This window comes from Actinomadura sp. 9N215, from assembly GCF_044326345.1.
In the GTDB taxonomy this organism is placed as follows: domain Bacteria; phylum Actinomycetota; class Actinomycetes; order Streptosporangiales; family Streptosporangiaceae; genus Spirillospora.
The window spans coordinates 1-57,671 of sequence record NZ_JBIRBA010000032.1 but is presented as its reverse complement, the minus strand read 5'-3'; the positions used below and the strand labels follow the sequence as shown (position 1 = coordinate 57,671).

The 57,671-nt window shown below is 71.1% G+C and carries 48 protein-coding genes (1 of these 48 running past the window's edge); 31 read left to right on the top strand and 17 right to left on the bottom strand.

Features of this window, described 5'->3' with window-relative positions:
* The 3 genes in view from ACH34T_RS37300 to ACH34T_RS37290 are tightly spaced (at most 39 nt apart) and all read left to right on the top strand, a layout consistent with a single transcriptional unit that may run on beyond the window.
* A protein-coding gene (locus ACH34T_RS37300; protein WP_396025700.1) for a hypothetical protein crosses the window boundary here: on the top strand, nt 1–1,224 show its 3' portion. It extends 807 nt beyond the left edge of the window; 1,224 of the gene's 2,031 nt are visible here — the last part of the coding sequence; its start codon lies off the left edge, out of view; it ends in the stop codon at nt 1,222–1,224.
* 39 nt (nt 1,225–1,263) lie between these two features.
* Nucleotides 1,264–2,301: a glycosyltransferase family 2 protein gene (locus ACH34T_RS37295; RefSeq protein WP_396025699.1), complete on the top strand. Its 1,038-nt coding sequence runs from the start codon at nt 1,264–1,266 to the stop codon at nt 2,299–2,301.
* Nucleotides 2,302–2,311: 10 nt separating this feature from the next.
* Nucleotides 2,312–3,403 carry a glycosyltransferase family 4 protein gene (locus tag ACH34T_RS37290; RefSeq protein ID WP_396025698.1) on the top strand — a complete coding sequence of 364 codons (1,092 nt, stop codon included), beginning with the start codon at nt 2,312–2,314 and terminating at the stop codon, nt 3,401–3,403.
* Here ACH34T_RS37290 and trxA read toward each other — a convergent pair.
* Both trxA and ACH34T_RS37280 read right to left on the bottom strand, forming a co-directional pair.
* Nucleotides 3,384–3,707 carry a thioredoxin gene (trxA, locus tag ACH34T_RS37285; protein ID WP_138644064.1) on the bottom strand — a complete coding sequence of 108 codons (324 nt, stop codon included), beginning with the start codon at nt 3,705–3,707 and terminating at the stop codon, nt 3,384–3,386. The two genes, ACH34T_RS37290 and trxA, sit on opposite strands and share 20 nt — an antisense overlap.
* Entirely contained in the window at nt 3,704–4,711 is a 1,008-nt protein-coding gene (locus ACH34T_RS37280) for a YbhN family protein (RefSeq protein ID WP_396025747.1), read from the bottom strand. Before ACH34T_RS37280 ends, trxA begins: the two co-directional genes overlap by 4 nt.
* 65 nt (nt 4,712–4,776) lie before the next feature.
* Between ACH34T_RS37280 and ACH34T_RS37275 the strand changes: the two genes are divergently transcribed.
* From ACH34T_RS37275 to ACH34T_RS37255, 5 genes are all read left to right on the top strand, one after another.
* Nucleotides 4,777–5,481, top strand: a complete 705-nt coding sequence (locus ACH34T_RS37275) for a class I SAM-dependent methyltransferase (protein WP_396025697.1) — start codon at nt 4,777–4,779, stop codon at nt 5,479–5,481.
* A 114-nt stretch (nt 5,482–5,595) separates the two neighbouring features.
* The gene (locus ACH34T_RS37270) at nt 5,596–6,729 is read left to right on the top strand and encodes a glycosyltransferase family 4 protein (protein WP_396025696.1); all 1,134 of its coding nucleotides are present in this window, start codon (nt 5,596–5,598) and stop codon (nt 6,727–6,729) included.
* Between the two features lie 47 nt (nt 6,730–6,776).
* A complete protein-coding gene (locus ACH34T_RS37265; protein WP_396025695.1) occupies nt 6,777–7,844 on the top strand; it encodes a sugar phosphate nucleotidyltransferase in 1,068 nt (355 codons plus the stop codon).
* A 217-nt stretch (nt 7,845–8,061) separates the two neighbouring features.
* A complete protein-coding gene (locus ACH34T_RS37260) occupies nt 8,062–8,892 on the top strand; it encodes a DNA-3-methyladenine glycosylase family protein (RefSeq protein ID WP_396025694.1) in 831 nt (276 codons plus the stop codon).
* Nucleotides 8,893–9,185: 293 nt separating this feature from the next.
* Complete coding sequence (locus ACH34T_RS37255) at nt 9,186–10,130, top strand: LysR family transcriptional regulator (RefSeq protein WP_396025693.1); 945 nt, start codon at nt 9,186–9,188, stop codon at nt 10,128–10,130.
* 25 nt (nt 10,131–10,155) lie between these two features.
* Here the strand turns inward: ACH34T_RS37255 and ACH34T_RS37250 are convergent, their stop codons facing one another.
* From ACH34T_RS37250 to cofD, 3 genes are all read right to left on the bottom strand, one after another.
* Nucleotides 10,156–12,705, bottom strand: coding sequence for a bifunctional FO biosynthesis protein CofGH (locus tag ACH34T_RS37250; protein ID WP_396025692.1), 2,550 nt, complete (start codon nt 12,703–12,705; stop codon nt 10,156–10,158).
* Between the two features lie 102 nt (nt 12,706–12,807).
* On the bottom strand, nt 12,808–14,094 hold the full coding sequence (locus ACH34T_RS37245) for a coenzyme F420-0:L-glutamate ligase (protein WP_396025691.1): 1,287 nt from the start codon (nt 14,092–14,094) through the stop codon (nt 12,808–12,810).
* On the bottom strand, nt 14,091–15,044 hold the full coding sequence (cofD, locus tag ACH34T_RS37240; protein WP_396025690.1) for a 2-phospho-L-lactate transferase: 954 nt from the start codon (nt 15,042–15,044) through the stop codon (nt 14,091–14,093). The genes ACH34T_RS37245 and cofD overlap by 4 nt, the downstream gene beginning before the upstream one ends.
* Before the next feature lie 377 nt (nt 15,045–15,421).
* Between cofD and ACH34T_RS37235 the strand changes: the two genes are divergently transcribed.
* From ACH34T_RS37235 to ACH34T_RS37220, 4 genes are all read left to right on the top strand, one after another.
* The gene (locus tag ACH34T_RS37235; protein WP_396025689.1) at nt 15,422–16,420 is read left to right on the top strand and encodes a hypothetical protein; all 999 of its coding nucleotides are present in this window, start codon (nt 15,422–15,424) and stop codon (nt 16,418–16,420) included.
* A gap of 289 nt (nt 16,421–16,709) precedes the next feature.
* Complete coding sequence (locus tag ACH34T_RS37230; protein WP_171064042.1) at nt 16,710–16,925, top strand: WhiB family transcriptional regulator; 216 nt, start codon at nt 16,710–16,712, stop codon at nt 16,923–16,925.
* A gap of 198 nt (nt 16,926–17,123) precedes the next feature.
* Nucleotides 17,124–20,387, top strand: coding sequence for a glycosyltransferase (locus ACH34T_RS37225; RefSeq protein WP_396025688.1), 3,264 nt, complete (start codon nt 17,124–17,126; stop codon nt 20,385–20,387).
* Nucleotides 20,384–21,928 (top strand): DUF5719 family protein, encoded by a 1,545-nt coding sequence (locus ACH34T_RS37220; protein ID WP_396025687.1) that lies wholly within the window; start codon nt 20,384–20,386, stop codon nt 21,926–21,928. Before ACH34T_RS37225 ends, ACH34T_RS37220 begins: the two co-directional genes overlap by 4 nt.
* 13 nt (nt 21,929–21,941) lie before the next feature.
* Here the strand turns inward: ACH34T_RS37220 and ACH34T_RS37215 are convergent, their stop codons facing one another.
* On the bottom strand, nt 21,942–22,424 hold the full coding sequence (locus ACH34T_RS37215; RefSeq protein WP_396025686.1) for a metallopeptidase family protein: 483 nt from the start codon (nt 22,422–22,424) through the stop codon (nt 21,942–21,944).
* A 175-nt stretch (nt 22,425–22,599) separates the two neighbouring features.
* On the opposite strand from ACH34T_RS37215, the gene ACH34T_RS37210 reads away from it, so the two are divergent.
* The 7 genes from ACH34T_RS37210 to ACH34T_RS37180 all read left to right on the top strand — a co-directional run bounded on the left by ACH34T_RS37210 (nt 22,600) and on the right by ACH34T_RS37180 (nt 29,811).
* Nucleotides 22,600–22,980, top strand: coding sequence for a DUF3499 domain-containing protein (locus ACH34T_RS37210; protein ID WP_396025685.1), 381 nt, complete (start codon nt 22,600–22,602; stop codon nt 22,978–22,980).
* A 158-nt stretch (nt 22,981–23,138) separates the two neighbouring features.
* Nucleotides 23,139–24,530 carry a phosphomannomutase/phosphoglucomutase gene (locus tag ACH34T_RS37205; protein ID WP_396025684.1) on the top strand — a complete coding sequence of 464 codons (1,392 nt, stop codon included), beginning with the start codon at nt 23,139–23,141 and terminating at the stop codon, nt 24,528–24,530.
* A 120-nt stretch (nt 24,531–24,650) separates the two neighbouring features.
* The gene (locus tag ACH34T_RS37200) at nt 24,651–24,833 is read left to right on the top strand and encodes a Trm112 family protein (protein ID WP_396025683.1); all 183 of its coding nucleotides are present in this window, start codon (nt 24,651–24,653) and stop codon (nt 24,831–24,833) included.
* A complete protein-coding gene (locus ACH34T_RS37195) occupies nt 24,830–26,008 on the top strand; it encodes an SIS domain-containing protein (RefSeq protein ID WP_396025682.1) in 1,179 nt (392 codons plus the stop codon). The genes ACH34T_RS37200 and ACH34T_RS37195 overlap by 4 nt, the downstream gene beginning before the upstream one ends.
* Nucleotides 26,009–26,010: 2 nt before the next feature.
* Complete coding sequence (locus tag ACH34T_RS37190; RefSeq protein WP_396025681.1) at nt 26,011–27,021, top strand: cation diffusion facilitator family transporter; 1,011 nt, start codon at nt 26,011–26,013, stop codon at nt 27,019–27,021.
* 405 nt (nt 27,022–27,426) lie between these two features.
* On the top strand, nt 27,427–29,076 hold the full coding sequence (locus tag ACH34T_RS37185) for a sensor histidine kinase (protein WP_396025680.1): 1,650 nt from the start codon (nt 27,427–27,429) through the stop codon (nt 29,074–29,076).
* A 60-nt stretch (nt 29,077–29,136) separates the two neighbouring features.
* A complete protein-coding gene (locus ACH34T_RS37180; RefSeq protein ID WP_396025679.1) occupies nt 29,137–29,811 on the top strand; it encodes a response regulator in 675 nt (224 codons plus the stop codon).
* Nucleotides 29,812–29,906: 95 nt separating this feature from the next.
* Here ACH34T_RS37180 and ACH34T_RS37175 read toward each other — a convergent pair whose 3' ends face one another.
* Nucleotides 29,907–30,260 carry a MerR family transcriptional regulator gene (locus tag ACH34T_RS37175; RefSeq protein ID WP_396025678.1) on the bottom strand — a complete coding sequence of 118 codons (354 nt, stop codon included), beginning with the start codon at nt 30,258–30,260 and terminating at the stop codon, nt 29,907–29,909.
* Nucleotides 30,261–30,462: 202 nt separating this feature from the next.
* Here ACH34T_RS37175 and ahcY (ACH34T_RS37170) point away from each other — a divergent pair, with 202 nt between their 5' ends.
* From ahcY (ACH34T_RS37170) to ACH34T_RS37160, 3 genes are all read left to right on the top strand, one after another.
* Entirely contained in the window at nt 30,463–31,893 is a 1,431-nt protein-coding gene (gene ahcY / locus ACH34T_RS37170; protein WP_396025677.1) for an adenosylhomocysteinase, read from the top strand.
* A 78-nt stretch (nt 31,894–31,971) separates the two neighbouring features.
* Nucleotides 31,972–33,228 (top strand): adenosylhomocysteinase, encoded by a 1,257-nt coding sequence (gene ahcY / locus ACH34T_RS37165; protein ID WP_396025676.1) that lies wholly within the window; start codon nt 31,972–31,974, stop codon nt 33,226–33,228.
* A gap of 3 nt (nt 33,229–33,231) precedes the next feature.
* The gene (locus ACH34T_RS37160; protein WP_396025675.1) at nt 33,232–33,846 is read left to right on the top strand and encodes a hypothetical protein; all 615 of its coding nucleotides are present in this window, start codon (nt 33,232–33,234) and stop codon (nt 33,844–33,846) included.
* A gap of 28 nt (nt 33,847–33,874) precedes the next feature.
* On the opposite strand, the gene ACH34T_RS37155 is transcribed toward ACH34T_RS37160, so the two are convergent.
* The 4 genes from ACH34T_RS37155 to ACH34T_RS37140 form a co-directional block, all read right to left on the bottom strand.
* A complete protein-coding gene (locus ACH34T_RS37155; protein ID WP_396025674.1) occupies nt 33,875–34,528 on the bottom strand; it encodes a hypothetical protein in 654 nt (217 codons plus the stop codon).
* A complete protein-coding gene (locus ACH34T_RS37150; protein ID WP_396025673.1) occupies nt 34,525–35,211 on the bottom strand; it encodes a hypothetical protein in 687 nt (228 codons plus the stop codon). Before ACH34T_RS37150 ends, ACH34T_RS37155 begins: the two co-directional genes overlap by 4 nt.
* A gap of 209 nt (nt 35,212–35,420) precedes the next feature.
* Entirely contained in the window at nt 35,421–35,918 is a 498-nt protein-coding gene (gene bfr, locus ACH34T_RS37145) for a bacterioferritin (protein ID WP_396025672.1), read from the bottom strand.
* Nucleotides 35,919–36,398: 480 nt separating this feature from the next.
* Nucleotides 36,399–37,538, bottom strand: coding sequence for an RDD family protein (locus tag ACH34T_RS37140; RefSeq protein ID WP_396025671.1), 1,140 nt, complete (start codon nt 37,536–37,538; stop codon nt 36,399–36,401).
* 74 nt (nt 37,539–37,612) lie between these two features.
* Between ACH34T_RS37140 and ACH34T_RS37135 the strand changes: the two genes are divergently transcribed.
* Entirely contained in the window at nt 37,613–38,608 is a 996-nt protein-coding gene (locus tag ACH34T_RS37135) for a stage II sporulation protein M (protein ID WP_396025670.1), read from the top strand.
* A gap of 61 nt (nt 38,609–38,669) precedes the next feature.
* Here the strand turns inward: ACH34T_RS37135 and ACH34T_RS37130 are convergent, their stop codons facing one another.
* The 5 genes from ACH34T_RS37130 to ACH34T_RS37110 all read right to left on the bottom strand — a co-directional run bounded on the left by ACH34T_RS37130 (nt 38,670) and on the right by ACH34T_RS37110 (nt 44,020).
* The gene (locus ACH34T_RS37130; protein ID WP_396025669.1) at nt 38,670–39,962 is read right to left on the bottom strand and encodes a DUF58 domain-containing protein; all 1,293 of its coding nucleotides are present in this window, start codon (nt 39,960–39,962) and stop codon (nt 38,670–38,672) included.
* A complete protein-coding gene (locus ACH34T_RS37125; RefSeq protein WP_396025746.1) occupies nt 39,962–40,930 on the bottom strand; it encodes an AAA family ATPase in 969 nt (322 codons plus the stop codon). The genes ACH34T_RS37130 and ACH34T_RS37125 overlap by 1 nt, the downstream gene beginning before the upstream one ends.
* Before the next feature lie 68 nt (nt 40,931–40,998).
* The gene (locus tag ACH34T_RS37120) at nt 40,999–42,234 is read right to left on the bottom strand and encodes a DUF4350 domain-containing protein (RefSeq protein WP_396025668.1); all 1,236 of its coding nucleotides are present in this window, start codon (nt 42,232–42,234) and stop codon (nt 40,999–41,001) included.
* Nucleotides 42,228–42,935 carry a DUF4129 domain-containing protein gene (locus ACH34T_RS37115; RefSeq protein ID WP_396025667.1) on the bottom strand — a complete coding sequence of 236 codons (708 nt, stop codon included), beginning with the start codon at nt 42,933–42,935 and terminating at the stop codon, nt 42,228–42,230. The genes ACH34T_RS37120 and ACH34T_RS37115 overlap by 7 nt, the downstream gene beginning before the upstream one ends.
* Nucleotides 42,932–44,020: a hypothetical protein gene (locus ACH34T_RS37110; protein WP_396025666.1), complete on the bottom strand. Its 1,089-nt coding sequence runs from the start codon at nt 44,018–44,020 to the stop codon at nt 42,932–42,934. Before ACH34T_RS37110 ends, ACH34T_RS37115 begins: the two co-directional genes overlap by 4 nt.
* A gap of 441 nt (nt 44,021–44,461) precedes the next feature.
* Between ACH34T_RS37110 and mtrA the strand changes: the two genes are divergently transcribed.
* The 7 genes from mtrA (at nt 44,462) to ACH34T_RS37075 (ending at nt 53,706) form a co-directional block, all read left to right on the top strand.
* On the top strand, nt 44,462–45,139 hold the full coding sequence (mtrA, locus tag ACH34T_RS37105) for an MtrAB system response regulator MtrA (RefSeq protein ID WP_067453668.1): 678 nt from the start codon (nt 44,462–44,464) through the stop codon (nt 45,137–45,139).
* 176 nt (nt 45,140–45,315) lie between these two features.
* A complete protein-coding gene (gene mtrB / locus ACH34T_RS37100) occupies nt 45,316–46,953 on the top strand; it encodes an MtrAB system histidine kinase MtrB (protein ID WP_396025665.1) in 1,638 nt (545 codons plus the stop codon).
* Nucleotides 46,950–48,752, top strand: a complete 1,803-nt coding sequence (locus tag ACH34T_RS37095; protein ID WP_396025664.1) for an LpqB family beta-propeller domain-containing protein — start codon at nt 46,950–46,952, stop codon at nt 48,750–48,752. The genes mtrB and ACH34T_RS37095 overlap by 4 nt, the downstream gene beginning before the upstream one ends.
* A 62-nt stretch (nt 48,753–48,814) precedes the next feature.
* The gene (locus ACH34T_RS37090; RefSeq protein ID WP_396025663.1) at nt 48,815–49,483 is read left to right on the top strand and encodes a ComF family protein; all 669 of its coding nucleotides are present in this window, start codon (nt 48,815–48,817) and stop codon (nt 49,481–49,483) included.
* Nucleotides 49,484–50,289: 806 nt separating this feature from the next.
* Nucleotides 50,290–50,949: a ribosome hibernation-promoting factor, HPF/YfiA family gene (hpf, locus tag ACH34T_RS37085; RefSeq protein WP_396025662.1), complete on the top strand. Its 660-nt coding sequence runs from the start codon at nt 50,290–50,292 to the stop codon at nt 50,947–50,949.
* A gap of 541 nt (nt 50,950–51,490) precedes the next feature.
* The gene (locus tag ACH34T_RS37080; RefSeq protein ID WP_207945627.1) at nt 51,491–52,147 is read left to right on the top strand and encodes a response regulator transcription factor; all 657 of its coding nucleotides are present in this window, start codon (nt 51,491–51,493) and stop codon (nt 52,145–52,147) included.
* 278 nt (nt 52,148–52,425) lie between these two features.
* A complete protein-coding gene (locus tag ACH34T_RS37075) occupies nt 52,426–53,706 on the top strand; it encodes a winged helix-turn-helix domain-containing protein (RefSeq protein WP_396025661.1) in 1,281 nt (426 codons plus the stop codon).
* Nucleotides 53,707–54,170: 464 nt separating this feature from the next.
* Here ACH34T_RS37075 and ACH34T_RS37070 read toward each other — a convergent pair whose 3' ends face one another.
* On the bottom strand, nt 54,171–54,554 hold the full coding sequence (locus ACH34T_RS37070; RefSeq protein ID WP_396025660.1) for an HGxxPAAW family protein: 384 nt from the start codon (nt 54,552–54,554) through the stop codon (nt 54,171–54,173).
* 182 nt (nt 54,555–54,736) lie between these two features.
* On the opposite strand from ACH34T_RS37070, the gene secA reads away from it, so the two are divergent.
* Entirely contained in the window at nt 54,737–57,625 is a 2,889-nt protein-coding gene (gene secA, locus ACH34T_RS37065; RefSeq protein WP_396025659.1) for a preprotein translocase subunit SecA, read from the top strand.
* Nucleotides 57,626–57,671: the final 46 nt, after the last annotated feature.

Genomic DNA, 57,671 nt, shown 5'->3' with positions numbered 1-57,671 from the left:
CCGGTCTTCGTCTTCGCCGGGCTCTACGTGGCGCGCAAGCGGGTCCTCGGGTACTGGATGGGTGCTGGGCTGCTGCTCGGTGTTGGCGCGGGGCTGGTGGAGGGCTACGCGAAGTCGCGGCCGTACCTGTCGTACCTGGGGCCGTCCCTTGACCCGCTGCTGGCTATCGCGGCAGCGGTCGTCGTGGCGACGGCGGTCATGGTCGTGCTGCTGCGCTGGGACCGGACGGGCCCGCGCCTGCGCCGCGCCGGTACGGCCATCGCGCGCGGGAGGCTGCCGGGGGCGGCCGCGATCGTGACCGTGCTGGTGATGCTGGGGTTCGCGCTCCGGCCGCTGGTGCAGACCGTCCGGCGCGAGCCGTCCACGCACGACGACGAGATGAACGTCCGCTTCATCGAGACCGTCCAGCGGATCCAGCACCTTCCGGTGGACGGCACCCGCCAGTACTCGGAGAACTCGCTGTACTGGGTCTCCTGGTACATCGGCATCCCTGCGCTGCTGTTCGCGACGCTCGGCGCGGCGCTGCTGGCGCGGCGGCTCCTGCGCGGACGGTCCCCGGAATGGCTGCTGCCCTACGCCGTGGTCGTCTGGACGACCACGCAGGTGCTGATCAGGCCCGGGATCACGCCCGACCATCCGTGGGCGTCGCGGCGGCTGATCGGCCTCGTCATCCCCGGCCTGCTGCTGTTCACCGTGTTCGCGTCCGCGTGGACGGTGAAGCGCGTCCGCCGCCTCGGGTACGGGCGGCGCGTGGTGCGGACGGTCGCGGTCGCCGGCGTCGCGGGGATGCTGATCCCGATCGTGCTGACGTCCGGCGGCCACCTGGCGACGCGGACGGAGCAGCACGAGGTCGCCGCCGTCGACGGCATGTGCGACGCGCTGGGGCCGCGCGGCTCGGTCGTGGTCGTGGAACGTTCGACCGCCGACCGGTTCCTGCAGGTCGTCCGGGGCATGTGCGGGGTGCCCGCGGCGCGCACCACCGGCCGCGCCACGCCCGCCGACGTGAACCGCGTCGCCGCCGCCATCGCCGCGGCCGGACGGCGCCCGGTGATCATGGCGGCGAAGGCGGCGGAGGTCGCGCCGTACGGGACGCCGCGACGGGCCCTGTACCTGAGGACGCGCCAGGACGGCCGCACCCTCGCCGAGGCGCCCGGCGGGACGTGGGGCCTGACCGTCGAGGTCTGGATCGCCGAGCCGCCGCCGGGGCGGCGGGCCGGGAGTTGAGGCGACCCTGATCCGTCCGGGCGAGTATCCTCGCGCTGCGTGAGCACCCAGTCTGCCGAGCCGACGCACCAGTCCGCTCCCGAGCCGCGCGTTCCCGAGCCCGCACTCGAACCGCGCGCCGCCGAGCCGCCGCCCGCGCACGTGCCCGAGTCCGCGCCCGTCCCCGAGCCCGCGGGTCCGCCGGCCGGGCCCGTCCACGTCACGATCGTCCTGCCCTGCTACAACGAGCAGGACCACGTGCTCGACGAGGTCGAGCGCATCACCAAGGCGATGGACGGCAGCGGCAAGTCCTACGAGCTGCTCGCCGTCGACGACTGCTCGACCGACGACACGCTCGCCCGGCTTGAGGAGGCGGCGCCGCACTACCCGAACATGCGGGTCATGGCGTTCCAGCACAACAGCGGGTCCGGCACGGTGCGGCGCATCGGCTCGCAGCAGGCGCGCGGCGAGATCGTCGTGTGGACGGACGCCGACATGTCCTACCCGAACGAGCGGATCCCCGAGCTCGTCGACGTCCTGGACAGCGACCCGTCCGTCGACCAGGTCGTCGGCGCGCGTACGAGCGAGGAGGGCTCGCACAAGGCGCTGCGCGTGCCCGCGAAGTGGTTCATCCGGAAGGTCGCCGAGCGGCTCACCAACACCAAGATCCCCGACCTGAACTCGGGGCTGCGGGCGTTCCGCCGCGAGGTGTCGCTGCCGTACCTGCGGCTGCTGCCGCCCGGGTTCTCCTGCGTGACGACGATCACGATCGCGTTCCTGTCGAACCAGCACCCGGTCCGGTACCTGCCGATCGACTACGCCAAGCGGGCCGGGAAGTCGAAGTTCCACTTCACCAAGGACGCCTACCGCTACATCCTCCAGGTGCTGCGGATGGTGATGTACTTCAACCCGCTCAAGGTGCTGATGCCGCCCGCGCTGTGGCTGATCGTGATCGGGCTGCTCAAGGGCGTGTTCGACATGGTGGTGCACTTCGGCTACTTCGCCAACAACACCATCATGATCTTCGTGACGGGGTTGATCATCGCGTCGCTGGCGCTGCTCGCGGACCTGATCGTCCGCTCGCGCGGCGACGTCTAGCGGCCGCGGGATGCGGATCGCGATCGTGGGCCCGGCCTTCCCGTACAAGGGCGGCGGCGCCCACCACACCACCGAGCTGGCGCACCGGCTGGCCGCCGCCGGGCACGACGTGGCCATCGAGTCGTGGCGAGCCCAGTACCCCGGGTTTCTGTACCCGGGACAGCAGACGATCTCCGAGCCTGAGGGCGAGCCGTTCCCCGGCACCCGCCGCGGGCTCGACTGGCGACGTCCGGACGGCTGGTGGCGCACCGGCCGTGATCTGCGCTCCCGCGACCTGGTCGTCCTGGCGGTGCTGACTCCCGTCCAGGTGCCGTCGTACCTGGGGATTCTGGCCGGGCTTCGGCATCGGGCGCCTGTGGTGGCGCTGTGCCACAACGTCCTGCCGCATGAGCGCAAGCCGTACGACGAGCCGCTGATGAAGCGCCTGCTGCGCAGCGTGGACGGCGTACTCGTCCACTCCGAGGCGCAGGCCGATCTGGCGCGGGGGCTCACGGAACGTCCAGTGCGCGTCGCGGAGATGCCCGCCCATCTGCCGACGTCCGCTGCCCCGCCCGAGCATGACGCCAAGGTCAGGCGGCGGTTGCTGTTCTTCGGGATCGTCCGTCCGTACAAGGGCCTGGACGTCCTGCTCCGCGCTCTCGCGGAAGGCCCGGACGACGTCGCGCTGACCGTCGCGGGCGAGTTCTGGGGCGGCCTCGACGAGACGCGCGAACTCGTCCAGTCACTGGACTTGGCGTCTCGCGTCGATCTGCGTCCGGGGTACGTTCCGGCGGCCGACGTCCCGGGCCTGTTCGCCGCCGCCGACGCGCTCGTCCTGCCCTACCGGACGGCCACCGCGTCGCAGAACGTCTGGATGGCCTACGAGCACGGGCTTCCGGTGATCGCCACGGATGTCGGCGGCTTCGCCGCGCAGATCCGCGACGGCGTGGACGGTCTCGTCTGCACCCCCGACGACGTCCCGTCCCTGGCCGCCGCGCTGCGCCGGTTCTATTCGCCGGGGGAGCCGGAGCGCCTCCGCTCCGGCGTCCGCCCGGTCGACCACGGCCCGGTGTGGGCCGACTATCTCGACGTGCTCACGAACCTCACAGATGGGGTTCGATGACCTTCAGCAGGGCGCGCTTCGGCTTGGCGCCGACGACCTGCTCCACGACCTCGCCCTTCTTGAAGAGGAGCAGCGTGGGGAGGCCCATCACGCCGAACTTGGTCGGCGTGTCGGGGTTCGCGTCGTAGTCCAGCTTGGCGATCTTGATCTTGCCGTCCTGCTCCGCCGCGATCTGTTCGAGCACGGGGGCGATCATGCGGCAGGGCCCGCACCAGTCGGCCCAGAAGTCGACCAGTACCGGGGTGTCGCTGCTGAGGACCTCGTCCGCGAACGTCGCGTCGGTCACGGTGATCGGGGCCGTCACGGTCCCTCCTTCGTAGGCTGCGTATCCCTCACAAGCTCTTTCGACGGCGGTTCATTCCCGCCTTCGTCCGGCTGGGCGTCCGGCTGGGCGTCCGGCCGCGCGTCCGGCTGGGTCCGGCCGAGGAGGAGCGCGACGCCCGCGTTGATCAGGTCGGCGGCGGTCAGCAGCACCCGGGACGCGATCGCGACCACGACCGGCGCGCCCGCCGGGAGCACCGGCGTCAGCACCACCGTCAGCGCGGCCTCCCGCGCACCGATGCCGCCCGGCGCGATGAACACCAGGAATCCCGCCACGAACGCCAGCGCGTACGCACCGGTCGCGATGAACGGAAGCCCATTCCCGTCACCGCCCACCGCCATGCACAGCAACCACGTGTGGACGCCGAACAAGGCCCAGCCCAGGACCGTCCAGCCGACCGCCTTCAGGGTGACGCCGAGGCTCACCGGCCGCTCCAGCGCCGGCCGCCGGATGATCTTGAGCATCAGCCCCAGGCACCACGTCACGACCCTCGGGTGCAGCAGCGCCAGCAGCACGGGCGCCAGCAGGAACAGCGGCCAGTACCTGTCGCGTGCCGCCGCGGACGTCAACGGCAGCGTCACCGCCGCGACCGCCAGCCCGCACGCCGTGGACGTCGCCACCGCCAGCAGCGTCGACCCGAAGCTCCGCTCCGGCGGCACCTTGTGCTCGCGCGTCATCTCGATCTGCGTGACCAGCGCCCACACCTTGCCCGGCACGTACTTGCCGAGCTGCGAGATCCCCGAGATCCGGAAGATGGCCCTGATCGGCAGCGGCGAGCCGAGGCCGCCGAGGAACTCCCGCCAGCCCAGCATCCAGACGAAGAGCCCCGCCAGGCCCACGGCCAGCGAGCCGACGAGCGTCGCCCACGACATCTGCCGGAACGCCTCGACCGTCGCGTCCCACTGGGACGCCACGCTGTAGGCGCAGAAGGCCAGCGCGAGCATCACCAGCAGCACGCGCAAGGCCCGCACAGCGACGGCCTTCATCTTCACGCGCCCAGCGTAGGCGAACGTGGCCTCGCGACCCGCCACTCGTCCTACAGTTGGGGACGATGAAGATTTCGGATGTGGTCGCCTTCATGGGCCACCAGGTGCACGTGTGCCGGTACCGCGAGGCGGGGACGCTCCTCGCCTGGATGGGCCGCGACCTGCACGGCAAGCGAGTACTGGACGTCGCCGGAGGCGACGGCTACTGGGCCGGCCAGGCCCGCAGGCGCGGCGCCGACGCCGTCTCGATCGACCTGGCCCGCGGCAAGATGGTCTACGGCCGGACGCTCGCGCACGCCCCCGCCCTGATCGAGTGCGACGCGCTGCGCCTGCCGTTCGGCGACGGCTCGTTCGACGCGATCCTGTCCGTCTGCGCGATCGAGCATTTCGACGACGGCGGGAAGTCGCTGGACGAGATGGCGCGCGTCCTCAAGCCCGGCGGTGAGATCTACATGTCCGCCGACGTGCTGAGCCGCGCCGACACGTGGCCGAAGCTGCGGGACGCCCACAAGGCGAAGTACCACGTCCAGCACACGTACACGCACGAGAGCCTGCGCAAGCTGATGGACGAACGCGGCCTAGACCTGGTCAGGCACAGCTACCAGTTCCGCACGGCCGCCACCGAGCGCCTGTACCTTTCGCTGTCCACGTACGGGGGCAAGGTCGGCTTCAACGCCGCCGCGCCCCTGACGCCGCTGGTCGCGCTCGCCGACCGCAAGGCACCGAACGAACGTGGCAGCATCGTGTTGGTTCAGGCCCGCAAGAGGTAGTCGTCAGAAGGTGCGATCCGCCTGAGTGGAGGTCCCGCGAAGCGGGCATGGGCGGGCGTAGGCTCGAAGAGTAAAGGGTGATCTACGCCACCGCGCTGGATGGGGGAGTGGACCGTGGCGCCTCGGATTCTGCTCGACGCCACCGCCGTGCCGGCCGACCGCGGCGGGCTCGGCCGGTACGTCGACGGCCTGCTGGTCGCCCTGCACGCGCAGGGCGCCGACCTCGCGGTCGCGTGCCAGCGCGCCGACGAGGAACGCTACGAGGGCCTCATCCCCGGCGCGCGCGTCGTGGCCGGCCCGGCGACCCTGTCGCACCGCGCCACCCGCCTCGCCTGGGAACAGTCGGGCCTTCCGCACGTGGCGGAACGCGTCGCCGCGGACGTCATCCACCTGCCGACCTACACGATGCCGGTCAGCGCGGTCCTGCCCACGGTGGTCACCATCCATGACGTCACGCTGTTCGCCGAGCCCGAGGTGCACGACCCCGTCCGGACCAGTTACATCAAGTCGGCGACCCGCACCGCCGCCCGCCGCGCCACCCGGCTGATCGCCCCGTCCTACGCGACCCGCGACGAGCTCGTCCGCGTCCTCCACGCCGACCCGACCCACATCGACGTGGCCTACCACGGCGTCGACCACGAGGTGTTCCACCGGCCGTCCGAGGCGGAGACGAAACACGTCTCCGACCGCCTGGGTCTTCACGGCCGCCCCTACGTGGCGTACCTGGGCGCGCTCGAACCTCGCAAGAACGTCCCGAACCTGATCCGCGGCTGGGTCCAGGCCTGCAAGGACCGGTCGGACGCCCCCGCGCTCGTCCTCGCGGGCGGCGGCGGCTGGGACGACGAGGTCGACGCGGCCCTCGCCACCGTCCCGCTGGAACTGCGCGTCCTGCGCCCCGGCTACCTGCCGTGGTCGGCCCTGCCCGGCTTCTTCGGCGGCGCCCTGGTCGTCGCGAATCCGAGCCGCGGCGAGGGCTTCGGCCTGCCGGTCCTTGAGGCCATGTCGTGCGGCGCGCCCGTCCTCACCACCCGCCGCGGCCCGCTCCCCGAGGTCGGCGGCGAAGCGGTCGCCTACACCGAGCCCGAGCCCGCCGAGATCGGTGACGCCCTCGCCGCCCTCTTCGACGACCCGTCCCGCCGCGCCGAACTGGCCGAGGCCGCCCACATCCGCTCGCAGCAGTTCTCCTGGTCCGCGTCCGCGAAGGCGCACCTGGCCTCGTACCAGCGGGCCGCCGACACGACCCGCTAGACCGAGACCCGCTACGCCGAGACCCGCTAGGCCGAGAAAGGAACCGAGTGGAAGCGATCCTCCTGGTGGGAGGCCAGGGCACCCGCCTGCGCCCGCTGACCATCTCCACCCCGAAGCCGCTGCTTCCCACGGCCGGCGTGGCGTTCCTGGCCCACCAGCTCGCCCGCGCGCACGCGGCGGGCGTCGACCGCATCGTGTTCGCCACGTCCTACCGGGCCGAGATGTTCGAGGCGGCCTTCGGCGTCCACGCCCACGGCGTCGACCTCGCCTACGTCAGCGAGGACGAGCCGCTCGGCACGGGCGGCGCCATCCGCAACGCGTCCCGCGCCCTCACCTGCGGCCCGGACGACCCGGTCCTGATCCTGAACGGCGACATCCTGTCCGGCCACGACGTGGGCGCGCAGGTCAAACTGCACGAGGAGTCCGGCGCCGCGGTCACCCTCCACCTCACCGAGGTCGACGACCCGACCCGCTTCGGCTGCGTCCCCACCGGCGCGGACGGCCGCGTCACCGCCTTCCTGGAGAAGACGCCCCACCCGGTGACGAACCAGATCAACGCCGGGTGCTACGTGTTCCGCCGCTCCGCCGTCGACACGATCCCCGAGGACGAGGTCGTCTCCGTCGAGCGCGAGACGTTCCCGTCGCTCATCTCGTCGGGCGCCATCGTGATGGGCCACGTGGAGTCGGCCTACTGGCTGGACGTCGGCACGCCGGAAGCCTTCGTCCAGGGGTCCCGCGACCTCGTCCAGGGCGCCCTGACCTCCCCGGCGATGCCCGGCGAGCCAGGCGAGCGCCTCACCCTTCCCGGCGCGTCCGTCGCGCCCGGCGCCGTCGTCCGCGGCGGTACCACCGTGGGCCGGAACGCGGTGGTCGAGGCCGGCGCCACCGTGCTCGGCAGCGTCCTCCTGGACGACGCGTTCGTCGCCGAGGGCGCGACCGTCCGCGACTCCGTCCTCAGCCGAGGCGCCCGCGTGGGCCCCGGCGCCGTCCTGGACGGCGTGGTCCTGGGCGACGGCGCCGTCGTCGGCCCCGGCAACGAGCTCCTCCCCGGCCTCCGCGTCTGGCCCGGCGTGGAGCTCCCTCCCACCGCCATCCGCTTCTCCACCGACGCCTGACCTCCCGCCTCGCCCGACCTCTGAAGATCGCCGACCGGCGCCGCAAGGAACCGGGCGGGCGTACGCTTGCAACTTCTTTGCCGTCGACGTACCTGTGAGTAGCGCTTTGTCTGATGTTTCTGGTTCGTCGTCCGGTGTGGCCGGGGAGGCGACCGCTGGGCGTCTCCCCGGCCTGGTCCGGGTGTGGCGGCCTCGGGGGGCGCTTGACTTGCTGGGGGTGCTTTCGCCGCATATGCGGGGGCGGCGGGATCCGGCGTTCCGGATCGGGCGGGACGGGTCCGTGTGGCGGGCCTCGTATACGCCGGACGGGCCCGGGACGTTGCGGCTGCGGTGGAGCGGCGGCGTCGTGGAGGCCACGGCCTGGGGGGACGGGGCGGAGTGGCTGCTGGACGGCGTCCCGGAGCTACTCGGCGACGCCGATGAGCCGGACGGGTTCGTCGCGCGGGACGACGTCGTCCGGGAGCAGTTGCGCAGGCGGCCCGGGCTGCGGATCGGGCGGACGCGGCGGGTCTTCGAGGCGCTCGTCCCGGCGGTGATGGAGCAGAAGGTGCTCGGGCAGGAGGCCTTCCGGGCCTGGGCGTACCTGCTGCGCAGGTTCGGGGAGCCCGCGCCCGGCGCGCCGGATATGCGGGTTCCGCCGCCGCCTGGGGTGTGGGTCCGGATTCCCTCGTGGGAGTGGCATCGGGCCGGGCTGGAGGCCGTCCGGGCCCGGACGATCATCTCCGCGGCGCGCGTGGCGGGACGGCTGGAGGAGGACGCGGGGGAGGCGCGGCTGCGGTCGCTGCCGGGCATCGGGGTCTGGACGGCCGCCGAGGTCAGGCAGCGCGCGGTGGGCGACCCCGACGCCGTCTCCGTCGGCGACTACCACCTGCCCGGCATCGTGGGCTGGGCGCTGGTGGGCCGCAAGGTCGACGACGCCGGGATGCTCGAACTGCTGGAGCCCTACGCCGGTCATCGCTACCGGGTCACCCGGCTGCTGGAATCGTCCGGCAGGCGTCCGCCGAGGCGCGGCCCCCGGCTGCCGATCCGGGACTATCGGTCGTTCTGACCGGGCCCGGGTCCGGGGTCGGGTGGCGGCGGAGCCAGAAGTGGTCGCGGGCCCAGTCGAGGCCGTCGCGGCTGTCGGCGCCGAACAGGGGGCCGAGGACGGCGAGTGCGGTGATGAGGGCGAGCACGTACAGCATGGTCTGTCCTTTGGGATCGCAGTAGAGGAGCGTCCCGCGCGGGGCGATCGGTTGGTGCGGGGTGTCCGCCTCTTTCCGTCGCACCACCAGTTTGACCCGGTCCAACGTTCAGGTCCAGCGACTGTTTCTGGAGGGATTGTGTAAGAATCTCTTCACTATGTTGGATCTCGGCAGGTTGCGGGTGCTCCGCGAACTCAAGCTGCGCGGGACGCTCGGGGCCGTCGCCGAGGCGCTCGGGTACACGCCGTCCGCGGTGTCGCAGCAGCTCGCTCAGCTGCAGCGGGAGGTCGGCGTCCCGGTCGTCGAGCGGGCGGGGCGGCGGCTGCGGCTGACCGAGGCGGGCGAGGTGCTCGCCGAGCACGCGGACGCGCTGCTGGCGCGGGCGAAGCGCGCGGAGGAGGCGGCGCTCGCGGCGAGCGGGCAGGTCGCGGGGGTGGTGCGGCTGGTCGGATTCCAGACGGCGTTGCTGCACGTCCTGGCGCCCGCGCTGCCCCGGCTGGCGGAGGCGTATCCGGAGCTGGTGGTGGACGTCCTCGACGAGGAGTTCCACCGCGTCCTCCAGGCCCTGGTGCTCCAGGAGATCGACGTGGTCCTGACGGACGAGTACTCGCACCTGCCGCGCCCGCGCCGTCCCGAGCTGACGGCGGAGGTCCTCATCACCGAGGTCATGCGGGTCGGGCTGCCCGAGGACCATCCGCTCGCGCGGGACGGCGGCCCGGTCCGGATGGTCGACCTCGCCGGATGCCCGTGGGCGACGGGCCATGTCGGCACCAACCACGGTGACCTGCTCGAACGGACGTGCGTGGAGCTCGGCGGCTTCCGTCCCGACGTCCGCTGCCGCTCCAACGACCTCATGGTCATCTTCGCGATGGTCGCGCGGGGCGGCGCCGTCTGCCTCGTCCCCGATCTGGCGCTGGCGGAGCGGGAGGAGGGCATCGTCGTCCGGGACGTGGCCGACGCCCGCGTCGACCGCCGCATGGTCCTCTGGACGCGCGTCGGCGCGGACGCGCGGCCGTCGGTCAGGGCCGTCCTGGAAGAACTCCGCCGCTCGGCGGACGCGCTCGTCGAGCGTCGGCCCAGCTGTATCCGCGGTGTGGCCTGATCAGGCGCCGACGTGCAGCGCCTGATCAGGTGCCGACGAGCGGCAGGCGCCTCCCGAAATTGCCGATGCCGTCCGTGCGGCGGGACGCCTCCAGGCGTTCGGCGGGCACCTCGCCATAAAGGGTGGTGCGCTGCTTGGCCGGACGGCCCGCACGCGCCGCTATCGCTTCCAGTTCGCTGATGGGCTTGAAGGAACCGTTCTCCGACCCGGCCATGCGGCTGATGGTCTCTTCCATGAGCGTTCCGCCGAGGTCGTTCACGCCCCCTTGGAGGACGCGCGTGCAGAGTTCGTCGCCGAGCTTCACCCACGATGTCTGGATGTTGGGAATCGCGCCGTGGAGGAGGATGCGCGCCAATGCGTGGACGGCCACGTTCTCCCGCACGGTCGGCCCCGGACGCGCCAGACCGGCCAGGTAGATGGGCGAGTTGTGGTGGACGAACGGCAGCAACACGAATTCGCTGAACCCGCCCGTCCGCTCCTGGATGGAGCGGAGCAGCTTGATGTGCGCGACCCAGTGCGACGGGTTGTCCACGTGCCCGTACATCATCGTGGACGTCGTCGGAATGCCGATCTCGTGCGCGGTGGTGACGACCTCGATCCACTGGTCGGTGGGCAGTTTCCCCTTGGTCAGCACCCAGCGGACGTCGTCGTCCAGGATCTCGGCGGCCGTCCCGGGAAGTGAGTCGACACCGGCCTCACGCGCCGCCTCCAGCCATTCGCGGATCGACAGGTCGGTCCGGGACGCGCCGTTCACGACCTCCATCGGGCTGTAGGAATGCAGATGGATGTCGGGGGCCCGGCGCTTCACCTCGCGGGCGAGGTCGAAATAGGCGGTGCCCGGCAGGTCGGGATGGATTCCGCCCTGCATGCAGATTTCGGTGGCGCCCGCGTCCCAGGCCTCGTCCACGCGGTCGCCGACCTGGCTCAGGGAGAGCGTGTAGGCGTCGGCATCGGTTCGGCGCTGCGCGAATGCGCAGAATCGGCAGCCGGTGTAGCAGACGTTCGTGAAATTGATGTTCCGGGTGACGACGTAGGTGACGTCGTCGCCGACCGTGTCGCGGCGCAGATCGTCGGCCAGTTTGGCGAGGGCGTCGAGTTCTGGGCCGTCGGCGTGGAGCAGGGCGAGTGCTTCGTCGTCCGACAGTCCCGCAGGGTTCTGCTCCGCGCGCGCGAGAGCGGCCTTTACGTCGGCGTCGAAGCGCTGTGGGGCGGACATGCGGTCGCGTAGCGCGTCCCAGTCGCCGTACACCTCGTCGAAGTCGTCGCGCCGGTCGCCGGTCCGGCCGGTCGTGTCGATCTCGGTGTGCAGCTCGGTCCGTCCGGACGCCTCGAACCCGCCGTCGGGCTCCTGCCACGGACGTCCCTCAAGGACGGCGTCCTCCCGCGCGAGACCGGTCGCCGGGTCGGCGAGCGCCGCGACGTGCCCGGTCAGCCGCGGATCGAGCCACGGCTCGCCCCGACGCACGTAGTCCGGATAGATCGTCAGGCGTTCGCGCAGCTCGAACCCCGACTCGGCGGTTCTCGCGGCCAGCTCGTCGATCTGCGGCCACGGCCGCTCCGGGTTCACGTGGTCGGGCGTCAGCGGGGACACGCCGCCCCAGTCGTCGATCCCGGCGCGCAGCATCAGCGCGAACTGGTCGGCGACCAGGTTCGGCGGCGCCTGCACGCGCGCCTTCGGGCCGAGGACGAGCCGCGTCACCGCGATCGTCGCGGCCAGCTCCTCCAGCTCGGCGTCGGGGGTGTCGCGCATCTTCGTGTCGGGCTTGGCGCGGAAGTTCTGCACGATGACTTCCTGGATCGCGCCGTACTCGCGCATCGTCCGCCGGATCTGGAAGATCGCGTCCGCGCGCTCCTCGGCCGTCTCGCCGATGCCGATGAGGATGCCCGTCGTGAACGGCACGTTCGTGCGGCCCGCGTCCTCAAGGACCCGCAGACGGACGGCCGGGTCCTTGTCCGGCGATCCGAAGTGCGGGCCGCCGCGCTCGCTGAACAGCCGCGTCGCCGTCGTCTCCAGCATCATCCCCATGGACGGCGCGACCGGCTTCAGCCTCTGGAAGTCGCGCCAGGTCAGCACACCCGGGTTCAGATGCGGCAGCAGCCCGGTCTCCTCCAGCACCCGGATCGCCATCGCGCGGACGTAGGAGAGCGTGTCGTCGTAGCCGTGCGCGTCCAGCCACTCGCGGGCCTGCTTCCAGCGGTCCTCGGGACGGTCGCCGAGCGTGAACAGGGCCTCCTTGCAGCCCATCTCCGCGCCCTGCCGCGCGATCTCCAGGACCTCGTCCGGGCTCAGGTAGGGCGCGTCCAGCTTGTGCGGGACGGTCGCGAACGTGCAGTACCCGCAGCGGTCCCGGCACAGGCGGGTCAGCGGGATGAACACCTTGCGGCTGTAGGTGATGACGCCCGGCCGCCCGGCGGCGTCCAGACCGGCGTCCCGGGTGCGGGCCGCGTAGGAGAGCAGATCGTCGAGCTGCGCCCCGCGGGCTCCCAGCAGTGTCGTGGCCTCGGATCGGTCCAGTGTCTTGCCGTCACGCGCGCGGGCCAGCGCCCGGCGAAGCGCGGAGCTCATGGCGTCCATGCGGGGCACTCTATGTCAATCGTCATATTCCGCACGGAGCCGGACCCCCGGAAAATTCCGGACACACCGATCAGCCCGCCCGGCCCGCGATCTATTCCTCGCTCAGCGAACCTCGATGAAGTCGTCCGGGCTGCGCGGCGGGCGATCGCGCGGCGGCGCGGCCGGGTGGCCGACGCCGACGGCGCCCATGGGGTCCCAGTCGTCCGGCAGGTCCAGGGACTCGCGGACGACGTCGCGGCAGAACATCGTGCTCGACACCCAGCAGGAGCCGAGCCCCTCCACCGCCAGCGCGACCAGCAGGTTCTCCACGCCCGCCCCGGCCGCGACGACGAACATCTCGCGCTCGGCCGTGGACCTGCGCTCGTCCGGATAGTCGTGCGAGCCGTCCATGACCAGGCACGGCACGACCAGGTACGGGGCCCGCCGCAGCACCTCGCCGCGCCGCAGCCGCCTGGTGATCGACTCCTCGGAGAAGCCGTCGCGGCGCAGATCGGCCTCCCAGGCGTCGCGCATCGCGTCCAGCAGCCGCGTCCGCGACTCCGCCGACTCCAGCAGCACGAAACGCCACGGCGTCGTGTGGTGCGGCGCCGGAGCGGTGATCGCGGCGGCGACGGCCCGCCGCACCGCCGCCGGGTCGACCGGATCATTTGTGAACTCGCGGATCGTCCGCCGCGCCCCCAGCACCTCGGACGGCCCGTACCGGAACATGTCCTCCTCGGCCGGACGGACCAGCACCCGCGCGCCCGGCCCGTCCTCCCTCGTGACCAGCCCGGACAGGCCGCGCACGACCGCGACCGGCACCCCGTCGAGCTTGCCCTTCACCAGCTCCGCCGCGGCCGCGACCTCGTCGGCGACGGCGGTGATCGTGGCTTCGAGGCGGTTCCCGTGCGCGTCGTCCCGGCCGCGCAGGTCGCTCAGCGGCTCCAGGCCCGCGACGCCGATCGCCGCGTCCGTCAGCCCGTTCCGCCAGGGCCGCCCGAGCGTGTCGGACACGATCACGGCGACGTCCACCCCGGCCCGCTCCCGCATCCCCGCGCGGATGCGGCGGGCGGAGGCGTCCGGGTCCTCCGGCAGCAGCAGGACCGTACCCGGCGCCGTGTTGGACGCGTCCACCCCGGCGGCGGCTAGAACGAGCCCCTGCCGCGTCTCCACGATCCGCGTCTCGCCACGCGCATGGGCCCGCCGCGCCACCACCCGCACCGTCTCGGCGTCGATGGCCTTCTCCCGGTCGTCCGCGACCAGGACCCGCCCCTCCGCCTTGCTGACGATTTTGGACGTGACGACGAGCACATCGCCGTCCGCCACCGTCCCGCCCGGAATCAGCGCGGCGATGTCGTCCCCCGCCACCACCTCCGGCAACCCAGAGACCCCGAACACCTCGATCCTCACAGGGCCTCCTCCTCCTGCTTCAGCTCCAAGGCGAGGTCGACGGCGGCCCGTCCGATGGCGGCGGTGGCGTCCGCGTCGGTCATCAGCAGCGGACGCGACCGCACCTCGATGCCCTCCACCCGCACGTCCGCGTCGGCCTCGTCGACGAGCCAGCCGTCCAGCAGCCCGAGCCCGTACAGCTCGGCGACCGCGCGGGCCGACGTCTCCACGCCGATCGCCGTCAGGCACGCGTCCGCCATGCCGCGCACGGGCGCGCCGCCGATGATCGGCGAGACGCCCACGACGGTCTTGGCCGCGATCGCGTCCCGGATCCCGGGCACGGCCAGGATCGTCCCGATGCTGACCACCGGATTGGACGGCGGGAACAGCACCACGTCCGCCGCCTCGATCGCCGCGATCACCCCGGGCGCCGGCGCGGACTCCTCGGCCCCGACCGCCGCGATCGACAGCGCCGGGACGGACGCGCGCAGCCGCACCCACCATTCCTGGAAATGGATCGCCCGCCGCCCGCGCTCGTCCTCGATCACCACGTGCGTCTCGACCTGGTCGTCGGTCATCGGGATCAGTCGCACGCCCGGCTTCCACCGGTCGCACAGTGCCTCGGTCACCGCCGACAGCTTGTAACCGGCCGCCAGCATCTGCGTCCGGACGATATGCGTCGCGAAGTCGCGGTCGCCCAGCCCGAACCAGTCCGGCCCGACGCCGTACGCGCCGAGCTCCTCCTTGACGGCGAACGTCTCGCCCGCCCGCCCCCAGCCCTGCTCCTCGTTGATGCCGCCGCCGAGCGTGTACATCACGGTGTCCAGATCGGGGCAGACCCGCAGCCCGAACAGGGAGATGTCGTCCCCCGTGTTCCCGATCACGGTGATCTCGGCCGCGGGGACGGCCGACCGGAGCCCACGCAGAAAGCGAGCGCCCCCGATACCGCCCGCCAGCGCCACGATCTTCATGCGATCACCCTATTCACCCAGGGCGCCCCCGATCCCCCACGGGTTCTAGGACGAGCCACAACACCCCACTTGGACAAGACCTGAACCGAGGTCACGGGTCGTGCGACCGGAGGCGCCCCGCGCCGGAGGTCGCACGACCCGACGGTCGGGGGGCCGTTTCACGAGACGCGCCAGCGGCTCGGGAAACGGTTCACCGACCGTGACGGGGTTACAGGGGTCGCCCCCTGGGCTGGAAGCGCCGTTTCACGAGACGCGCCAGCGGCTCGGGAAACGGCCCCCCGGCCGTGACGGGGGTTCCAGGGGGTCGCCCCCCTGGGAGATAAAGTATGCAAAGCTTTGCCGTGTAATCGGATTGCCTCGGTCTGGGAGAATTCACCGTGAACAAGGAAGCCGTCCAGCGCCTGCGCGAACCGGCCGCCTGGGTACTGATCGCGTCTGCGGGTTTGCAATTGCTCGCGGGCATCATCACGCTTCTCGGGGACGACGCTCCCTTCACGCTCAGCGCCCTGGTCGAGACCCGCGACGGGATGTTCCTCCAAGTCGGGACGGTCGGCCTCCTCGTCCTGGCGGTCCTGCTGGTGACCTGGGGTGAGACGCCCACGCCGCAGGCCCGGACGATCACCATGGGAGCGCTCGGCGTGCTCGGCGGCGTCGCCCTGTTCGGCGTCATCTGCTGGCTCGCCGGAATGCTCACCGACTCCGACACCACGAAAGCCCTCACGAAACTGTCCGTCTTCCTTATCGGCGCCGGGAAGATCGCCGTGGTCGGCATCGGCGGATGGTTCGCCTACACCGTCTTCCAGGGGCTGCAGCCGGCGCGTCCGCAGCCGCAGATGCAACCGGGCTACGGCGAATTCGGATACCAGCAGGGGCAGCCCGGCCAGCCGGTGCAGCCGGGCCAGCAGGGGTACGGCCAGCAGGCCGCCTACGGCCAGCAGCAGTACCAGCAATACCAGCAGTACGGCCAGCAGCAGCCGGGCGCCGAGGGGCAGCAGGCGGCGCAGCCGGGCTACGAGCAGCAGCAGTACGGCCAGCAGGCGTACGGCCAGCCCCAGCAGCAGTACGGCCAGCAGCAGGACTACCAGCAGCAGTACGGCTACCAGGCGGGCCAGCAGGGCTATGAGCAGCAGCCGGGCCAGCCGGGCCAGCAGGCGGCGCAGCCGGGCTACGAGCAGCAGGCGTACGAGCAGCAGCAGGGTCAGCAGGGTCAGCAGCCCACCGAGCAGGAGGAGATGGGCGAGTGGACCCGCGCGTACGGCGGTAGCGGCCAGGAGCAGGGCCCGCAGGGCACGCAGCCCGCGCCGCCGCAGCCTGGCGCCGGCGAGCAGCAGGACGGCGACTGGTACCGGGACAACCGTCCCCCGCCGCCGCAGTAGCCGCCCCGGAACGCCCCCCGGAACCGTCCCCGGAACCCCCTCCGGTTTAAGTGATCTTCATCAAAGGTCCTCCCCGGCCATCCCGGCATAACCCGCTTTGTCGCCCCGGAAAGCTCTATCGGCTTGACGGGGCGGGCGCTACACGCGTGTAATTTCGTCGGTGTAGTTTCGATGCCTTCTCGGGGGAAGGAACCGGAGGGAAGGCATTGACCAGGGGGTTCCACGGGCAGGGAGGTGCGCTGTGAGCGAGGTGGTCATCCCGCTGGCGCACGGCACAGACGGCGAAGAGATGGGCTGGCAGGAGCGCGCCCTGTGCGCGCAGACCGACCCGGAGGCGTTCTTTCCGGAGAAGGGCGGCTCCACTCGCGAGGCCAAGAAGGTGTGCCGGGCGTGCGAGGTGCGTACGGAGTGCCTGGAGTACGCGCTGCAGCACGATGAACGTTTCGGCATCTGGGGAGGTCTCTCCGAGCGAGAACGTCGCAAGCTGAAGCGCCAGGCCGTCTGACGCCGTCGCCGGGAAACCGCGGGGAGGCGGCCGGGTAGGGGAGACCCGGTCGCGCGACCCGCGGATCTCCGGGATCCGAGGCGAGTCCCGTACGGCCGCGCGTACAGTTATCAGCCGTGTCGGCCCCCGGGCCGGCACGGCTGCTGATGTCTCAGCCGGCCCTGCCCTGAACCTGTCGTCCCACAGATCGAGCGATCCTTGTCCCCCACTCTCGATCGCCATGTCGTCACGGCCGTCCTCGTCGCGCACGACGGTGCGCGGTGGCTCCCCGAGACGCTGAAGGCGCTGCTGACGCAGGCGCGTCCGGTGCAGCGCCTCGTGACCGTGGACACCGGGAGCCAGGACCGCGGGCCCGCCGTGCTCGCCGAGGTCGTCGGCGCGGAGAAGATCCTCACGCTGCCCCGCACCACCGGATACGGGGAGGCGGTCGCGGAGGCGCTCCAGCAGGACGCCGCGTCCGAGCCCGTCCCCGACGACGACCCCGGAAGCTCCAGAACCGAATGGATCTGGCTCCTGCACGACGACTCCGCGCCCGCCCACGACGCGCTCGCGCAGCTGCTGCGGACCGCGGACACCGACCCGAGCGTGGCCGTCCTCGGCCCGAAGGTCCGCGACTGGGACGACCGGCGCGTCCTGCGGGAGGTCGGCGTCACGGTCGACGCCGCCGGACGCCGCGAGACGGGCCTGGACGCGCACGAGTTCGACCAGGGGCAGCACGACGGCGTCCGGGACGTGCTGTCGGTCGGCAGCGCCGGGATGCTCGTCCGCCGCGACGTGTGGGACAAGCTGGGCGGCTTCGACGCCGACTACGGCCTCTTCCGCGACGACCTCGACTTCTGCTGGCGGGTGCACGCCGCCGACCACCGGGTCGTGACCGCGACGGACGCGGTCGTGTACCACGCGGAGGCGTCCCGGCGCGGGCTCCGCGAGACCGGCATGACCGCCGAGCATCCGGCCCGCCGCGACCGGCGCAACGCCGTCCACACGCTGCTGGCCAACCAGCCGCTCGGCGCGATGCTGCGGTCGCTGCTCCGCAACGTGTGGGCGTCCCTCGCCCACGCGCTCTACCTGACGGCCACCAAGCAGCCAGCCGCGGCCCGCGAGGAGCTGCGCGCGCTCGGCGACGTGCTACGCGACCCGGGCCGGGTGCGGGCGGCGCGGGCGGCCCGCGCGGACGGCCGGAAACGCGTGTACCGCACCGTCCGGCGCTTCCAGGCCCGATGGGTCGTGCTGCGCCGCACGGTCGAGGCCGTCTCCGAGTACCTCGCCGCCCACGAACGGGAACGCGAAGACCGCGACGACGACGAGGCCCCGTCCGACGAGCCCGGCCCGATCCGGCGCCTGCTCGCCCGCCCCGGCGTCCTGATCGTGCTCGCGCTGGCCGCGGTCGCGGTCGCCGCGGAACGTTCCCTGCTCACCGCCGCCGGACGGCTCGGCGGCGGCGCGCTCGTCCCCGCGTGGGGCGGCGCTAGCGACCTGTGGGCCCAGTACCTGTCCGGCTGGCATCCGGTGGGGCTCGGCAGTGACGCGGGCAGTCCGCCGTACGTGGGGGTCCTCGCCGTCCTGTCGACGGTGACGCTCGGCAAGCCGTGGCTGACAGTGTCGGTCCTGCTGCTCGGCAGTGTGCCGCTCGCGGGCCTCACCGCCTACCGTGCGTCCCGGCTGCTGGTGACGGAGCCGACGCGGACCGGACGCCGCGCGCGCGCCAACGCCCGCCGTATCCCGGTCAGCGCCGTCCGGGCGTGGTTCGCCGCCGTCTACGCGCTGCTGCCCCCGGCCACCGGCGCCATCGCGGGCGGACGGCTCGGCACCGCCGTCGTCCTCGTCCTGCTGCCGCTGATCGCCGTGAACATCGCCCGGGTGTACGGGCTGCCGCGCTCGGAGGCCGCCGCGCTCGACGTCAGGACGCGCCGCAAGCGCGCGGGCCGGGCGGCGTGGGCGGCCGCGCTGCTGCTCGCCGTCGCGATGGCGTTCGTCCCGCTCACCTGGCTGATCGCCGTGATCGCCGCCGCGACCGTGTGGGCGCTGTTCGACCGTCCTGGACGGCGCGCCCGCCGCAACCTCGTCATCGCGCTCGGCGTCCCGCCGCTGCTGATGCTCCCGTGGACGGTCGGGCTCCTGCTGAACCCGTCGCGCTGGCTGGTCGAAGCGGGCCTGCACCGCTGGTTCGAGCCCGCCGCCGCGGCCGACCTGCTCGCCCTCGACCCCGGCGGGCCCGGCACGCCCGCGCGCTGGGCCCTGGCCGGTCTGCTCGCCCTCGCCGTGTGCGCGCTGCCGCTGCGCAGCCGCCGCTACACCGTGATGGCGGGCTGGCTGCTGGGCGTCTACGGGCTGCTCGTCGCGATCCTGACCAGCGCCGCGACCGTCGCCAAGGGCGCGGACGAGGCGCCCGTCTGGCCCGGCGTCGCGCTGATCTTCGCCGGGGCCGGGGTGCTGCTCGCGGCGACGGCGGTCGTCCAGCGCGCCACCGAGGCCCTCGCGGGCAACCACCTGATCTACAAGGCGGGCGGGGCGGTCGTCGTGCTCGCCGCGCTCACCGCCCCCGTGCTCGCCGCCGGATTCTGGGTGGCGGGGGGCGCGGGCGGCCCGCTGGGCAAACTCGACCCCGACGCCGTGCCCGCGTTCGTCCACGGGGCGGGCGGGGCGAGGACGCTCGTCCTGCACAAAGAGCCGAACGGACGCGTCTCCTACACGCTCCTCAGGGACGCCCGTCCACGCATCGGTGAATCCGAAGTCGCGGACGGCGGCCCGGCCCACGACCGTTTGGACGACCTCGTCGCCGGTCTGGCAGCGGGCCGCGAAGGCGACGACGGTCCCGCACTGACCCGGATGGGCGTCCAGTACATCCTGGTGCCGCATCCCAAGACGGACCCCATCACCGAGGTTCTCGACTCGGCGCCCGAACTGACGCGCCTCAGCCGCACGGACACGTTCGCCGTGTGGCGGCTCCAGACACCGTCCGCCCGCATGATGCTTCTGGAAGGGCCTAACGTCACGCCCCTTCCCGCAGGACGGATCGACGCCCGCATGCAGATCCCACCCGGAAACGGCACGCGCACCCTCCTCCTTGCCGAACCGTCCGACGGCGGGTGGGACGCCACCCTGAACGGCCAAGCCCTCCAAGAACGGGAAGTGGACGGCTGGGCGCAGGGCTACGACATTCCCGCCGCCGGAGGAGAGTTCCAGCTGACCAGGTCTATGACGATGCGTCACATCTGGATCGCCGTCCAAGGCGTCGCCGTGCTGCTCGTCGCCGTCCTGGCCCTGCCGGGCGCGCAGGCCGACAACTTCAAGTCCACCGGCGAACACGGACGCAGACGCGAACGTGGACGTGGGCGTGAACGCGAGGGAGAACGCGGGCGCGGCCGTGGACGGCGAGGTCGCCGCCGGGGAAGCCACGTCCGCGTCGAGCACGACTCACCGCCTCCGGTGGAGGACCCGAAGCCGGAGGAGGTCTCGTGAACGCCCGCAAATTCATGAACCCCCGCAAGCTCATGGCCTCCGGCAAGCTCCTGAACCCTCGCAAGTTCATCAACGTGGACAAGCTCGCGAACACGGACACGCTCCTGCGCCTTTTCGGCATGCGGTACGCCTCCGCCGCCCTCATGCTCGTCGGCGTCGCCGCCCTGTACGGGGCCGCGACGTTCTCCCGCCCAGGGGACGCGTCGGCGAACGGTAAGGACGTCCCCGTCACGTCCGCGGTGCTGGTCTGCCCCGGCCACGAGGACGGACGGCTGGCCGTCCAGTCCCTCCCCGCCGGTCAGAAGGGCGGCCGCGTCGACCTGGCGCCGACGAAGGGCGGCTCCGCGCTCGCGTACATGACGTCGCCCGGCCAGGCCTGGACGAAGGACACCGGATCCGGCGACGACTCCTACACCCTCCGCGCCACCGGCCCCATGGCCGGCGGGCTCGCGGCCGAACAGACCACCTACGAGGACGGCGGCGACGACCGCGGCCTCGCCGGCGCCCGCTGCGCCGCACCCGCCACCGACCAGTGGTTCATCGGTCCCGGCCCCGTCGCCGCCGACGAGCTCGACCTCTACCTCACCAACGTCGACCCCAGGCCCGCGTCCGTGGACCTCATCGCCCTGTCCGGCGAGGGCCCGCTCGACACGACCGACGGACGCGGCGTCCGCGTCGACCCGTACACCACCAAGGTCGTGAAGATCGGCGAAGCGCCGGAGGGGCTCGGCGACGTCGTCAAGAGCGCCGCCGACCTCGCCCTGCGCGTGCGTGCCAGCGGCGGCCGGGTCGCGGCGTCCCTGCGCGTCCGCGCCGGGGAGAAGGAGGGCGTCGAGTGGCTGCCGCGGTCGCCCGCGCCCGCGTCGTCGGTCGTGGTCCCCGGCGTGCCCGGCGGCCCTGGAAAGCGCCGGTTGCTGATCTCCGTCCCCGGCGAGGCAGACGCCAGGATCAGGACGCAGGTGATCACGAAGGACGGCGCGTTCGCCCCGCAGGGCCAGGACGTCCTCGACGCGCCCGCCAAGACCGTCACGTCCCTCGCCGTCGACAGCGCCCTGGTGGGCAAGGCGGGCGCGATCCGGCTCGTCGCGGACCGTCCGATCCTCGCCGGGTTCGCCGCCGAGCGCGGCGCGGACATCGCCTACGGGACGTCCACGCCCCCGCTCGCCGGGTCCGGGCCTGGCATCGTCGCCGACAACCGGTTCGACTCCTCGCTCGTCCTCACCGCCCCGGCGGGCGCGGCGACCGTCGAGGTCACGGCCATGAACGCCACGGGCAAGGGCGCCCCGCAGGAGATCAGGATCCCCGCCGGGCGGACCACAGAGACCGCCCTGGCGGCCCCGAACGGCGACGCCAAGGACGACACCGCCTACGGCGTCGTGATCACCCTGAAGCCCGGCTCCGGGCCCGTCCACGCCTCCCGCACGCTCGCCAAGGGCAAGGACGACGACTACCTGTTCACCGTCCTGCCGATCGTGCCCGCCGCCACCATCGTCCACCTGCCCGACACCGCGGACTCCCAGGGCACCCTGACCCCGGGCTGATCGTGGTCGCCGGTCACTCGTCGGGCGAGTCGTAGCTCGGGTCGACGGATTCGGGGGAGAGGCCGAGGAGATCGGCCACCTCCTCGACCAGGAGGTCGCGGATCAGGCGGGCCAGTTCGGCCTCGCCCTTCGCGCGCGCCTCGACCGGACGCCGGAACACCGTGATGCGAACGGGACGGTCGCCTTCACTGGGAACGGTGGGCCGAGCGGAGCTCGACGTCTGATTGGTGGTGGGTGGGGGCTGGAGGACGGTATGGCCGAGGGGGATCGGGCCGTCGAACGAGGGCTCGACGCTCGGAACCTCCTCGACGGTGAACCGCACCCCGGCCAGCTCACGGCCCCAGCGGCCGCCCAGCCGCCGCACCTCGTCGTCGACGAGGTCGTCGAACCGTTCGGCGCGGGTGCGCGAGACGGGCGCCTGCGGGGGTGTCAGAGGACCACGAACGCCTCGGCCGTGCCGATCGCGGCGCCGTACGCCTGCCACACGGGATCGCACGCCACAAGCGTACCTCCACCGCGCCTCCACCTCGCCGAACACGTGTGCAATGGCCATACGGTGAGGGTCGGAGCCCACACGGAATGTAGTTGTTACCTCGGAAATCCACCGGTAACGGCGACACGTTCGGCCGGGTGGTGGCGGAGCCGGTGGCAGGGAGGTACGGTCAGCCATCGTGAGCCCCGTCCGCACCTGCTCTCGTACCGCCTGCAAGGCGCCCGCAGTGTTCACGCTCACGTACGTCTACCGCGATTCCACCGCGGTCCTGGGGCCGCTCGCCACGTACGCCGAGCCGCACTGCTACGACCTGTGCGCGGAGCATTCGGAGCGGCTCACCGCCCCGATGGGGTGGGAACTGGTGCGGCTTCCCGTCGAGGAGGAGTCCGAGCCGAGCGCCGACGACCTGGAGGCCCTCGCCGACGCCGTCCGCGAGGCCGCGAAGCCCGCTCCAGGCGCGGCCCACGAGCCGGTCGGGCAGGGCACGGAGGTCGGACGCCGCGGCCATCTGCGTGTGCTGCGCTCCGAGCCCGCGGGGAAGCAGCCCGTCCAGGAGTGACGTCTCCGGGCACGGTCCACGTCCCGACCTGGGGTGATGTCGCGGGCGGTGAGATCGTCCGGTGGCTTGGCGGCGTCGCGGCGGGTCGCGTCCGCCCTTCCCGGTAGGCTCGTGAACCCCGTTTCTTTGGGACAGGGCTCAGCGGACAGGGAGCAGGAGTGGGCGACCTCGCCAAGATCTTCAAGGCGTACGACATCCGCGGCGTCGTGCCGGACGAACTCGACCCCGCGACGGCCGAGGCGGCCGGCGCGGCGTTCGTGCGGGTGACGGGCGCGAGCGCGATCGTCACCGCCCACGACATGCGGGAGTCGTCCGTGCCGCTGGCCGAGGCGTTCGCGCGCGGCGCGACGTCCCAGGGCGCGGACGTGATCGAGGCCGGCCTCGGCTCCACCGACATGCTGTACTACGCCAGCGGCAGCCTTGACCTGCCCGGCGCGATGTTCACCGCGAGCCACAATCCCGCCAGGTACAACGGGCTGAAGCTGTGCCGCTCGGGCGCCCGGCCGGTCGGCCGTGACACCGGCCTCGCCGAGATCCGCGAGATGATCGAGCAGGGCGTCCCGGCCTATGACGGCGAGCCGGGGACGGTCTCGCGCCGCGACATCCTCAAGGGTTACGCCGACCATCTGAAGACGCTGGTCGACCTGTCGTCGATCCGTCCGCTGAAGGTCGTGGTGGACGCGGGCAACGGCATGGGCGGGCACACCGTCCCGTCCGTTTTCGAGGGCCTGCCGATCGAGCTGGTGCCGCTGTACTTCGAGCTGGACGGCACCTTCCCCAACCACGAGGCCAACCCGATCGAGCCGGAGAACCTGCGCGACCTGCAGGCGAAGGTCCGCGAGACGGGTGCCGACATCGGGCTGGCCTTCGACGGCGACGCCGACCGCTGCTTCGTCGTGGACGAGCGCGGCGAGATCGTCGCACCGTCCGCGATCACGGCGCTGGTCGCGACGCGCGAGCTGGCCAAGCACCCCGGCTCCTCGATCGTGCACAACCTGATCACGTCGCGGGCCGTCCCGGAGATCGTCGCCGAGCACGGCGGGACGCCGGTCAGGACGCGGGTCGGGCACTCGTTCATCAAGCAGACGATGGCGGAGACGGGCGCGGTGTTCGGCGGCGAGCACTCGGCGCACTTCTACTTCCGCGACTTCTGGTTCGCCGACTCGGGCATGCTGGCCGCGCTCCACGTCCTCGCCGCGCTCGGGGAGCAGGCCGAGGTGGTAGGTCGGGGTCGGTTGGTCGGGGAGGCACTGCCGCTGTCGGCGCTGCTGCGCGAGTACACGCGCTACGTCGCGTCGGGCGAGATCAACAGCGAGGTCGCCGACCAGGACGCCGCCACCACCAACGTCCGCGCGGCCTTCGCCGGACGCCCCGGGACCGCGATCGACGAGCTCGACGGCCTCACCGTCAGCGACGACGCCGCCGGGTGGTGGTTCAACCTGCGGCCGTCGAACACCGAGCCGCTGCTGCGCCTCAACGCGGAGGCGGGCGACGACGCGACCATGGCGGCGGTCCGCGACGAGGTCCTCGCCCTCGTACGGAAGAAGTGACCGGTGCGGAGACGTGACCGGGTGCGGACGTAGTACCGCGTACGGAAGAAGTGACCGGCCGCGGGAGAGAGCGACCCCCGGGGGCGGGAGAAGCGACCGAGAGGGAGAAGTGACGCTGCCATGACGTTGAAGCTCGACTCCTGGCTCCTGGAGATCCTCGCCTGCCCCAACTGCGGCGGCGACCTGCGCGCCGACGAGGGGGCCGCCGAGCTGGTGTGCACCGGGTCGTGCGGCTACGCCTACCCCGTCCGCGACGACATCCCCGTCCTGCTGGTCGACGAGGCCAGGACCCCCGCTCCGTGACGTCGGGGCTCGATCCCTCACGGCTGGACGACGCGGCCGTGGCCGAGGCGGCCGATCCCGGGGGGATGCTGCGGCAGGTCGCGTCGTCGGCGTCGCAGGTGCGGGAGGCGCAGCGGGCGGTGGCCGAGGCGGGCATCGCGAGTCTCGCCGAGGACGGCAGGCCCCGCGCGGTCGTCGTCGCGGGCATGGGCGGCTCCGGGATCTCCGGTGACGTCCTCGCCGCGGTGTGCGGCGTGGGCTGCGCCGTCCCGGTGACGACGGTGCGCGGCTACCGGCTACCCGGCTGGGTGGGCGCCGCCGACCTCGTCATCGCCGTGTCCTGCTCGGGCAAGACGGAGGAGACCCTTGAGGTCGCCGCGGAGGCGGCCCGCCGGGGATGCAGGCTGCTGTTCGTCGGCGGGACGGATTCGCCGCTCGCGGAGCTGTCCGACAGAAGCCGCGGTGTGTTCGTCCCGGTGCGTTCGGTGGGGCAGCCGCGTTCGACGTTGTGGGGCCTCACGATCCCGCTTGTCCTGGCGGCCCGCACACTGGGTTTGGCGGACGTGCCCGACGCGGTCCTTGAGTCCACGGCGGGGCTGCTGGAAGACGTCGCGTACCGGTGCCGTCCGTCCAGCGAGCCGTTCGTCAACCCGGCCAAGCGGATGGCGCTGGACATCATGGGCGACGTGCCCCTGGTGTGGGGCTCGTCCGCGCTGGCGGCCACGGCGGCGTACCGGCTGTGCTGCCAGCTCAACGAGAACGCCAAGTACCCGGGCGTCTTCGGCGAGGTCCCGGAGGCCGACCACAACCAGGTGATGGCGTTCGACGGCCATTTCGCGCATCGCGGCGGCGGCGTGACGCCGTCGTCCGGCCCAGGAGGCCCTGACGGCTCTGACGACCTGGACGACTTCTTCCGCGACCGCGCGGACGATCCCGAGCACGGCCTGCACCTCGTCCTCATGCGGGACGTGGACGAGCATCCGCAGGTCCGCAAGCGGTGCGACGCGTCCGCCGAGATGGCCCGCGCCCGGGGCGTTGCCGTCACCGAGATCGGGGCGGAGGGCGAGCACCCGCTGGAGAGAATCGCGACTCTGATCGCGCTGGCTGACTATGTCACGGTTTACTTGGCTATCGCGCTGGGTGTGGATCCCACTCCGGTGCCTGCCATTCAAGAGCTCAAAGCGAGGATTGCGTAGAGATGAGTGCTGAGGGCGGAACCAAGGCCATCGTCGCCGCGCTGGCCGCCAACCTCGGGATCGCGGTGTCGAAGATGGTCGCGTTCGCGTTCACCGGTTCGTCGTCGATGCTCGCCGAGTCGATCCACTCGATGGCGGACTCGGGGAACCAGGGGCTGCTGCTCCTCGGCGGCAAGCGCTCCAAGCGCGAGCGGACGCAGCAGCACCAGTTCGGCTACGCCCGCGAGCGCTACTTCTACGCGTTCGTCGTCGCGGTGGTCCTGTTCACCGTCGGCGCGGTGTTCTCGCTGTACGAGGGCTACCACAAGATCTCCCACCCGGAGGAGGTCAAGGCGCCGGGCTGGGCGTTCGGGGTGCTGATCGTCGCGATCATCATGGAGACGTTCTCGTTCCGCACCGCGATCAAGGAGTCGAACCTGGTCCGCGGCGAGCAGTCCTGGTGGACGTTCATCCGCCGCGCCAAGGCGCCCGAGCTGCCCGTCGTCCTGCTGGAGGACCTCGCCGCCCTCGTCGGCCTGTTCCTCGCGCTGTTCGGCGTGTCGATGGCGGTGGCGACCGGCGACGGCGTCTGGGACGGCATCGGCACCGTGGCGATCGGCGTGCTGCTCGCGGTCGTCGCGACGATCCTGGCGATCGAGACGAAGAGCCTGCTGATCGGGGAGGGCGTCGCGCCCGAGCACGAGGACGCGATCATCGAGGCGCTGGAGTCGGTCGAGCAGGTCGACCACCTGATCCACATCCGCACGGAGTACCTCGGCCCGGACGCGCTGCTCATCGCCGCCAAGATCGCCGTGAACCACGATGACACGGCCGCCGACGTGGCCCGCGGCATCGACGCCGCCGAGGCCAAGATCCGGGCGCGGTTCCCGGAGGCGAAGCTGATCTACCTGGAGCCGGCGCTGGACGAGGCGCCGCGCAAGAGCGCCACCGGAACGGCGACGCCGAAACTGGACAAGGCGGACACGGACGCGAACACGGACGCGAACTCCCCGGAGACCCCGGCGTCGTCCTGACGGCGTCATCGCCGCCGTGCCGGTCGCGTGACCGCGGTGGGACGTCGGAACGAACATGGGACCCCTCGCCGGGCGGCCGACGCCGTGCCGGTCGACCCCAGCCCAGGCAAGACCGGCGAGTGCCTCCGCAGAGGCGCGAACCACGGCCGTCCGGCGAGGTGCTTCCCATGCCTCCCCACCCGGACCCCTGAACACCGGGTGGTTCTGGTGTGACCGCGGCAGCCCGCCGAACCCCCTACGCCGACGGTGCCGCCTTGCGGTCACGGTTAGAACACTACGTTCGCGGCGGTCTCCGGCACGTCCCCCTCAAGGAGGGAAAACGCGTGGTACTCCAGACGGAGCCGCACGGCGCGCATACATCCGCGCGGTGAGGTGAGTGCCCCCCTCAACGGTCAGTATTGAGTGGTGACATCCGATGACAAGGCCCGGACCGGACCCGGCCCCGCGGGGTTCGGCCCAGCCGTCGCGCACCACGCGTGGCGGCTGTCCGGCCGGATCGTAGCGGGCGTGGGGCAGCTGCTGCTGTGGATCCTCACCGGCATCGGCACCCTGCTGCGTCCGCTGGCGGTGCGCCTCGTCACGCGGCTGAACGGCGGCGCGGGACGCCGTCCGGCCCCGGGCGCTCCGGGCATGCCGGGCGGTCCGGGTTCACCCGGCGCTGACGGGACGACGGCGCCGCTGCCCCGCTGGATCAACACCTGGCGCGAGGTCGTCGGCTCCTGGTACTTCGCGCCGGTCACCGGGCTCGCCCTCACCGTCGCCGCGCTCGCCGAGCTGGCGCCGCGCGCCGACTCGCCGCTCAGCCTCGCGGGCGGGTTCGCGGTCGCGTCCACGCTGCCGCTCGGCTGGCGGCGGGAGAACCTGCGGCCGGTCGCGGCGATCGTGCTCGGCGCGGTCGCGGCGAGCCTCCTCACCGGGCAGATCCTGCTGGTCACCACGGGATTCGCGGCCCTGTACACGCTGTACGCGCTGGGCCGGCAGCTGCCCCGCCAGTCCACCGGCGTCCTCGCGTTCGGCAGCGTGGTCACGATCGCGGTCGTCTACCTGGCGACCTCGACGCTGGACGACGTCCCGTTCCCGGCCGTCCTGATCGCCGTCCTCGCGGCCATCGGGCTCGGCGACGCGCGGCGCGTCGTGGAGTCCGCGAGCCAGACCGAGGCGGAGGCCGCCGAGCGCACCAACGAGACCCTCACCCGGCTCACCGCCGTCCAGCGGGAGCAGGCGGTGATGCGGGAGCGGGCCCGCATCGCGCGCGAGCTGCACGACGTCGTCGCGCACTCCGTCTCCATGATCGCGGTGCAGGCGGAGACGGCCCCGTACACGATGGAGAACCTGTCGCCCGAGGCCCGCGCCGGCTACACCGAGATCGCCAAGACGGCGCGGGACGCGCTGGTGGAGATGCGGCGGCTGCTCAGCGTGCTGCGCGCCGACGCCACGCCGGAGCCGGAGGCGGCCAACTCCCCGCAGCCGCGCCTCGACCGGCTGCCCGACCTGATCGAGCAGCACCGCGGCGCCGGCGGCCACGTCGACCTCGCCGTGCACGGCGACCCGCGCGGGCTGTCCACGACGGTCGAGCTGTCGGCGTACCGGATCGTCCAGGAGGCGCTGACGAACGCGCGGCGGCACGCGCCCGGCGCCGGCGTCCGGGTGGACCTGATGTTCCTGCCGGACCGGCTGGCCGTCCGCGTCCACGACGACGGGCGGGGCGCGTCCTCGCAGACCAGGGTGCTGAACCGGGACGACCCCGGCTCCCGTACCGCCGTACTGGACGACCCCGCGGGCCCCACCGCCGTGGACGCCGGACGCACCCGCCTGGAGACGCCGGAGTCCGGTAGCGGACAGCCCGGACACAGTGGACAGAGCGGACTGCACGGGCCGGGTGGCGGACATGGCCTCGTCGGCATGCGGGAACGTGCGACCATGCTGGGCGGGCGGTTCTCCGCCGGCCCGGCCGCGCAGGGCGGGTTCCTGGTGGAGGCCGAGCTTCCACTGACGAGGGAAGGGAATTCCACCCGTGGACACGGTTCCGAGGCGCCTCCCGGCGGCGGTGCCTGACCCCGTCATCGACGTCGTCCGCGGCAGCGGCGTCGTCGGCGCGCCCGCGAGGCGGCAACGGTGATCAACGTGCTGATCGTCGACGACCAGACGATCGTCCGGGCCGGGTTCGCGGCCCTGCTCGCCGCGCAGGACGACATCACCGTCGTCGGCGAGGCGGGGGACGGGCGCGAGGCGGTCCGGATCGCCGAGCGCAGCCGTCCCGACGTCGTCGTCATGGACATCCGGATGCCCGGCATGGACGGCATCGAGGCCACCCGCCGCATCCTCTCCCTCCCCGCCTCCGAGAACGTCCGGGTGCTGGTGCTGACGACGTTCGACGTGGACGAGTACGTGTACGAGGCGCTCGCCGTCGGAGCCAGCGGCTTCCTGCTGAAGGACGCCACCGCCGACGAGCTGGTGTCCGCCGTCCGGGTCGTGGCGCGCGGCGACTCGCTCCTCGCCCCGCAGGTCACCGGACGGCTGATCCGCGAGTTCACCAAGCAGCGCCGTAACAGGCCGCAGGCGCCGTCGGAGCTGGCGACGTTGACGGCGCGGGAGACGGAGGTGCTCGTCCTGATCGCGGGCGGGCTGTCCAACGGCGAGATCGCGCAGCGCCTCGTCGTCAGCGAGCACACCGTGAAGACGCACGTGGCCCGCGTCTTCACCAAGCTGGGCCTGCGCGACCGGGCGCAGGCGGTCATGCTCGCCTACGAGTCCGGCGTCGTCGTCCCCGGCGAGAACGCCCCCGGCTGACGCCGGTCGTGCCGCCGCCGGCTGACGCCGGTCGCGGCGTCGCCGTCGGCTGAGGCCGGTCGTGGCGGTCACCGTCGGCTGGCGCCGGGCGCCGGTCAGCGGCGGCGGAGGAGGCGCATCGCCTTCTCCTTCTCGAAGTCGAGCGCGCGGGTCGGCGGGGCGGACAGCCGTCCGATGCGCTCGCCCAGCTCGCGCACGTGCGCCTGCACCTGGGGCTCGGCGAGGACGCGCAGCCCGAACGCCAGCTCCGCCGGGCCGATGTCGTAGCGCTTCTCCAGCGCGAGCGCGAGCGCGACGGCCCGCAGCTCGGCGTCGCCGAACCGGCGGTGGCCGCCGCCGCGCCTGGTCATGGCCGCCTCCCGGGTGACGGGCAGCAGGCCGAGGGCCTCCCGGTAGCGGAGCATGCGGGGCGAGGTGCCGAGCCGCCGGGCGGCCTCCGTGATGCGCATGGAGCTGATTCTGACAAATTTGTGTGAGAAAGTCGCGTCCGACCGTGCCAGCGGGCCGTCGACGCCCTTAGACTCACGGCGTTGACGCAGGAGCCCACCCGGGCGTCAACCCCGCGTGCGGAACCGCGAAACGCGTTCCGCGCCGCGTGTGCCGACCCTCGCGTACCGACCCGCCATCCGCGGACCAAGGAGCAACGAAAGCATGGACTACAAGGTCGCCGACCTGTCGCTGGCCGACTTCGGGCGCCGGGAGATCCGGCTCGCCGAGCACGAGATGCCGGGCCTGATGGCGGTGCGCGCGGAGTACTCCGCCGCCAAGCCGCTGCGCGGCGCCAGGATCATGGGCTCGCTGCACATGACGATCCAGACCGCCGTGCTGATCGAGACGCTGGTGGAGTTGGGCGCCGACGTCCGCTGGGTGTCCTGCAACATCTTCTCCACCCAGGACCACGCGGCCGCCGCTGTCGTCGTCGGCAAGGACGGCACCGTCGACGACCCGAAGGGCGTCCCCGTGTTCGCCTGGAAGGGCGAGACGCTCGAAGAGTACTGGTGGTGCACCGACCAGGCCCTCCAATGGCCGAACGGCACCGGTCCCAACATGATCCTGGACGACGGCGGCGACGCGACCCTCCTCGTCCACAAGGGCGCCGAGTACGAGAAGACCGGCGTCGTCCCGACCGCGACCGAGGACGACCCCGAGGAGCTGGGCATCGTCCTCGACACCCTCCGCCGCACCATCGCGGAGAGGCCGGGCCGCTGGACGGAGACCGCCGCCGCGATCAAGGGCGTCACCGAGGAGACCACGACCGGCGTCCACCGCCTCTACGAGATGGCGAAGGCCGGCACCCTCCAGTTCCCGGCGATCAACGTCAACGACTCGGTCACCAAGTCGAAGTTCGACAACAAGTACGGCTGCCGGCACAGCGTCATCGACGGCCTGAACCGCGCCACCGACGTGCTGATCGGCGGCAAGGTCGCGGTCGTGTGCGGCTACGGCGACGTCGGCAAGGGCTGCTCGGACGCGCTGCGCGGCCAGGGCGCCCGCGTGATCGTCACCGAGATCGACCCGATCTGCGCGCTGCAGGCCGCGATGGACGGCTTCCAGGTCACCACCCTGGACGACGTCGTCGAGACCGCCGACATCTTCGTCACCACCACCGGCAACTTCAACATCATCACGGCCGACCACATGGCGCGGATGAAGCACCAGGCGATCGTGTCCAACATCGGGCACTTCGACAACGAGATCGACATGGCGGGCCTCGCCAAGGTGCCCGGCGTCGAGAAGATCGAGGTCAAGCCGCAGGTCGCCGAGTGGCGCTTCCCGGACGGCCACTCGATCATCGTGCTGGCCGAGGGCCGCCTGATGAACCTGGGCTGCGCCACCGGGCACCCGTCGTTCGTGATGTCCAACTCGTTCACGAACCAGGTCATCGCGCAGATCGAGCTGTTCACCAAGACCGAGGAGTACCCGCTCGGCGTGTACGTCCTGCCGAAGCACCTGGACGAGAAGGTCGCCCGCCTCCACCTCGACGCGCTCGGCGTGAAGCTCACCGAGCTGACCAAGGAGCAGGCCGCCTACATCGGCGTCCACGTCGAAGGCCCCTACAAGTCAGACCACTACCGTTACTAAAGATCGGTAGCGTTCGACCGCCGCACGGCCGCGCAATGGCCGTGCGGCGGTTTCTGCCTCAGGGGCCTTAGGGGAACGATGAGCGATATTGCGGACGTCTCGCTGGCGTATGAGGGCGTCAAGCGGATCGAGTGGGCCGACCGGAGCATGCCCGTGCTGCGCCAGATCCGGGAGCGGTTCGCTGAAGAGCGTCCTCTGGACGGCCTGAAGGTCGCCGCGTGCATGCACATCACGACCGAAACGGCGGGGCTCATCCGGACGCTCCAGGCGGGCGGTGCGAGTGTGGCGCTGGCGGCGTCCAATCCGCTGTCGACGCAGGACGACACGGCGGCCGCGCTCGTCCAGGAGTACGGCGCGGAGGTGTTCGCCCGTGCGGGAATTGACCGCGAGGGTTATTACGCGCACATTCACCAGGCGTTGGAGACGGGGCCTGATCTCGTGCTGGACGACGGGTGCGACCTGGTCAACACGCTGCACATCGACCGCACCGACCTGATCGGCACAGTGAAGGCGGGCTGCGAGCAGACGACGACGGGTGTGATCCGTCTGCACCAGATGATGCTCGAAGGCGCGCTTCGGTTTCCCATGGTCGCGGTGAATGACACCGACACCAAGCACATGTTCGACAACCGCTACGGGACGGGCCAGTCGACGCTGGACGGGATCGTACGCGCGACTAACACGCTCCTAGCGGGCAAGACGATCGTCATCGCGGGCTTCGGTTTTTGCGGGCGCGGCTTGGCCGAACGGGCGCGTGGCCTAGGGGCCCGGGTCGTCATCACCGAAATCGACCCTGTGAAAGCGCTCGATGCCGCGTTGCAGGGTTTCTCCGTCCAGCCCATGGCGGAGGCCGCCGTGGTCGGCGATGTCTTCATCACCGTCACCGGCAACCGTGAGGTCGTCAACGGCGAGCACCTCGCCGTGATGAAGGACGGCGCGATCCTTGCGAACTCCGGGCACTTCGACGTCGAGATCGACGTCCGCGCACTGAGCGAGATGGCCGTCGAAGTGCATCGCGGCAGCCGCCCGCAGACCGCCGAGTACGTCATGGCCGACGGGCGGCGTCTGGTCCTGCTCGCCGAGGGCCGTCTCGTCAATCTGGCGGCCGCGGAGGGCCATCCGGCGGCCGTGATGGACATGTCGTTCGCCGACCAGGCCCTCACGTGCGCGTGGCTGGCGACCGCCCACTCGACGCTGGCGCCGGCCGTCCACGACGTCCCGAAGGACATCGACACGGAGGTCGCCCGCCTCAAGCTGGCGTCGATGTCCATCTCCATCGACCGGCTCACCAAGGACCAGGAGGACTACCTGCACTCCTGGCGCATCGGGTCCTGACCCGTGCCGTCCGGGACGTATCTGCACACGGATCTGCACACGGGCCTGCACACGGGCCTGCCTGCGGGCGAGGGCCTTGAGGAGCGCTTCAAGTGCGCGCCGGGCCCGGGCGGCTGGCGCTACACGTCCCAGCGTCCGGACGGCGTCCGCACCGATCTGGTCGTCGACGCACGGTGGCGCCAGATCCGCGTCGAACTCGTCACCCCGACCTGGTGGCTGCGAGGCGGCGTCACCGGTCCCGAGGTCGCGTGGGTACGCGCCGCCGAAGAGACGGGCACCGAACACGCAGAACGAGCGTCCGGCTTCATGGCCGACTCGCCCGGTTTCCTCATCGCGGTCGCCCGCTCCTTGGAATTGGACGAGGGCGCGCAGGCCGACGTCCGTCTCGTCCAGGTGAGCGGCCCGTCCCTTTCGCCGCTCACCACTAACTGGCGGTGGCGCCTGGCCGGAACGTCCGTCTACGAGACCGAGACGGAGCCGCTCCCGGTCTCGCAGTACGAGGTCATGGACCTGTCCACGGGCGAGGTCGAAGCCGTCCACCTGGCGGGCGACGTCGTCCTCGCGGCCCCGGGCATCGAGCTCACCACCCTGGAGTCCCCGCCCAACCTGCTGGGCTAGCGCTCCAGCCGGGACCGTGCGCGGGTGGTCACCGGCAGGACGAGGCGATGGCCACCAGGACGTGCTGGCCGCGTTCCAGGGGGACGACCGAGGAGACGAGCCACCCAGGGACGGCGACGAGCGTGCCGGGCACAGGGCGGATCAGCAGGTGGCGCCCCCAGGGGCGTCCGGGCATGGGCGCCATCGGCGACCCGGCTCGGGGGTCGGCGAAGGCGATGGCGCCCGAACCGGTGTGCGCGGGCCCGGGGGTCGCGTCCAGCACCCACCACGCGACGAGGTCGGCGCGGTGCCGGGCGGGCGCCCGATCGTAGCCGTGCCGCCAGATCTGCACTTCGACGCCGACGTCCCCGACGGGCGGCGTGATTTCGGGTTCGTAGGCGGTCGTGAGCGCCTCGAACGCGGCGCGGAACCGGTCGGCCGCGGTCTCCAGGTCGGCGATGATCCCGCCGGGCGGCACGGTCTCCAGCGCCGGACCCGCGCCGCCGATCTCCGCGGCGGACGGGGACAGCAGCCCGGCGGGATCCATCGGGGCGAAGGCGACGGGCGTCCCCCAGTGCTGCTGGACGGCCGGGCCCGCGCTGCCGCAGCTGCGCCGGTCGCGGCCTGAGGAGGGCACCGGGGAGGGCGCTACGGGGACGGCGTCGGCGGTGACGGCGGCGGCTGGGGTGGTGGTGAGCGTCATGAGACTCGGCTCCGGTGCTCGGCGTAGGTGATGTTCCAGGCGATCGCGATCCGCAGCCGGGAGTCGGCCGCGGTCGCCCGCATCCACCGGGCCTGCCAGCCCGGGAAGGCGATCATCCGGCCGGGGACCGGTGAGCAGCGGACCGGTCCGGGCGAGGCCGTCCGGGGCAGGGCGGCCGGGCGCGGATCGAGCAGCTGCAGGTACCCGGCGTCGCTGTCGCCGCTGGGCTCCGCGACGACGGACAGCACGCCCGACCAGGCGGAGTCGTGGCGGGTGTGCGGGCGCAGCGCGTCACCGGGCCGGCAGACCACGGCCCACGCCTCGGCGTGGGTGTCGTGGTCGCCGATCTCGCCGGCGGTCTCGCCCAGCGCCGCGTGGGCCAGCGCCTCCCCGGCGGCGTGTATCTGGCGTTTCAGCCAGTCGATCGAGGGATGGTCCCAGGCCAGCATGGTCTGGGACGACTTGATCGCGTTGCCGGCGCCCGCGGCGGCGGCCCGCCTGTCGGTCTCCTCCGCCGCCAGGATGAGCTCCCGGAGGTTCGGGAGGTGCTCGGCGGCGCCGGCGCAGTCGGCCTGGTAGACGGGGGTCCGCCACATCTGCAGCACCAGTGGTTCCGCAGGGGCGGGCCTGGTGCCGATGTCGCGGACCGTGTCCTCGATGGCGATGGACTGGGTGTTGGTCACGGTCGCGCTCTTTTCTCGATGGGAGTCTGCTGCCGGGCGGTACCCGGGGCCGGGTCCCCACAGCGGTAGGGCGGCCGGGCCGCCGGCACCGTGCGTCACTCGGACACGCGGTGTGGAGTCCGCGTTCTCGACGGTGTCCTGCGTGCGCGCTGTGCCGTAGGCCCGGCAGCGTGGATCCGGGGCCATCGCGGCCCTGGGGCGGCTAGGGCTCAGACGGGTTCGGTGAAGTCCTCTCCGGGGGCGTCGGTGAGGCGCTGTAGGTAATTGCTCTCGCCGAGGGAGTCGGTGAGGCCGAGTTCGGTCTCCAGGTAGTCGACGTGTTCTTCCTCGTCGGCGAGGATCTCCTCGAAGATCCGGGCGGACGTGACGTCGCCGCGTGCGCGCATCAGTTCGATGCCGGGACGCAGCCGCGCCACGTTCTCCAACTCCAGGGCCAGATCCCCCCGGAGTTGCTCGGGGACGTTCTGCCCGATCCGCAGTGGGTTGAGTTTCTGGTAGTTCGGCATGCCCTCCAGGAAAAGGATCCGTTCGGTGAGCCGCTCGGCGTGCTTCATCTCGTCATGAGATTCCGAGCGGGTGTGTTCGGCGATGCGCGTGTACCCCCAGTCCTGCTGCATCTTGGCATGCAGGAAGAACTGGTTGATCGCCGTCAGTTCGGCGGTGAGCTGCTCGTTGAGCAGCCCAATGATCTCTCTGTCACCTTCCATGACGCACATGCTCACATGGCCGTCCGTCCCCGGCCAGCTTAGAAATTTCGACTTGGATTTCCTTCTTTGGATGAATCCGCGACGTGGACTGCGCCGATCTGCGTAGGCGATCTACCGGCCGGACTCCACGGCCCCGCCGAGACGAGAGTCTCGGCGAAAGAATCGTGTTTCGATGGAATCATGTTGATCGCCGCTGGCCGCGCAGGTCATTGTGTTCGCCGCACGGCATTCACCGTCCGTCCATCGGGCGGGCCTTCTGTGGAGTGGCGTCTCGGCCTTTAATAGAAGGGCTTGGGCGGCCATTTTAGGCTAGCCTATCCTCATTTAGGATAGGCTAGCCTAAATGGCGATGAATTGTTTTTCGTCTTGCTTTGATCTGACCTTGCGGGGAGCTTTGTGGACATCGGCGATCGTTGAGGCGGCCGTTCTCATTCCAGGGCATGCCGTTCGGATCGTGCTGTCGCCGGATCCGGGCACCCGTCAGCGGGCCGGCGGATACGGGCCTTGAGGTGGTGGTCCGGGCGCATGCGGCGGCGACCCGGGGGTCTGCGGCGGCGGCGCGGGCGGCATCGCCCCAGGCGGCGGATAAGGGGCGTTGGGGCCCGTGCCGGAGGCCGGGTAGGGGCCGGGCGGGTTCGGGCCGCGAGCGGGCGGACCAGGGGCGTTCAGGACGTGCTGGTACGGCCCCGCGCCGTAGTTGGGCGGCGGAAGGAACTGCGGCTGGCCCGGCGCCGGAGCACTGAACCGCGGCGGCGGAGGAGGACCCTGCCGGGGCGGCCCGGACGGCGGAGCCCCCGCCATCGCCATGACCGGCGTCGCGGCCGGGGTCCAGGCCGCCGTCCAGCCGAGCCGCCGCATCCGCCGCGCGCGGCGCTGGGCGAGCCGCCACTCCTCCCGGTGGCGGCGCTCGGCGAGGACGGCCGACAGCAGGATCTCCGGACGGACGCCCGGCGGCGGAGGCGGGCTCACCACCGCGACGACCTGCGACGCGATCCGGTGCCCCAGCGAGTCGCGGACCTCCGGCAGCAGCTCCCAGAACCGCGACAGGTACTGCCGGGCCGTCATCGCCAGCTCGTCCGACACCTGCGACATCTCCAGCGAGCGGCCCCACCAGGCGAGCTGCGGCGGCATCACGGCGACGGGACCGAAGAACGCCGACGTCGGAACCCGCTCCTGGATGACGATCGTCCCGGCGAACAAGTCACCGAGCCGCTTACCGCGCTGGTTGCAGAATGACGTGATGAGAGCGGGCGAGCCGTAGAGCGTCCAGAATTCGATGACGCCCGCCAAGGCCCGCACCAGGGCCTGCCGGAAGCGGATGGGTCCGCCGTCGTCGGCGACGACGCGGAGGCCCAGGGCCATCTTGCCCAGCGTCCGTCCCCGCGACAGCGTCTCGAACAGGCACGGATATCCGACCAGGACGGCGACGACGGCGACGAGAGTCAGCCCTACTGCCCACGCGTCGTCCGCGACGAGCGACGTCATGGCCGTGAGGTAGACGGCGATGTTGAGCAGGACCATCTGGAAGAGCAGGTCGAGCAGTATGGCGCAGCCACGGCTGGCCAGGCGCGCGACCCGGATGTCGAGCGCGACGGCCTCGCCGGTGACGAGTTCGGCCATGTCCTGGTCCTCCAATTGGCTGGGGTGCCGTCCATTTTGCCGGTTCGACGGAGCGAGGCGTTAGTCTCCCTCGGGTGGACGTCGACGCCTATGTGGCCGCGCACAACGCCGACTGGCAGCGCCTGGAGTGGCTCATCAACCGCGGCCGCAGGCTGACCGGCGCGGAAGCCGACGAACTGGTCGAGCTCTACCAGCGGACGGCGACACACCTGTCCGTCGTGCGTTCAAGCTCGCCCGACCCGCAGCTCGTGGGCCGGTTGTCATCACTCGTCGCACGGGCCAGGGCCGCGGTGGCCGGAGCCCAAGCCCCGCTCTGGCGGGACGTTACCCGCTTTGCGACGGTGTCGTTCCCGGCGGCCGCCTACAGAATGAAATGGTGGTGGCTCGGCAACGCCGTCCTTGGCAATCTGCTGGCCCTGGCCTTGGCGATCTGGGTCGTCCACAGCCCGGAGGTACAGGCGAGCATCGCGACCCCGGACGAAATCCGTGAGCTCGTCGAACACGACTTCGCGAACTACTACACCGAGCATTCGGCGTCGTCGTTCGCGTTCCAGGTCTGGGTCAACAACGCCTGGGTGTCGGCGATCGCGCTGATATTCGGCATCCTGCTCGGCATCCCCACCGTGTACGTACTGCTGCTCAACCAGATCAACCTCGGCCTGACCGGCGGGCTGATGTTCGCCTACGGCAAGGGCGACGTCTTCTTCGGGCTGATCCTTCCGCACGGCCTCCTGGAACTCACCGCCGTCTACCTGGCCTGCGCCGGCGGCCTCAAACTCGGCTGGACGGTCATCGACCCCGGCCGTCGCCGCCGCGGCCAAGCCCTCGCCGAAGAGGGACGCGCCGCCGTCAGCATCGCCATCGGCCTCGTCGCCGTGCTGCTCGTGTCCGGGCTCATCGAGGGCTTCGTCACCGGCTGGGTGCACACCACCTGGCTGCGCATCTCCATCGGCGTCGTCGCCGAGGTCGCGTTCCTCGCGTACGTGATCGTCCTGGGCCGCCGGGCCACCCGCCAGGGCGAGACCGGCGACGCCGACCTCCGCCCCGACGTCGCCCCCGTGTCCGCGTAGAAACCTGCCTTCGGACGCGATCGCGAGTGTTGGGGTGGTTGCGGTGGGGGGCCTGGCACTCCTACAACCGTCCTGCCGCCTTGAGGGCCAGGTAGGCGTCGGCTAGGGCGGGGGCTATTTCCTCTGGGGGCGCGTCCACGACCTCTACGCCGTACCCGCGCAGCTCGGCGGTGAGGCGGCGGCGCTCGGCGCGCGCGCGTTCCGCGGCTGCGGCGTCATAGACGGAGGCGAGGTCGCCCCGTGCGGCCGCCATCTCGCCGACCCGTGGATCGGACACCGCGGCGATCATGACGAGGTGGCGGGAGGTGAGCTGCGGCAGCAGCGGCAGCAGGCCCTCCTCGATCGCGGCCGTGTTCAGCTCGGTGAGCAGGACGACGAGGCACCGCTGCCGGACGCGGGCCATCAGCGTCGACACCATCCCGGCGGCGTCGCACTCGATCAGCTCCGGCTCCAGCGGCGCGAGGGCGTGCACCATCGCGGGCAGCAGGTCCGTCCTGGACGCTCCCTCGACGCGGGCGCGGACACGCCGGTCGTAGGCGAGCAGGTCGACGCGGTCGCCCGCGCGGGACGCGAGTGCGCCGAGGAGCATCGCCGCGTCCATCGAGCAGTCGAGCCGGGGAATGTCGCCGACACGGCCCGCGGACGTGCGGCCGGTGTCGAGCACGAGGTAGATCCGCCGGTCGCGTTCGGGACGCCAGGTGCGGACGACGATGTCGTTACGGCGCGCGGTGGCGCGCCAGTCGATGGAACGGACATCGTCGCCGTCCACGTACTCGCGCAGTGAGTCGAACTCTGTGCCCTGCCCGCGGATGAGGGCCACGTGTGCGCCGGTGAGTTCGCGCAGCCGTGCGAGCTTGGCCGGGAGGTGGCGGCGGGACGGAAACGCCGGCAGCGCACGGACCGTCCAGGGCGCGGCGCGCGAAAGCTGCCGCGCGGCCAGTCCAAGCGGCCCGACAGAGCGGACGACGACGGTGACGGCTTTCCGGTCGCCGCGCCGTGTCGGCGTCAACGTCATCTCTACGCGTCGCCGTTCACCGGCGGGCACGTCCACTTTGACGCTGCGGGGCGTCGCTCCGGCGCTCGGCGGCCACACGTCCCGTAGGCGGGCCTTGAGTCGGCGCCGTCCGAGGTTCTCCACGATCAGCGACACCTTGGCCGTCCCGCCGAGGCGGACGTTCGTGTCGCCGGTACGGTGGAAACGCAGCGCGCGCACGTTCCCGGCGAGGGCCAGGTCGGCGGCGACACCGAGCAGCAGGACGCCCCACACGATGAGCAGCGTCCACCAGCTCGGCGCGAACAGCGGGACCACCGCGCTCAGCAGTGCCAGAAGCCCCAGTCGCCCGGTCAGCGCCATCAGCGCGGGGCGGGGACGTGGGCGAGGATGCCCTCCAGCACGCCGTCGGCCGTCGCGCCCTCCAGCTCCGCCTCGGGACGGAGCTGGACGCGGTGCCGCAGCGTCGGGCGGGCCAGCGCCTTCACGTCGTCCGGGGTCACATAGTCGCGACCGGACAGCCACGCCCACGCGCGGGACGTGGCGAGCAGCGCCGTCGCGCCGCGCGGCGACACGCCGAGCTGGAGTGACGGCGACTGGCGGGTCGCCCTGCACAGGTCCACGACGTAGGCCGCGACCTTGGGGTCGAGGTGGACGGCCCTGACGGCCGCCCGTCCAGCGGCCAGTTCGTCCGCGCCCGCGACCGGCTGCACCGCGGACAGGTCACGCGGGTCGAAGCCCGCCGCGTGCCGCTGGAGCATAGAGATTTCTTCGTCCCGCGTGGGCACGGGCACGGTCAGCTTGACCAGGAACCGGTCGAGCTGGGCCTCAGGCAGCGGATACGTGCCCTCGTACTCGATCGGGTTCTGCGTCGCGCACACCACGAACGGGTCGGGCAGAGCGCGCGCTGAGCCCTCCACGGAGACCTGCCGTTCCTCCATGGCCTCCAGCAAGGACGCCTGCGTCTTCGGCGGCGTCCGGTTGATCTCGTCGGCGAGCAGGAGGTTGGTGAAGACCGGACCTTCGCGGAACTCGAACTCCGACGTCCGGTTGTCGTACACCAGCGACCCGGTCACATCGCCCGGCATCAGGTCGGGGGTGAACTGGACGCGCTTGAAGTCCAGGTCGAGGGCGCGCGACAGCGTCTTGATGAGGAGCGTCTTCGCCGTGCCGGGGACGCCTTCGAGCAGCACGTGGCCCCGGCAGAGCAACGCGATGACCAGACCGGTCACCACGGAGTCCTGACCGACGACCGTCTTGGCGACCTCCCCGCGCAGTGCCGTCAGCGCCGCGCGCGCGGTCTCGGACTGCCGCCGCGTCTCCTCGGACAGCCCCGGCGGAGTATCGCTCTCTGCGCTCGTGCCGGGCACGTCGTCCTTCCCGAGCTCTACTGGGTGGTTCAAGACTGGCGTACCTGCCTTTCCAGGTCGTCGAGGACGTTGCTGAGGGCGACGAGCCCGGCGTCGTCCAAGGGTTCAGGACCGTACAGGGCCGCGCCTACGTACGTCTCGTCATACGTCGTACGGCGGGCGACCGCCGTGACGATCTCCTGCGCGGCGGAGGGGTCCTGCGCACGGCTGCGGGGGAGGCCGAGCAGCGGGACGAGGCGTTCACGGGCGCCCGACCTCAGCGCGTCCGAGGCACGGTCACGGGCGTGCCCGGCGCGGTAGAGGCGTGCCCGTCCCTCGACCGTCTCGGCGGAACGGACGACGACAGGCAGCGCCTCCGCGACGACCGGGCCCAAACGGCGGGACCGCCACAACGCGACCAGCACGACCGCGACCAACAGTTCGAGGAAGAAGAGCTTGACGCCGAACGGCAGCAGATCGGTGAGCGACTGCTGGCCCGCCCCAGAACCGGACTCTGGCAGATCCGGCACCAGCCAAACCACCGAGGAGCCCGTAACGCCGCTCGCCAGGTTCATGCCCAGCGCGGCGTTGCCCTTCTCGGTGAGACGGCGGTTCGTCAGCGGCGCGGTCGAGCCGAGCACAGTGACGGTGTTCGCACCGTTCCGCACCTGGACGACCCGTGGACTGCCGTACTCGGTCTTGTAGCACTCCGTCGCTGACCCACCCTGGACCTCGTACGTCTCCGATCCGTGGAACGCGACCGATCCCGCGAGGGTCGCCGCCTGGAGTGGACAGCCCGGATCGGCGGCGTCCTCGAACGCCGGACCGTCCTTGCGCACCTGCGGGACCAGGTCGGCCAGCGCGAACGACGTGGGCCTGACGAGCAGCAGATCGGCCGGCGCGTTGCTGAGGAGGCCCAGGTCTTCGTTGGTGAGCCTTTCGGTGCGGGTCACCACGATGACCGTTCCGGGCCCGGCCGCCTGGACGGCGTCGTCCGCGTGCCTGGCCACGGTCACCTGCGTCCCGTTCTGCCGGAGGATCTGCGCCAGGGCGCGGCTGCCGTCCTGCTTCGGCGACTCCGGGTCGAGCGCCTGCGCCGACGTCGAGGGGCGCAGCGCGGCCAGGATCACCGCGATCACGATCATGGCGAGGATCGCCGCGACGACGCCGCGGGCCGACCGCCAGCGGCGTCCCGCGACCTGCCGCGCGGACGGCTCGCCGCCCGCCGGCGCACCCTGCCCGGCCGGCGCGTCCTGCCCGCTCTGCGGGGGCGTCTGCGTCACCATCGCGTGCCCCCGTCCTCACCGGCGGCGACCGGCATCAGGTCGTCGGCCTCCAACGGCTTCGGCTTCGCCGCCCGCAGCTTCTCGTCCACGTCCTTGACCTGCGCGTACCCCTCGGCGGTGCCCGGACGGTCGCCGTACCAGACGTCGTCGAAGATCCGTACCGCCACGCGCAGGTCGTCGGCCAGTTCCGGCACGGCCTCACCCGTCTCCTGCGCCAGCTCGTCGGCGGTACGGCCGGGGCGCGCGGCCAGCACGGCGCGTTCCTCCAGGTCGCGGGCCATCGCGCGGAGGCGTTCCCGGATCGCCTCCGCCCACTGCCCGGCCGCCGCGTGACGCTCCGCCGCGTCCCGGTGGTCGAGCGCGGTGGACGTCTCGTCGTCCAGCAGGGGCTCGTTCCGGGAGCGCAGGTTGCGACGGCCCCGCATCAGCCACGCGACCAGCGCGACGGCGATGAGCAAGATGACGACGACGATGACGATCGACGTCCAGCCACCGCCGCTGCCTTGCGAATCCGGTGACGGGGACCGGTTGAACAGGTCCTGCAACCATTCGGAGAAGTCGTCCCAGGTGCGTTGCAGCCAGGACGGCTTGTCGCGCTGGTAAACCTGCTTCTCCAGCTCGCGGCGGGCCATTTCGCGTGCCTCGTCCCTGCCCACCGGGTCGAGAGTCGCGGAATCGAGCAGTATGTGCATGCGCGTCATGGGTTCGCTCCCGTTCCCGGACGTGCCGGCAGCGGACCGGTTCGCCACAGGTCGATGAAGCCTTCCTCCTGGTCGCCGTTCCCGCTTTGGTCACCGTTTTCTGGGCCGTTGCTTGGGGCGGCCGAGATGGCGGTGACGGAACGTCCTCTCGTACGCAGGTCCAGGTCGAAGCCTTCGCGGCGCATCCGCCGGTCCATGTAGAGCAGGGCGATGACACCGGCGTCGAAGGGGAGGACGACCGACCAGCTGACGATCCGTCCAAGGGTGTCCACGGCGAGGGCCGCCATCGTCGAATCGCTGCCAGAAGAGTCACCGAAGAAAATCAGCTGCACGAACAGGAACGGGATCCGCAGCGCGAAAAAACCCATGAACACCGTCACCAGCAACGCCAGCAGAAGCGTCCCGAACGTCCGGAACCAGCGGCCCTTGGACAAGGCCACCGCCCTACGAAGCGCACCTCTCACCGTCTGCCGCTCCATGACGACCGCAGGGACGGCCAAGACGAACAGCAGATACAGCCACACCATCAGACCTATGCCGATGGGGAAGCCCAGGATCCCGGCGAGCACGCTCAGCCCCGGATGCGCGTCGGCGGCTATCAGCAAGGCGAACGGCAGGATCGGCAAGACCAGGGAGAGCAGCGAGATGCCCATGACGGCCGCCGCGGTGGCGACCAGCCGGCCGAGCCGGGGCCTGGCGTCCCGCCACGCCTGCCGCGGCGCGATCGGCATGCCCACCAGCTCCCGGCCGAGGATCGGCGCGAGCAGCCCGGACAGGACCAGGATCCCGTACGCCGACAGCAGCAGCCCCATCACCGTCAGCGTGAGCTGCGCGCCGAGCGACTCCATCAGCACGTCCGGGGTGACCTCTTCGCGGGCGTCGTCGCCGATGAAGAAGTACGCGGCGACCGAGCTCGCCACCTGGATCACCGTGCTGATCCCCACGGCCAGCCCGAGGGACGTGCGCGGACGCCGCCGGATCCCGGCGATCGCTCCGTCCAGCATCTCCGAGATGGACATGGGACGGAACGGGACGCCCTGTGCGTCGACGTCCGAGTCGTCGTCCCAGCCGTCCGGTCCCGGCATCTCGTGGCTCCCTGCGAATTCTGGCGGGGTCTTCCGGCGGGCCCGCCCGGTCCCGTCCCGGGCTCGTGCCGTCCGCCGGTCAGGTCATCCTGTCACGGGCGAAGTGCCGCGATTGCCGTCACCGGCGCGGCGGGTGGAGATGGGCGCGCTCCAAGCGCTCCCGGACAACCGGAATCTGCCGATCCCGGTCAACCTTGCGCGTGTTTCGGGAGTCACCTCTACAATTCCGTGCCGCGCACCGGATCCCGGGGGAGCCATGTACGACGCAAACGCGGGTAACCTTGCACGCCAAGGCATATCTCTCCCTGGCGAGGTGGGGCCGGAGCATAGCGCCGCGGAGAACTTTCCGACCGTCGACACGCATGAGCCGGCACCCGCCGGCCCCGGCGAGGACGAAAAGGGCTCCCTCCACCGAACCCCGACTTTGTGACGATGAGGGCCATGAGAGGACGTGTACTGGTCGTCGACGACGATCTGGCGCTCGCCGAGATGCTCGGCATCGTGCTGAGGGGCGAGGGCTTCGAGCCTTCGTTCGTCCACGACGGCGACAAGGCGCTCGAGGCGTTCCGGGAGACCCGGCCGGACCTCGTGCTGCTCGACCTGATGTTGCCCGGGGCGGACGGCATCGACGTGTGCCGCCAGATCCGCGCCGAGTCCGGCGTGCCGATCGTCATGCTGACGGCCAAGAGCGACACCGTGGACGTCGTGCTCGGCCTGGAGTCCGGTGCCGACGACTACATCGTCAAGCCGTTCAAACCCAAGGAGCTGGTGGCGCGCGTCCGCGCCCGCCTGCGCCGCACCGACGAGCCCGCGCCGGAGACCCTCCAGATCGGCGACATCACCATCGACGTCGCCGGCCACTCGGTCAAGCGCGGCGACAAGCACATCCCGCTGACGCCGCTGGAGTTCGACCTCCTGGTGGCGCTGGCCCGCAAGCCCCGCCAGGTCTTCACCCGTGAAGTCCTGTTGGAGCAGGTCTGGGGCTACCGGCACGCCGCCGACACGCGCCTGGTGAACGTCCATGTGCAGCGGCTCCGCGCCAAGATCGAGAAAGACCCGGAACGTCCCGAGATCGTCGTCACCGTGCGCGGTGTCGGCTACAAGGCCGGCCCTGCCTAGCGTTGCGGTGTCCCTGTGACACCGCGGAATCCATGACATTGCCGTAATCCCGTCAGGGCCGTGAACCCGTCAGTGCCGTAATCCCGTCAGTGCCGTATCCCCCGTGACACGCCGATGACCGTCCAACGCTCTCCCGAAGCCCTGCTTCCAGGGCCACGCCGCATCGCGGACCTCTCATGAAAGCCGACATGAAGAGGGCGATGCGGCCTGCCCGGCGCGGTCTGCGCGCGGTCCAGCGCGTCCTGCAGGGCGCCGCGCGGACCGGGTACACGAGGTGGCGCCGTTCGATCCAGGTACGCGTCGTCACGATGACCCTGTTCATTTCGGCGGTCGTCGTGGCGATCCTGGGCGCGTTCCTGATGCAGCAGGTGTCGTCGGCGCTCATGGACGGAAAGGTCAAGGCGGCACGTCTCCAGCTGGACGACGGTCTGGCGCAGGTCCAGCGCGACTTGGGGAATTCGACCGGCGACGGCAGCAGGCTCAATTCGACGATCGAGCGGCTGAAGTCCCGTAGCGGCCCGTCCGGGTTGTACGAGGTCTACATCCGCGACACGACGGAGCAGTACTTCGACGGGTACACGACCAACGAGCTGCGCCAGGAGAGCGTCCCCCGGCGGCTTCGGGACGAGCTGAAGAACGCGCCCGCGGGTGCACGCGCCTACACCTACGGCAAGCTCTCCTACGTCGATGAGCGTCCGTCTGAAAGCGGCCTCATCGTCGGCGGCAAGACCGGCCAGTTCGAGCTGTACTACCTATTCCGGCTTGAGGAGGAGCAGCGGACCCTGACCAACGTGGGGCGCTCCATGGCCGGGGTGGGCATCGTCCTGGTGCTGCTCTTGGCCGCGATCGCCTCGCTGGTGACGCGGCAGGTCGTCATACCGGTGCGGCTGGCCGCACAAGGTGCGCAGAGGCTCGCCGCCGGACGGCTGGAAGAGCGCATGAGGGTCCGCGGTGAGGACGATCTGGCCCGCCTGGCCCGATCGTTCAACGACATGGCCGCGAACCTGCAAGAGAAGATCGGCGAACTGGAAGACCTGTCGCAGGTGCAGCGACAGTTCGTCTCGGACGTCTCCCATGAACTCCGCACGCCCCTGACCACCATCAGGATCGCCGCGGACATGCTCTACGAGTACCGCGACACCTTCGACGACCCCGCAGTGGGACGGTCCGCGGAGCTGTTGCAGAGCCAGCTGGAGCGGTTCGAGTCGCTACTGGCCGACCTGCTGGAGATCAGCCGGCACGACGCGGGCGCGGCGACGCTGGACGTCGAGTCCCTGGACATGCGCGACCTCGTCTTGCGCGTCGTGGGCGACATCCAGGGGCTGTCCGAACGCAAGGGCAGCAAGGTCGTCCTGCAACTGCCGGGCGAGCCGTGCATGGCGGAGGTCGACCGGCGCCGGGTGGAACGCATCCTCCGCAACCTCCTCGTCAACGCCGTCGAGCACGGCGAGGGCGAGGACATCATCGTGTCCGTCGCCGCCGACCGGGACGCGGTGGCCGTCGCCGTCCGCGACCACGGCGTCGGGCTCAAACCGGGGGAGGGGCAGATGGTCTTCGACCGCTTCTGGCGCGCCGACCCCGCCCGCGCCCGCACCACCGGCGGCACCGGCCTCGGCCTGTCGATCTCCCGCGAGGACGCGCAGCTGCACGGGGGATGGCTGCAGGCGTGGGGAGAGCCCGGTGCGGGCTCCCAGTTCCGCCTCTCGCTGCCTCGCACGGCCGGGGCCGAACTCAGGGGCTCCCCGCTCCCGCTCGTCCCTCCAGGGGCCGGTGACGCCCGCCCCTTGTTCGCCGAGCTGGAGGCCGGAGAGTGACCGCGCGGGGCGGCGCCGGGCGCGTCCGGACGATCTGCCGCCTGGCGGCCGCCGTCCTCGTCCTCGGCGCGGCCGGATGTGCGTCCGTGCCCAGCGGCGGCCAGGTCATCACCGGCAAACCCGCCGAACGCTCCGAACGCGTCGACGACCCATACGTCCGGCTGATCCCGGTGAAGCCGCGGCCCGAATGGGGGCCCGCGCAGATCGTCTCGGGGTTCCTCGCCGCATCCGCGAGCTTCGACGACAACCACGAGGTCGCCAAGATGTACCTCAGCGGCCAGAGTTCGTGGAACCCGGGGCTGCGTCCGTCCGTGACCGTCCTGACCAGCCGCATCACCGCGCCGCAGGTCGTCAGGTCGTCCACGGCCAAGGCGACGGTCAAGGTCGTCGGGGAAGAACTCGGCACCATCACCACCGACGGCCAGTACACCGCCTCCCCGAAGGGGCTCGAAGCCACGTTCCAGCTCGCCAAGACCCCGCAGGGCGTCTGGCGCATCACCGGGCTGCCCGGCGACGACAAGACCGGACTACTGCTCTCCAAAGACGACGTAGAGCGCGCCCTACGCACCGTCAACCTGTTCTTCTTCGCGCCCGACCGGCAGACCCTCGTCCCGAACGGAATCTTCCTGCCCGTCGTGAACCGGCAGACGTTGCCTACTCAGCTCGTCCAGGCCCTGCTGGACGGCCCGACGTCCTGGCTGAACGGAGCCGTCCAGACCGCCTTCCCGGCCGGAACCAGGCTGCGGCACGGCGTGCACGTCGAAAAGGAGGTCGCCACCGTCGACCTCAGCAAGGAAGCCCGCGCCGGCAGTGTGGAGCAGATGTCGGCACAGCTCAGCTGGACGATGCGGCAACTCTCCGAAATCAAGCGGTGGCGGCTGGAGATCGAAGGCGAGGCCGTCACCCCCGAGGGCATGGACGCCATCCAGCCCGTGCACGCCTGGGAGGCGAACTCGCCCGACGGGCAGGTGCCGCAGGGCGGGTCCCACCAGAACGCCTACGTCGTCGGCACGTCCGGCTTCCTCAGCGCCCTGCAGGGCGACCGCCCCCAGACCGTCGTGACCGGTGCCGCAGGCCGCCTCTCCCATCCCGCCGTCGCCCCCGACTACCGGGAGTTCGCCGGCCTCAGCAATGCGGCCCACCAGGTCTTGGTCGCCGCACCCCTCAACGGCGCGCCTCCCTTGCGCGTCTTGCTCACGGCCCACAAGGGGGCCCATTTCACCGCCCCGACCTGGAGCCGCGACGGCACCCTGTGGGTCGTGGAGAGCAAGAAGGACGAATCGTGGCTCTGGGTGCGCCCGCGTGGTAAACCGCCCGTCCGCGCCGCGCACTGGGGGCTCGGGGGCCGCGACGTCCGCGCCTTCCGCATCGCCCGCGACGGGGTCCGCGCCGCCGTCATCGCCCACATCGACGGCCGCCCCCAGGTCCAGGTGGGTCGCATAGCCCACGCGCCCGACGGCTCCCTGGACGTCGGCTCCTTCCTGCCCGTGAGCTCCGAACTCCAGGACGCCGTCGACCTCGCCTGGCGCGACTACAACACCCTCGCCGTCCTCGGCCGCGCCAAGCGCGACTCGCAGACCCTCCCGTTCCTGATGCCGATCAGCGGCAGCGCCATCACGTCCCTCGGCGTCGGCTCTCTCGGCGAACCCCGCACGATCGCCGCCGCCCCGGGCGCCCCGATCCTGATCGGCACGCGCTCATCCGGCAAGGACCAGGTCTGCCGCCAGCGCGCCCCGAGCAACTCCTACAGCCCCTGGATCTGCCCCACCCCGGCCAAGGACCCCAACTACCCAGGCTGAGGGTTATCCACAGGTCGCGGAATTTGGGACGACCAGGCCGCGGTGCGGGCATCGTCGAGCGCATGAACCTGCTCGCCGAACTGATCGAACTCCTGCTCCCCGAACGCTGCGCCGGCTGCGGCGAGGCGCCCGTCCTGCTCTGCGACGTCTGCGCGATCCCTCTGCAAGGCCCCGCGAGACCCGCGAGGACGGCCCCGGACGGCCTCCCGCCCCCCTGGACCGTCGCCACCTACGAGGGCCCCTTACGGACGATCCTGTCCGCCTACAAGGAGCGTGGTCGCACAGCCTTGGCCGTCCCGCTCGGCGAGGCACTGGCAACGGCGATCCGCGCCGCCCTGACGAGGCTTGAGCCTCCGCAGACCGTGGTGTGGGTTCCGTCCAGACGAGGGTCCACCAAACGACGAGGTCACGACCCCTTACGCGGAGCGGTCGCCGTCGCATTACACCGCCTGCGCACCGAAGGCATACCGGTGACCGGCGTGAACGCCCTGAGACAACGAAGACGCGTGGGCGACCAAGCAGGGCTGACGGCCGCCCAGCGCCTCACCAACCTCAACGGCGCCCTAGAAGCGACTCCACTCGACATCGCCGGCCACCAGGTGATCCTTGTGGACGACGTAGTCACCACGGGCGCCTCCCTGGCCGAGGCGGCCCGAGCCCTACGCGCCGCAGGCGCCGACCCCGCAGCCGCCGCCACCATTGCCGCAACTCCCCGCCACCACCCCCGTTAACTGGCCCGCAATCACGCTGGCCAGCGCGGAACGTGGCCCCGGAGGTGAGGTGTGGGGGGTAGTGAGGGCGAGTGGGTGACTTTCTTCACGATTGATGAGGTGATGGCTTGTTACATCGGGTAGTCAGGTGTTTGGGGTGATCGGGGGCGCATCGCATGTTGCGGGGGTCGAGATTTCCCAAACTCACCGGGCGGCCAGTCTCGTCTGACCTGCGGGAGCGTGGGGGCGCGACAGGCGTGCGGGCCGGGGCTCACGGCGTGTGGTGAGGCGTTCGTGGGGGGCGGGGGTACCCGTTGCGACAGGTTCCGATAACGGTCAGTGAGTTTTTCCTCGGCCCACCCCCCTGACATTCGTGGCGTAAGGGGTTAGCGTTCCTGACATGGCACCCGCCCGGGTCCGTGGTTGCGTCGGATCGCAGTGCTCGTCAGGAGCACGACAGGCGGTCCGGCTAGCCGATGCCAGGCGCAGGCGAAACGGCCCACGTAAGGCGACTTCTCGTCGACCGATCACGGTGCGCCTTAGAGGTAAGTCCTGCCCCGTCGGGGGGTCCGACATCCCCCGAGCAGGGAGAAGGGCAGTAGTGGCGACAGCGCCGCGAGCCCCTCAGCAGGCGGATGTGGGGACGAAGACCAGGTCGGCCGGGCGGGTGCGACCCACCGTCCTGTGGTGCCCACCCGGGGCAGCGAGCAGTTCCCGGCCGTCCCGCGGCCAAGGCGATCGCCTTGCGCGGGCATCGAGTCCGGGAAGTGTTCGGTTCAGGGATCCCGGGCAGGGCCGGATGACAACCGGGAGAAGGGGGGTCCCGCGTGAACATCACTGTGAGGGGCCGGCACACCGACGTCAACGAGAGGTTCCGTCGGCACGTCGACAACAAACTGGCCAAGATCGAACGGCTCAACCAGAAGGTCATCCGCGTTGATGTGGAGGTGTCCGAGGAACGTAACCCACGGCTGGCCGACCAGCGCGAAAGGGTCGAGCTGACGATCCGCTCCCGTGGCCCGGTGATCCGGGCCGAGGCCGCCGCCGACGACCGTTACGGCGCGCTCGACCTGGCACTGGACAAGCTGGAGTCACGGCTGCGCCGCGACTCCGAGCGGCGCAAGGGCCACGGCGGAAAGGGCCGCGCCAAGCTCGCGACGATGGAGACCCTCCCCGAAGCACTCCCCGAACCACCGCCGGCCGCCCCACGACCAGCGGCGGACCAGCCCGCGGCGGACAAGCCCGAGCCGGTGAAGGTGTCGCCGGACGAGAACCTCGTCCCGATCACCATGGACGGCGACGGCCCCGTCGTCGTCCGCGAGAAGTTCCACAAGGCCGAGCCGATGGGCATCGAGCAGGCTCTTTTCGAGATGGAGCTCGTCGGCCACGACTTTTTCCTGTACCGCGACAAGACCACCGGGCATCGCTCGGTCGTATACCGGAGAAGAGGCTGGGACTACGGAGTGATCAGGCTCGTCGAAGAGTGAGCGTTCCGCATCCGGCCCGTCCGCGCGGGCGTGGCCTGCGGAGACCTGTTGGAAAGGAAAGTTCTGTGATGCGGCACTCGCGTCACGTCACCGTCCGAACCGTGTCATGATCTGAAAAGGCGTACCAGCCGATCCGCGGACACGGTGGTCCGGGAGACAATCCGGTACGGCGCCGCTTGGCCGGCCGTACCGGATCCGCCCGGTCACCCGCCCGCGGCGGGGCTGCCGCGAGTCGCTGGACTCACGGCGGCCGACCCGGGAACCTACCGGGACGCACAGCAGTTCACCGGGGGACACCCCGGTCCGAAATCCCCCGGGTCCGCCCCCGGAACCCGTATCTTCCCGAGGACGACCCGTCGGAGAGCGACTCTCCGGTGGTTCCAGATCGCTGAATAGTGAAGGGGGGAAGCGGCGTCTCCTCCACGCCGCGACTCTGGTGAGCGAGAATCCCGAGGCTCGCGACGCCGCGGCGGTACCCCGTCAGGCCGGCGCCGCCCCCGCCGGCCGGGAGGCGGTCCAGCCGGCCGGGACGGCCGACCCGATCCGCGTGCTCATCGTCGACGACCATGCGCTGTTCCGCAGGGGTCTGGAGATGGTCCTCCAAGGCGAGGAGGACATCGAGGTCATCGGCGAGGGCGGCGACGGTCACGAGGCCGTCGAGATGGCCGGCGACCTGCTGCCCGACGTCGTCCTGATGGACATCCGGATGCCGCGCCGCAGCGGCATCGAGGCCTGCACCGCGATCAAGGACGCCGCGCCCAGCGCGAAGATCGTCATGCTGACCATCAGCGACGAGGAGGAGGATCTCTTCGAGGCGATCAAGGCGGGGGCCAGCGGCTACCTGCTCAAGGAGATCTCGATCGACGAGGTGCCGCAGGCCGTCCGGGCGGTGCACGGCGGGCAGTCGCTGATCAGCCCGTCGATGGCGTCCAAGCTCATCACCGAGTTCGCCGCGCTGGCCAAGCGCAGCGAGGAGCGCACCCAGCAGGTCCCCGCGCCGCGCCTCACCGAGCGCGAGATGGAGGTGCTGCGGCTCGTCGCCCGCGGCCTCGGCAACCGGGAGATCGCCCGCGAACTGTTCATCTCCGAGAACACCGTGAAGAACCACGTCCGCAACATCCTGGAGAAGCTCCAACTGCACTCCCGGATGGAGGCAGTCGTCTACGCCGTCCGCGAGAAACTCCTAGAGATCACCTAAGCCCGCACCCGAACCGGCGCTAAGCCAGTACCCGAACCGGCGCTGGAGCCCGCACCTGAATTGGCGCTAAGCCCGCACCTGAACCGGCGCTAAGCCCGCACCTGAACTGGCGCTGGAGCCCGTACCCGAACCGGCGCCAGAGTAGGGGGTTGGGCCCGCGCACGAGCAGGGCTTGGGCTGCGAGCTTTGAGTGAGGACTGGGGGAATCTGGGCAGGTCCGCAAGGTCAGCGCGACCGGCAATCCGGTTTTGTCGGTGTTGTGTCGTAGCATCGCGGGCGTGGGTGAGACAGCAGGCGGCACACCGGCGGTAGAACTCGGCGCGGACGAGGCGCGGCGGCTCCAGCTGCGGGCCCAGGGATTTCTGGGGGCGCGGCCCAGAGGGGGCGTTCCGGCGATGCTGGAGCGGCTCGGGGCCGTCCAGCTCGACACGATCTCCGTCCTCGCCCGGTCCCACGAACTGGTGCCCTACGCCCGCCTCGGCCCGGTCGGACGCGGTGCTATCGAGGCCGCCTACTGGGGCGGCGCCGACGGCGAACGCAAGGACAAAGCCAAGGCCAACGCCAAGGCTGGCCGCAAACGCATGGGCAGCGGATTGAACGGTGGTGGGGCGTTCGAGTACTGGGCGCATGCCGCGTCCATCCTCCCCATGGCCGACTGGCCGCTCTTCGCGTTCCGCCGCCGCGCCTACCTGCGCCGCGGATGGCGGTGGCACAAGGTGCCCGAGGGCGTCTGCGACGAGATCCGCGCTCGCCTGAAGGCGGACGGCCCGCTGACGACCAAGGAGCTCGGCGGCGCCAAGGCGAGCGCCGAATGGTGGGACTGGAGCGACCACAAGATCGGCATCGAGTGGCTGCTGGACGTCGGCGAGGTCGTCTGCGTCGAGCGCGTCGGCTGGCGGCGCGTGTACGACCTGGCCGAACGGGCCGTCCCGGACGAGCTCCGCACGCGCGAGCCCGACGACGACGCCTGCCTGACCGCGCTCGTCGCCCGCGCCGGACGGGCCCTCGGCGTCGCGACCCGCGGCGACCTCGCCGACTACTACCGGATCAGGCAGGACCAGGTCGACCAGGTCATCGACGCGACCGGGCTCGTCCCCGCCGAGGTCGCCGGCTGGCCGCAGCGGGCCTGGGCCGACCCCGAGGCCCTGGACGCGGCACCGCGCGGCAGGCACGCCACGACCTTGCTCTCGCCGTTCGACTCCCTCGTCTGGGACAGGGCCCGCGCCTCCCGTGTCTTCGGTTTCGATCACCGCCTGGAGGCGTACGTCCCGAAGGCCAAGCGCGTCCACGGCTATTTCGCGATGCCGCTCCTCGCGGGGGGCCGTCTGCTCGGCCGGGTCGACCCGGCCAGAGAAGGCCGCACCCTCATCGCCCGCCAGGCCTCCCTGGAACCGTGGGCGACCCGCACGTCCGCCCGCACGGAAACGTCGGCCGCCGCCCTCGCCGCGGCCCTCTGGCGCGCCGCCGCCTGGGTCGGCTGCGACGACGTCCGCGTCGAACGGACAGACCTGCCTCCGGCCCTCATCGAATCCGCACTGAAAGCCACCACCCCGACCTAACGCACCCCACCCCGCCCCACCCCACTCCACGTCCGCATCCGCTCTGCGCCCGCATCCGCTCTGCGCCCCGCGGCCACTCCGTACTCCCGGCTAGCCCACGCTCACGACCGCCCCCTCCAGGTCTGCACCCAACTCCAGGTCTGCACCCCTCCAGGTCCGCACCCAACTCCAGGCCCGTGTGCACTCCAGGCCCACACTCAGTCCAGATCTGCGTCCGCTTCACTACCGCGTCTGCTTCAGGTTTGGGTGATTGGTCGCTCTGTGCGACTTGACGCTCACGTGAACACATCAGCCCATTGGGGGTGCCACGGTGTGCGACTTGGTCTTCACTCAGGGTTCTGGGGAGACGGTCGGAATGGGTGGGGTTTCGGGCTTGTTGTTATTCGTGGGGTCGCTGTCCTGATTCAGGTGTTATTTGGTGCGGGCACAGCGGCCCGTAGGGGAAGGTCCCTGAATGGGTGCGGTCAGCCGTGGGGGGTTTGCTGGGGGTCGGTGGCGACCGGACGGTCCAGTGCCTCGCCCGCCACGCCGCCGCGGCGTTTGGCAGTGCGGGAACCGAACAAGGAGTAGTCGACGATTTCGGGGATGACACGGGGCGCGTCCACGACGACGTCCGCGAACAGGTGGACGAAACCGCTGATGATCATGCCCAGGACGACGATCCCGGCCCCCACCCAGAACAGGACCCACATCGGCCCCAGGCAGAGCGCCACGCCGCCGACGACGAAACCGGCGAAGATGACGGTCACCGCGAGCCACGAACCCGGCCGTCCCGCATGCGATCCGTGCGACTCTTCCGGCCGCGGCCCTTCCGGTTGCGACTGTGCGGAGCGCGACTGTTCGGACACTGCGCCTCCCTCCGGATGCTGTGAGTGATCCTCTCCGGGAGCCGGAAAGTCAAACGGGACGCGCTGTGGATTGCGCTGCGGAGTGACCTAGACCATTCTGGGTCTCGCCTACGATGGCATCGTACGTGTGGTGTGCGCGCCGCCTGGAGCGGTGAACCACGATCTGCAAGGAGCCTCCGAGAGTGCCGCCAGTCATCGACAAGATCCTTCGTGCGGGCGAGGGCAAAATCCTGCGCAAGCTCGGGAAGATCGCGAAGCAGGTCAACTCGATCGAGGAGGACTTCCTCGAGATGAGCGACGCCGAGTTGCGCGAGCTGACCGACAAGTACCGGGAGCGGCTCGCCGACGGCGAGACCCTGGACGACCTGCTCCCCGAAGCCTTCGCGACCGCCCGCGAGGCCGCCAAGCGCGTCCTCGGTCAGCGCCATTTCGACGTCCAGGTGATGGGCGGTGCCGCGCTCCATCTGGGCAACATCGCCGAGATGAAGACCGGTGAGGGCAAGACCCTGACCGCGGTGCTTCCGGCGTATCTGAACGCCCTGTCGGGCGACGGCGTCCACATCGTCACGGTGAACGACTACCTGGCCAAGCGGGACGCGGAGTGGATGGGCCGCATCCACCAGTTCCTCGGCCTGGAGGTCGGCGTCGTCCTCGCGCAGATGACGCCCGAGGAGCGCCGCGCCGCGTACAACGCCGACATAACCTACGGGACGAACAACGAGTTCGGCTTCGACTACCTGCGCGACAACATGGCCTGGAGCCTCGAAGAGTGCGTGCAGCGCGGCCACAACTTCGCGATCGTCGACGAGGTCGACTCGATCCTGATCGACGAGGCCCGCACCCCGCTGATCATCTCGGGGCCGGCCGAGCAGAACTCCAAGTGGTACTCGGAGTTCGCGAAGATCGTCCCGCGGCTGAAGCGGGCCGAGCTGGTCAGCACCGCCGGGCAGGTCGACGAGTACGGCCCGGGCGACTACGAGGTCAACGAGAAGAAGCGCACGGTCGGCATCACCGAGTCCGGCGTGGAGAAGGTCGAGGACTGGCTCGGCATCGACAATCTCTACGACTCGGTCAACACGCCCCTCGTCAGCTTCCTCAACAACGCCCTCAAGGCGAAGGAGCTGTACAAGCGCGACAAGGACTACGTCGTCATGAACGGCGAGGTCCTGATCGTGGACGAGTTCACCGGCCGCATCCTCCACGGCCGCCGCTACAACGAGGGCATGCACCAGGCCATCGAGGCCAAGGAGGGCGTGGCGATCAAGGACGAGAACCAGACCCTCGCCACGATCACGCTGCAGAACTACTTCCGCCTCTACGGCAAGCTGTCCGGCATGACCGGCACGGCCGAGACCGAGGCGGCCGAGTTCAACAAGACCTACAAGATCGGCGTCGTGCCGATCCCGACGAACAAGCCGATGATCCGCGAGGACGTGGCGGACGTCGTCTACAAGACCGAGCAGGCCAAGTTCGAGGCGTGCGTCGACGACATCGCCGAGCGGCACGAGAAGGGCCAGCCGGTCCTCGTCGGCACCACGTCGGTGGAGAAGTCCGAGAAGCTGAGCAAGATGCTCAAGCGGCGCGGCATCCCGCACCAGGTGCTGAACGCCAAGCAGCACGAGCAGGAGTCGGCGATCGTCGCGGAGGCGGGCCGCAAGGGCGGCGTCACCGTCGCGACGAACATGGCGGGACGCGGCACCGACATCATGCTCGGCGGCAACCCCGACTTCCGCGCCGACCTTGAGCTGCACCAGCGCGGCCTGTCCCCGCTGGAGACGCCGGAGGAGTACGAGTCGGCGTGGCCGGAGGCGCTGGAGAAGGCGCAGGAGGCCGTGAAGGGCGAGCACGAGGAGGTCGTCGACCTCGGCGGCCTGTACGTCCTCGCGACCGAGCGGCACGAGTCACGGCGCATCGACAACCAGCTGCGCGGACGGTCCGGACGGCAGGGCGACCCGGGCGAGTCCCGGTTCTACCTGTCCCTTGAGGACGACCTGATGCGGCTGTTCAACTCGGCCCGCGTCGAGTCGATCATGACCCGGCTGAACATCCCGGACGACGTGCCGATCGAGTCCAAGATCGTCACCAATGCGATCAAGTCGGCGCAGAGCCAGGTCGAGCAGCAGAACTTCGAGATGCGCAAGAACGTCTTGAAGTACGACGAGGTCCTGAACCGGCAGCGCAAGGTCATCTACGCCGAGCGCCGCAAGGTCCTCGAAGGCGAGGACTTGCACGAGCAGGTCCGCGGCATGATCGACGAGGTCGTCGCGGGCTATGTCGCGGGCGCCACCGGCGAGGGCTTCGCCGAGGAGTGGGACCTCGACAAGCTGTGGAAGGCGTTCCAGCAGCTCTACCCGATCTCGATCACGGTGGACGAGCTGGTCGAGGAGGCGGCGGACGGCGACATCTCCGGTCTCGACGCCGAGACCCTCGCCGCGAAGATCCGCGACGACGCCCAGGCCGCCTACGACAAGCGCGACGAGGAGCTCGGCGCCGAGGTCATGCGGGAGCTGGAGCGCCGGGTGGTGCTGAACGTCCTCGACCGCAAGTGGCGCGAGCACCTCTACGAGATGGACTACCTCCAGGAGGGCATCGGCCTGCGGGCCATGGCGCAGCGCGACCCGCTGGTGGAGTACCAGCGCGAGGGCTACGACATGTTCAACGCGATGCTCGACGGCATCAAGGAGGAGTCGGTCGGCTACCTGTTCCACCTTGAGGTCGAGGTGGAGGAGCAGCCTGCGGCCCCGGCCGTCGGCGCGAAGCCCGTCTCGGTCGCGAAGTCGGCCACCGACACCGACACCGAAGCGGACGCCGGCGTGGACACCGCCCCGGCCGACGAGATCGAGGAGGCCGAGGAGGCCCCGGCGATCAAGGCGAAGGGCCTCGACGAGCCGAAGCGTCCGACGAAGCTGGAGTACTCGGCCCCGACCGTCGACGGCGACGCCGGTGTTGAGCGCCACAGCGAGGAGACGAAGGACGAGTACGCGGACGTCAACCGCAACGACGCGTGCCCCTGCGGCTCCGGCAAGAAGTTCAAGCGCTGCCACGGCGACCCGCGCAACAAGAACAAGTAGCGCCCGCCCGGCACGGAAACGGAAGCGGCCTCCCGGACGTCCGGGA

Bases quoted from the DNA above. Each gene is read 5' to 3' on its own strand.
- ACH34T_RS37290 (WP_396025698.1), top strand. From the start codon at position 2,312: ATGCGGATCGCGATCGTGGGCCCGGCCTTCCCGTACAAGGGCGGCGGC.
- ACH34T_RS37280 (WP_396025747.1), bottom strand. From the start codon at position 4,711: ATGAAGGCCGTCGCTGTGCGGGCCTTGCGCGTGCTGCTGGTGATGCTC.
- ACH34T_RS37275 (WP_396025697.1), top strand. From the start codon at position 4,777: ATGAAGATTTCGGATGTGGTCGCCTTCATGGGCCACCAGGTGCACGTG.
- ACH34T_RS37255 (WP_396025693.1), top strand. From the start codon at position 9,186: ATGTTGGATCTCGGCAGGTTGCGGGTGCTCCGCGAACTCAAGCTGCGC.
- ACH34T_RS37250 (WP_396025692.1), bottom strand. From the start codon at position 12,705: ATGGACGCCATGAGCTCCGCGCTTCGCCGGGCGCTGGCCCGCGCGCGT.
- cofD (WP_396025690.1), bottom strand. From the start codon at position 15,044: ATGAAGATCGTGGCGCTGGCGGGCGGTATCGGGGGCGCTCGCTTTCTG.
- ACH34T_RS37230 (WP_171064042.1), top strand. From the start codon at position 16,710: ATGGGCTGGCAGGAGCGCGCCCTGTGCGCGCAGACCGACCCGGAGGCG.
- ACH34T_RS37200 (WP_396025683.1), top strand. From the start codon at position 24,651: ATGACGTTGAAGCTCGACTCCTGGCTCCTGGAGATCCTCGCCTGCCCC.
- ACH34T_RS37190 (WP_396025681.1), top strand. From the start codon at position 26,011: ATGAGTGCTGAGGGCGGAACCAAGGCCATCGTCGCCGCGCTGGCCGCC.
- ACH34T_RS37175 (WP_396025678.1), bottom strand. From the start codon at position 30,260: ATGCGCATCACGGAGGCCGCCCGGCGGCTCGGCACCTCGCCCCGCATG.
- ahcY (WP_396025677.1), top strand. From the start codon at position 30,463: ATGGACTACAAGGTCGCCGACCTGTCGCTGGCCGACTTCGGGCGCCGG.
- ahcY (WP_396025676.1), top strand. From the start codon at position 31,972: ATGAGCGATATTGCGGACGTCTCGCTGGCGTATGAGGGCGTCAAGCGG.
- ACH34T_RS37155 (WP_396025674.1), bottom strand. From the start codon at position 34,528: ATGACGCTCACCACCACCCCAGCCGCCGCCGTCACCGCCGACGCCGTC.
- bfr (WP_396025672.1), bottom strand. From the start codon at position 35,918: ATGGAAGGTGACAGAGAGATCATTGGGCTGCTCAACGAGCAGCTCACC.
- ACH34T_RS37140 (WP_396025671.1), bottom strand. From the start codon at position 37,538: ATGGCCGAACTCGTCACCGGCGAGGCCGTCGCGCTCGACATCCGGGTC.
- ACH34T_RS37130 (WP_396025669.1), bottom strand. From the start codon at position 39,962: ATGGCGCTGACCGGGCGACTGGGGCTTCTGGCACTGCTGAGCGCGGTG.
- ACH34T_RS37120 (WP_396025668.1), bottom strand. From the start codon at position 42,234: ATGGTGACGCAGACGCCCCCGCAGAGCGGGCAGGACGCGCCGGCCGGG.
- ACH34T_RS37115 (WP_396025667.1), bottom strand. From the start codon at position 42,935: ATGACGCGCATGCACATACTGCTCGATTCCGCGACTCTCGACCCGGTG.
- ACH34T_RS37110 (WP_396025666.1), bottom strand. From the start codon at position 44,020: ATGCCGGGACCGGACGGCTGGGACGACGACTCGGACGTCGACGCACAG.
- mtrA (WP_067453668.1), top strand. From the start codon at position 44,462: ATGAGAGGACGTGTACTGGTCGTCGACGACGATCTGGCGCTCGCCGAG.
- mtrB (WP_396025665.1), top strand. From the start codon at position 45,316: ATGAAAGCCGACATGAAGAGGGCGATGCGGCCTGCCCGGCGCGGTCTG.
- ACH34T_RS37090 (WP_396025663.1), top strand. From the start codon at position 48,815: ATGAACCTGCTCGCCGAACTGATCGAACTCCTGCTCCCCGAACGCTGC.